The organism is Alteromonas sp. AWJ4_197, assembly GCF_056160285.1.
The window spans coordinates 1-57,671 of sequence record NZ_JBSWWW010000005.1 but is presented as its reverse complement, the minus strand read 5'-3'; the positions used below and the strand labels follow the sequence as shown (position 1 = coordinate 57,671).

Here is a 57,671-nt window from a genome sequence, read left to right as displayed (position 1 = left end):
GTCCTTTTAAAGACTAAGCGTTTTACCCTGTAATTCTCTTGTGTATAGTGGAGTCAGGCATTAATTCACCTGACTGAGTCCGCAAGGAAACAGAACCGCCGTTATCTCAGGCAATGAATTACAAAACCAATAACAATCATTACAAAACGGAACGACATTGTGACAATAAAAACATCTAACGATTCCAGTTTCTTTGGCCATCCGGGGGGCCTGCAGACACTGTTCTTCACTGAAATGTGGGAGCGCATGAGTTACTACGGTATGCGCGCCCTGCTTGTTATTTTCATGACTCTCACCATCCAGCAGGAAGGTTTAGGGTTCGACAAAGAAACCGCCTATGCCATTTATGGCTTGTATACCGGTGCAGTTTATTTCATGGGCCTTTCCGGCGGCTGGCTGGCAGACCGTCTGTTCGGTGGCCAGAATGCAGTGTGGTACGGCGGTATTATTATTATGTGCGGCCATATCGTGCTGGCCATCCCCACCACCTCTACCTTCTTTATTGGCTTAATCCTGGTTGTGCTTGGCACAGGTTTGTTGAAACCCAACATCAGTGCAATGGTCGGTCAGCTTTATTCTGAACATGATGCCCGCCGCGACAGTGGTTACACCCTGTATTACATGGGTATCAATATCGGGTCAATTATCGGTAACCTGGTGTGTGGCTGGTTAGCCGTTAACCAGGGTTATCACTGGGCATTTGGTGCTGCTGCAGTGGGCATGGGTATTGGTCTTGTTCAATACAAAATGACTCAGCATAAACTGCCTTCAGAATCAGCGAGTCCTACAGTGAACATGACACCAGCCGGTGTGAAGAAAAGCTGGACCGGCATTATTTTATTCCTCGTCACACTGTCCATCGTCACTTATGCCATGAGCATGGGTTATCTGGTCATTGATGTTGCAGAAGTCGCAGAATCGGTAGCCTATCTGTTTACTGCTATTTTCCTGCTGTATTTTGGTTTCATCTATTTCTTCGGCGATTTAAGTGAAAATGAAAAGAAGCGGATGCTTGCATTGTTCTTAATCTGCGTAGCCTCTTCCTGCTTCTTTGCCGGCTTCGAACAGGCAGGTTCTTCACTGAACGTGTTTGCTAACGAAGATACTGACCGCATGTGGGGCGACTTTGAAATTCCTTTCGCCTGGTTCCAGTCACTCAATTCGTTGTTCATTATTGTACTGTCACCTTTCTTTGCCGCCCTGTGGATCCAGTTAGGTAAACGAATGATGGATCCTTCCTACGGTATCAAGTGTGCCCTGGGTACCCTTATCATGGGCAGCGGTTTCATCGTAATGTTTTTTGCAGCCATGTATGCAGCGGGCGATCAGAAAGTGGCGCCTTACTGGTTAGTTGCTACCTACTTCCTGCACACTGTGGGTGAACTGTGTTTAAGCCCCGTAGCATTAAGTGCGGTAAGTAAATTATCCCCCCGCCGCTTCTCAGGACAGCTGATGGGTCTGTTCGTACTGACTTACTCTATCGGTAGTGTGATTGCTGGTGTAATGGCCGGTGCGTTTGGTACAGAGTCAGATAATGTGTCGGCACTGTTCAGCAATATCGCCATGTTTGCCGGCGTCATCGGTGTACTGGTTCTGGTATTCTCGCTGAAAACCCGTAGCTGGGAGAAGCTGCCACAGGAAGATTAAACACCTTCCACCAAAGGCGGGTTGATCCCGCTACCGATTAATCTATTATAAACCGCTGTAACGTTATTCCTGGTTCAGCGGTTTTTTCTTTTCAGGATCATCAAGCAGTAATGGCAATTTATTTTTCTACCAGACAAATTCCGGGCCTGTCCGCTCTTCCCCTTGCTCAGCGTATGACTGTGATGGACAGTGCCGCAAAATGTCTCACTGTTCCCGAAAAAACTCTGCTCAATATTTTAAAACTACTGGTTATCGTACCGGTGTTTGCATTGATTATACGGACAACGACGAACTGGCACTCATTGCTGTGGGCATTGCTGGTATTTTTGTTGTATCCGTTAGTCGTGAAACCTATTCAATATTCACTGTGCGCCAAGTATGTGCCACAAATATTATCTAAGGAGAGACAATGAAAACCATCCTGGTAACAGGCGGTGCAGGATATATCGGCAGCCACACTGTGCTTCAGCTGCTGGAACAGGAGTATCATGTTGTCGTACTCGATAACCTGGTTAATTCCAGTGCCGAATCCCTTCGTCGTGTTGAAAAAATCACTGGCAAAAACGTGACATTCGTACAGGGTGACATCCGCGATGACAATGTACTGAATACCATTTTCAGCCAGCATCAGGTCAATGCAGTGATCCACTTTGCCGGTCTGAAGGCGGTTGGTGAATCTGTACAGAAGCCTTTGGAATACTATGAAAACAACATGTACGGCACGCTGAGCCTGTGTAAGGCAATGCGTAAGCACAATGTCATGAATCTGGTTTTCTCCTCTTCAGCCACCGTTTACGGCGATCCTGTATCGTTACCATTGCATGAGAAAATGGCAACAGGTCATCCGACTAACCCTTACGGCATGTCAAAACTCATGGTGGAACACATGCTGACAGATTTGTACAAGTCAGATGAACAATGGAATATCGTATTGTTGCGTTACTTCAATCCGGTGGGTGCACATAAGTCAGGCCTGATTGGTGAGGATCCTAATGGTATTCCGAACAACCTGATGCCATACATCTCTCAGGTAGCTACAGGTAAACTGGAACAACTGAGCGTATTCGGTGATGACTACGATACAGAAGATGGTACAGGCGTAAGAGACTACATTCACGTTGAAGACCTTGCCAATGGGCACCTGAAAGCACTTGACCGTCTGGCGCTAAATATGGGACTGGATGTGTACAATCTGGGAACCGGACAGGGCTATTCCGTGCTGGAGATGATTAAAGCATTCGAAGAAGCATCAGGGCAAACTGTTAACTACCGGATAGCTCCCAGACGCAGCGGTGATGTTGCAGCCTGTTATGCCGACCCTACACTGGCGGCAAAAGAGCTTAACTGGCATGCTGAAAAAAACCTGCAGGACATGTGTAAAGATGTGTGGCACTGGCAGTCAAATAACCCGAAAGGTTACCAGGACTGATTATGAGCCGCCGGCACACTGAAATGTGTGCCGGAATAAGTAACCGAAGTGCGGAGAAACTTTCTCCGCATACTTTTCATTACAGCAGCAATCTGAATGACGGTTAGTTCTGCTCTTCTGGCAAATCGAGATCATCAAGCATAGATTCAAATTCTTCGAAATCGTCCAACTCTTCCTGCTTAATCACCTTTTCGCCACTTTTTCCGTCAGTCACACGAAATTCCAGATTCTGGAAATAGGCGTTTTTAATGAAGGCATAGTCATCAATCGCCTGCTCAAGCTGCGGCTCCTGATCGATCAGCCCTGCTCGGCCTTCCAGAATAGAGACAGCGAAACGGGCCACATTCATACTACCGGTAAGCACAGTCATCGGATAATACACATTATCCGCTACATCACCGGCCAGTGAGCGCGGATCGCTTGGCCCCAGTGCAGGAAACATGAGGTAAGGACCTGTTCCCACGCCCCAGTAGCCGAGTACTTCTCCAAAATTCTCACGCTGACGTTTGATACCCATCGCGTCGGCCACATCAAACGCACCGAACAATCCTACGGTAGAGTTGATGATAAATCTGGCCAGGCTATCCAGCCCTTCATCAATTTTTCCCTGGAAAAAGTTATTGACCATATTGCCGGGCTCATCCAGGTTATTGGTAGCATTCACAAGCCCGGTCCGGGCAAATTGCGGCATGACCGTCACATAACCAATTGTTACCGGGCGCAATATGTATTGATCAAGTACTTCCCAGTTGAAATTCCAGGCCACACGGTTCAGTGGCTCCAGCGGATCCCTCGGGTCACCTTCCGGTAACTCATTGGTGGCCTGTGCCTGCTCATCCACCGCACGCTGACTGGCGCAACCTGACATTAACGTTATGCCCAGCAAAATGCAGGCGAAGAGTGATTTAGACATATTGATCACTGCAATTCCTTGTTGATTTGTATCGGGAGCGGGAGCACTTCGCCCGGTGACACCGGTACCGTAAGTACTCCACTGAGGTCTCCGGCAGCGGGCATAACATCATCACCGGTCGATATTCTTGCGGTAAGCTTAACCTGCTGCAGAGATGCCAAAGTGAACGTTGGCACCATGGCATTATCCGTACTTAGAGACAAAGATACAGGAAAATTTTGTAACTGCATTTTAACTACTGCCGCCGGCATACGGTTTTCACTCTGTGCATCCTGCGCATAAACAATCAGATAACCATCGTCAGGGAGTTTATCTTTTATTTCATCAGCAATAGTTACCGTAATATCAAACCCGGTTTTAGCAGTCATTTGCTCTGCTGCAACAGGCACAGCTTGTTGCTGTTTTTTAAGACCGGCAATACGTTCTTCCAGCGCCAGGCGGGTTTCATGTTGCGGCGGCAGTTTATTGCGGATAAGCGCAAAGTACCGTTCGGTGCCGGCCAGATCACCCAGCCTTGCCGATACCACAGCCATCATCAAAGACAAGTTGTCATTCTCAGGGTTTTCTTCTGTCAGACTCTGCAAAACCCGCCGGGCAGCGGCCAGCTTTCCGGCGTCATCAGATACCATCAATGCCTGTGCATAGGTAATCCTGATAGTCATGTCACCGGGTTTGAGTGACATAGCCCGCTGAATGGATTGTAAGGCCTGTTCATCTTCTCCCACAGACATCCACAACCGGCCCAGAAACATCCATCCGGTAGCATCTTCGGGTTCGCTGCGTAGCCGCTGACGGATAGCATAGGTCAGGCTGGCAATATCCTGCGCGGTGAAGTTACCGGCATCACCGGATGCCAGCTTGTCACTCAATTCCGGTAATGACTCAATCGCTGCCTCAGCCTGTCTGACCTGTTGCAGATGGTTGACCGACCCGTAAACAATGGTGCCCGTTGCTATGGCCAGCACTGCACCGGTCAGCAAAGGCAGAAATGCAGACTGTTTCTTCACCGTCGCTTCAGAACCGGCCTCATCCACCATAGCCAGCTTCAGTTCATCACTGGCTTTTTGCCTGTCAGCTTCGGAAATGAGACCTTCAGAGACCTCTCTTTCCAGTTCAGTCAGCCGCTGACGGACAATTTCAATATTCGACAATACATCCCGCTGACGTACTTCACGACGACGTAACCAGGGGAAGGCAATGAGCAACAGAACCAGTGTGATAAGTCCTGAGGTAATCAGCCCGAATTCAATCCAGCTCATTCTTTATCCTGCTTTAACATAGCTTCTGCGCGCTTTAATTTCTCTTCCGTGTCCACCGGCATACTCTGCCCTGACTTACGGGTGACGAAGAATAGCACCACTGCAATAAACAGCACGGGTAGAGCCCATAACCAGAATGTGGCAATGTTCACCGGCGGCTTGTAGTAAACAAAGTCACCGTAGCGTTCTTTCATGTAGCTGATGATTTCATCTTCCGACTTGCCCTGCTGCATCAGAGAATACACTTTCCTGCGCATATCATGGGCGATCATGGCGTCAGAATCGGCAATATTCTGGTTCTGACACATGGGACAACGCAGTTCTCCGGTCAGCTTGAGAAAAAGTGCCCGCCGGGCCGGATCGTCAAAAGCATAGTTATCTTCTACCGCTATCGCGGTCACAGACAGTAAAGAAACCAGTAAAAGCAAAGCTATCCGTATGCTATTCATCGGGCTCCTCCGGCTTGCTGCGCTTCCTGCTCAATCAGGAGCTTACGGTACAAGGGCCCGACTTTGGTTTCCCAGACTCTGGGATTGATATCACCGATGTGATGCATTCTGACAATACCGCGGCTGTCTATCAGGAAGTGCTCCGGAGCACCGGTCACACCTAAATCCAGCGAGGTGTCACGGTAAACATCAAAGATATTGTACTGATACGGATTGCCGTAGCGGCTTAGCATTGACGTGACTTCCTGCTGCACCCGGCTCAGTGTTTTCGTGCCGAAGTCAGGGTCCAGATCCTGATCAAAATACAAACCGACAAAGTTGACCTGCTGCTCATTACGTAGTTCCGTGAGATAAGGCATTTCAACGGCACAGGTAACACACCATACGCCCCACACGTTCAGAATCGTGACCTTGCCTTTAAAAACGTCGGGAGTGTAAACAACATCAGGCTGCATCAGATCGGGCAACGAGAAGTCCGGCACCACCTTATCCTGCACTTGTGAGTCCAGTGCTCTGGGATCGGAAAACAGTCCCTGAAAAAGAAACACCACCAGAGCCAGAAAAATCACCAGCGGAATAACAAATAAACCTGTTTTTTTCATCCCTGCTCTCCTGCCATAGGGGATGTTGAAGCACGAAAGATTTTTTTCACTTTTGCCAGCCTCGCCATCCGGTAGCGGCGGTCTGAAACAGAGCAGATCCCACCCAGCGCCATAATAACTGCTCCGGCCCAGATCCATGTGACAAAGGGTTTAATGTACACCCGCACCGCCCAGGCACCGTCATCAAGAGGTTCGCCCATAGCAATGAAAAGGTCACGGAAGACGGTGGAGTGAATGCCCGCTTCCGTCATCGGCATTCTCTGCACGGTATACATGCGTTTTTCCGGTTCCAGGTGGACCAGTTTTTCACCATCAACATACACATCAAAAACGCCGATATCAGCGGTATAATTAGGGCCCTGAAACGGTTTCACTTCACTGAATTTGAACGTGTAACCGCCGAGTTCTGCGGTCTCTCCGGGGGCCATACGGATATCACGCTCCAGCGCGTAATTTGACACAAGGGTGATACCAATAATCGTGACAGCAAAACCAAGGTGCCCAAGAACCATGCCCCAGTGGCTGGGTGTGAGCTTTCGTAATTTCCGCCACAAGCTGTCCTGCGGCATTGCATCAGTGCGCTGCATGACTTCCAGCACCGAGGTCACCAGGATCCACGCAGCCAGTACCAGGCCGAGAGCAGCCATATAGGTGGGAGAGTCGTAGGTAAAATTAATCAGTAACCCGGCGCTGATACTCAGCCCGGCGGCAATGGAAATTTGCTTTTGCAATGCACCCGGCGCCTGGTGCCTCCATCTTGCCAGCGGGCCGAGGCCAAGAAAGAACACGAAAGGTACTATCAGCACTGTAAACATCTGATTAAAGAACGGTGCACCGATGGATATAGAACCCAGGCCAAGCTCTTTATGAACCAGAGGCAGCAGCGTGCCCAGAAGCACCACCAGTGTTGCTGCACACAAAAATACATTGTTCCCCATCAGCAGGACTTCACGGGAAAACAGGCCATAACGGCCTGGTGATTTCAGCTGTGATGCTCTCAGCGCATATAGCAATAAACCGGTTCCGGACAGCACTACCAGAATACCGAGTATAAAAAGTCCTCTTGACGGGTCACTGGCAAAGGAGTGTACAGATACAATGACGCCGGAGCGCACCAGGAAAGTGCCTAGCAGGCTTAATGAAAACGCTGCGATGGCTAACAGAACAGTCCAGGATTTAAACACCTTACGCTTTTCTGTCACAGCCAGAGAATGCATCAGCGCCGTACCAACCAGCCATGGCATGAAGGACGCATTCTCAACAGGATCCCAGAACCACCATCCGCCCCAGCCGAGCTCATAATAGGCCCACCAGCTTCCCAGCGCGATCCCCACGGTGAGGAACGACCATGCGGCAATCACCCAGGGGCGTGACCAACGTGCCCAGGTTGAATCCAGCTGACCGGAAATCAGTGCCGAAATAGCAAAGGCAAAGGAAACAGAGAAACCCACGTATCCCATATACAGCATGGGGGGATGGATAATCATGCCGAAATCCTGCAAAAGAGGATTTAAGTCCCGCCCGTCCACGGGAAAGAAAGGCAACATGCTGTCAAAAGGGTTTGAAGTGAGCAGCATAAACAGGTAGAAACCGATCCCCACAGCGCCCAACACTGACAAAACACGGGATAGCATTTCATCCGGAATGCCTTTGCTAAATATTGCTACAGCCATGGTCCAGACAGATAACATCAGTACCCACAGCAGGAACGAACCTTCATGTCCGCCCCACACGGCTGTCACTTTGTAATAGTCCGGCAGTCTGCTGTTAGAATGTTGCGCTACGTAAGCGACACTGAAATCATCGGTGACGAAGGCCCACACCAGCGCAACAAACGCCAGCAATGTAAACAGGAACATGCCTGAGGCCAGCGGCTTGGCGGTGCCCATCAAAAAAGTATGCTTTGTCTGTGCGCCCCACAGCGGATACACAGCCAGTAAAATCGCGCATACCAGTGCCAGTGTCAGTGAAATATTACCCAGTTCAGGGATCATTGTCCGGCTCCGGTATTTGCCGGCTTCACGTGTTTAATACCTTTCATCTGTTCAGCCAGTTCCGGCGGCATATAATCTTCGTCGTGTTTTGCCAGCACTTCCTGCGCTTCAATGACACGGTCTGACACCAGTGTACCGGTAGCCACAATCCCCTGCCCTTCGCGGAAAAGGTCCGGCAGAATGCCTTTGAAACGCACCGTTACTGCGGGCCCTGTATCGACAAGGTCGAAGGATACCGCGAGACTTTCTTTGTCACGGTTGACAGTGCCGGGCACAACCATTCCGCCTATTTTCAGTCGCTGGCCAACCTGTGGCTTCACGCCTTCACGGCCATCGACGATTTGAGATGGCGTATAGAACAAATCGATGCTGTCGGTCAGTGCGAACAGCATCAGGCCCACAGCACCGGTAACCAGCGCGCCAACCAGAGTAACAACTAATAACCTTTGTTTTCTGCGCGGATTCATACTAAAAGCTCCTGTCAGAATTAGGGGAAGAGGCCTGAGCGGCTTGCGCAGCCTTACGGATGCGCACTTTACGTTTTTGCTCAGCAGCAATCTGGCGGATGAGTTGCTTATGCGCCAGCCAGCTTTGACAAATAATGCCGGTCATCACCAGCGCGGCAATGCCAAAGGACAGCCAGACATAAAATCCGTAACCACCCATAGTCCAAAATTCTGCCCAACTGTTAAATTGCATCAGATGTCTCTCGCAAACCGGTGATATCCTGCACCCAGGGCCGGTGCATTTCCCGCCGCAGAATTTCAGTTTTCATACGCATGGTCGTAACAGCGGCGATAAACAGCGCAAAGCCTGCAAGATTAATCAGCAGTGGCCACAACATTTCCGGTGCAATAGACGGCTTGTCGAATTTGGTGATGGTGGAACCCTGATGCAATGTATTCCACCATTCTACTGAATAGTGGATCACCGGGATGTTCACAACACCCACCAGCGCCATAACACCCGCCGCTTTGCCCGCCTGCTGCTTATCTTCAAACGCGGTATACAAGGCAATGACGCCAAAATACAAAAACAGCAGAATAAGTTCTGATGTGAGCCGTGCATCCCACACCCACCATGCGCCCCACATAGGTTTCCCCCATGCCGCACCGGTAAGCAAAGCAATGAATGTCATTGCAGCGCCCACAGGCGCCATGGCAATCATGGCCATGTAAGCAGTCCGCCATTGCCAGACCATTCCCACCAGCGCAGCTACGGCCATGGCAACATAGGTACTCATTGACAACATGGCAGATGGCACATGGATGTAGATAATTCTGAAGGAATCACCTTGCTGATAATCCTGAGGCGCAAATAAAAGCCCCCATACTGTACCGCACAACAAGCTGATTACTGCAGCCACTGAAAACCAGGGGAGCAGCGTATTACAAAGCTGGTAAGCCCGCTCAGGCTTTGCGTAGGGATGTAACCACTTCCACATCAGTTCTGACTCACTTTTAAAGAGTAGGCAATGGCAGCCGGAGCTAATGCCATTGCCAGCAACAACATCGCGCCAATAATAGCAATTTGCGCCCTGTAGGGTAATTGTAGCGCAGCTGCATCCACTGCCGAGGTAGCAAATATCAATAATGGAATGAAAACCGGGATCAAAAGCAGCGCCAGGAGTACCCCACCACGCTGAAGCCCTACTGTTAGTCCCATGCCGATTGCACCCACAAGTGACAAAAGCGGTGTTCCTAACACCAGGGTGAGTACCAGCGCTATGTACATGTCAACAGTGAGATTGAGAAACAGCGCAAGCAGAGGTGACAACAGCAAAAGCGGAATGAAAGTCACCAGCCAGTGGCAAAATACCTTCAGGGCGACGACGGCATAGTAGGGCTGTCCGGATAATTGTAACTGTTCCAGTGAACCATCTGCGAAATCGTCCCGGAATAACCGCTCCATCCCGAGCAATGAGGACAATATTGCGGCTATCCAGATAACGCCCGGTCCTATCCGTTGCAGGGTTTCAGGGCCGGGTCCTATTCCCAGCGGAAACAATGTCACTACCATTAATAAGAACATAAGCGGCTGTACCAGCTCTGCCTTCTGACGAAATGCCAGTGCCAGGTCCCGTTTGAAAACCCCCTGATACAGGCCGCTCAAAACCGGTACTCCAAATCAAATGCCTGATACCCGCCCGCGCGATGGCTCAGTGTCTGGTGCGAGGTAGTCAACACAGCACCGCCATTGCTTACATGTTCACACATTTTATCTTCCAGTTGGGCTACGCCACCAGTATCCAGTGCGGTGAAAGGTTCATCGAGGATCCACACGTCAGCCTGCTTCAACCATAACCTTGCCAGAGCGGCACGGCGAAGTTGCCCTGCAGACAGTGTGCGGCAGGGTACATCTTCCATACCCACCAGCCCCACCAGAGCCAGCACGTCATAAAGATTGTCTTCGTTAAAGCTGACTTTATGCTGCGCACACCAGAATTGAAGGTTTTCCAAAGGCGACAAAGTGCCATTTATGCCGGCTTTGTGTCCTATATAGATGAGGCTGGCGAACCAGTCTTCGCCCAATGGTTTCCCCTGCCATAGAAGGGAACCGCTTTGAGGCTGACTTAGTCCACTGAGGATACGCAACAAACTGGTTTTACCGGCTCCGTTAGGCCCACGCAAATAAATCAGCTGCCCTGGCAGGAGCTGAAAAGACAGATCTTCGAACAGTACTCTGTCCCGTTTAATGCACGTTAGTTTGCTGGCAACCAGTCCCGACAAACCGCTATCCTCTTTAACATATCTTTGTATATTCCGGTCTGGCATTCTAGCATAGGCAAAACGGAACACATCACGCCCATTGGCGTATTAAACTTTTTTATGACTTAGTTCAAACTGAAGGACCATTGACAACAGTGAAATGCACAAAATGCTTGAATTTTTCAATTAGTTGCCGATAAATTTGACATGAACTTGCAGATTGCTCAACTGTTTTCGGCGAATGCCACAGCCGCACCGGTTAACACCGAGGCTGGTGCATTGCGTTCAGACACCTTGCAGCAGCTATCTGCAGTAGCCATAACCCGTTTACCCGGTCCGCTTATTCAGTTAACCGGAAACGCCCTCCCTCAGGAGGGACTTGTCGTAAAAGATCCCGGTCTCAGCACATCTCAGCCTCAGGTTTCCCTGGCCAGAACATCAGTCAGTCAGATGACATTATTTGAACTTCTGCCTGTGAAGCACAGTGCAGTACTGACACAGGCTGACACACAAAGACTGGTTACAGCTCTGGCAGAAGGGCTGGCACAGTCGCAGCAACTCAGCCTTGTCAAAAATAATGCTGCCTTATCTCTGGGCGCCATAGTTGAGCAGGCGTCCCCCAAACAACTGACACTCAGGTTACAGTTACCCGGCGCACCAGTGATTAAACTGGATTTACCGGCAACCCAACACGGTGCCACTGAGGCCGGCGATAAATTTTCGTTAAAAATAACGCCTTCAACTGACAACAGGCTGTCAGGATGGCAAATTACCTTAACGCCACAAGGGAAAGGCTCTGCCCAGCCTGCTCAAAGTGTGAATGTACCGGCACCGGCGCCGGTAGTAAAACTGGCTCTGGCAAAAGCGCTGGTCAGTGAAGGGCTCAGCATTGAGGGGAAATTGCAGGGGGCTCTGCAACGTTCATTGCATTTACCCGATGGACCATCAGGCAGTACGGGAAGAGAAACATTACAAACCCTGAATGTCAGCATGCGCGGAACGCAACTATCAGCGACGGGCACCCAAACACGCCCCCTTGCTATGGTCAATTTGCCACTTGCTTTAGCGACATCTGCAAGCAATACTCTGCAGGCTCTTCCGCCGGTCCCGCTTAAACTGGCAGACATTGCAAGCCGGAAAGGGTTGCCGGTATTGCATATCCAACCGCCACCGGATCTGGCGGCTCCGGTAGCCGGTCAGCAAATATCAGGCGCGACATCTAATAATATAAAAGATGTCCTTTCTGCAGGGCCGCTGAACCTGCCGCCCGAACAGCTTAGCCGCGTCAGTGAAAATATCCGTCAGCTTTCACGGCAACTTCTCGCAGAAACAGGTTCTACATCAGAAGCACTGACTAAACTGGTTTCTATCCTTACCAAAGCGTCTCCGGGAACGGCTGCCGGTACAAGGGATTTAATGAGTGCTTTATCCGCTCAGATAGCCGCTTCACTTCCTGTTATAAAAACTGCCGCGGGAACTGACAATATTCAACATGCCGTTACCGTTCAAACAGAGACTGGCATTCCGTCTCAGGATACGGCGCAGTCGATTAAACAGCTGTTGCAGACACCCGCCCTGGTCACAACGCCAACGAATATTCTTAATCCGCCATCACAATCCGGTTTCGTGAATGCCCTTATCACACTATTACAAATCAGTTTTGCAGGCCGTGCTGTTCGAAATCAGCCCGACCTTGCAAAAGCGCTGGATAAAGCTGAATCGGTAATAGTCAGAAGTGGAGCTTCCAACGGCGGGGGTAGTCCGCCATCAAAAACTGCCGGCGATATGGCGCAAATCGACAGCAGAACCCATTTGCTCGATCATGTTAAGTCACTGCTCGCTAATCATCAGCAACAAAAACTCCAGAGTGCAGAAGCCCGGTTGCAGGGTCAGGACACCTTGTATTATGTGTTGCCTGTAGCCGGTGATGAGCAGCCACCTCCCGAACTGTTTCTTCGTGTCGAAGAACGGGACGCGCGGGAAGAGCAGGCAAAGTCGTCCGCACAGAGAATATGGCATCTGACCATGAAACTCAGTGCAGGCGAGTATGGAGAGCTGCTGGCAAAAACTAAAATTGATAAGGACGTTATTCATATCAATGTATACACATCGACAGATGCACTGTTGATAAAGGTTATGGACACCATGCCATGGCTGTTAAAGCGGTTAAAAGGCTTGGGTCTTGAGGTTGAACAGCACAGTTGTCAACGGGGAAAAATACCGCCGTCACTCAAAGATACGCCCTATCAACTGTTCGAGACACTGGTATGAGTGACAAAACACGTAAAGCGATTGGCTTGAGATACAACAGTGGCGAAGCCGGAGCAAAACCAAAAGTCGTGTCAAAAGGGTACGGTGAACTGGCCGGTGAAATCATTCGGGCCGCTGAAGATGCAGGCATTCTTATTCACGAAGATCCCTACCTTTCTGACTTGCTGGCAACATTAGATCTCGGGCAGGAAATCCCGGAATCTCTGTATTATGTAATTGCAGAATTGATTGCCTGGTCCTATGTGCTCCAGGGCAAAATGCCGGAAGGCTGGGAGAACAGCGGGCAGCTACCGCAACGGGTATAAGTTGGTAAATGCCTCATTAACATTTCTACCGTCTTTTTGCTCAGACAGAATACTTCTTTTTCCAATCACATTTCTTGTTATTTATAAAAAAAGCCAGCTTTTCAGCTGGCTTCAAATTTGATTTTCAGTTTCATGCGCAGCCTTTCAAAGGATGCAGGACATAAATCTTACAATGTTTCTTCTGACTCGCCTTCGGCTTCTTCAGGCTTCACTGTTTTTTGAGCCAATAACTCTGCGCGCAGCTTAGTTTCGATGTCATTCGCAATATCAGGGTTATCTTTCAGGAACGCCATTACGTTCGCTTTACCCTGACCAATACGGTCACCGTTGTAGCTATACCAGGCACCGGCTTTATCAACCAGCTTCTGCTTCACACCAAGGTCAATAAGTTCAGCTTCCTTACTGATACCCTCGCCGTAACGAATCATGAATTCCGCCTGCTTAAACGGTGGTGCAACTTTGTTCTTCACCACTTTCACACGGGTTTCGTTACCAACAACCTCATCACCTTCTTTAACCGCACCGATACGACGAATATCCAGACGCACAGAGGCATAGAATTTCAACGCGTTACCACCTGTTGTGGTTTCAGGGTTACCGAACATAACACCAATCTTCATACGGATCTGGTTGATGAAGATACACAGCGTATTCGATTTCTTGATGTTAGCGGTAAGCTTACGCAGTGCCTGAGACATCAGACGTGCCTGAAGACCCACGTGAGAATCACCCATCTCACCTTCAATCTCTGCTTTCGGTGTTAACGCAGCTACCGAGTCAACAATTACTACGTCGACTGCACCGGAACGAACAAGCATGTCACAGATTTCCAGCGCCTGCTCACCGGTATCAGGCTGAGAGACCAGCAGGTCGTCAATGTTTACGCCCAGCTTTCTTGCATAGACAGGATCCAGTGCGTGTTCAGCATCAACGAATGCACAAGTTTTGCCTTTCTTTTGCGCTTCAGCGATAACTTGCAGTGTCAGAGTTGTTTTACCTGATGACTCAGGACCGTAGATTTCAACAACACGCCCGCAAGGTAAACCGCCTATTCCAAGTGCAATATCGATACTAAGTGAACCGGTAGAAATGGCTTCGATATCATGCGCCTGATTGTCACCCAGACGCATAATGGCACCTTTACCAAATTGCTTTTCAATTTGGCCAAGAGCGGCGGAAAGAGCTTTGTTTTTGTTGTCGTCCACGATATTATCCTCAAGATAATGACTGTCCGGTAGTTACCCTGTCGTTTTACGCTGCCACTTTTACTTCTGTTATTCTTTAACTTCCGCAAAATATGATTCGGTCAGCGCTTCAGTAACTCACGAAACGAAATTCGAATGTTGAATGCATTTTATACTGTATAAGCATACAGTCAAGTAAGATTTCACAATTAGTCTGTCAAATCCCGTTTTATTCAGCAACCAGTCGTTGGTACAGATAAGAAATCGCATGGGCGATGGCCTGTTCCCGCACGGTTAACCGGTCACCGGAAAATACGTGACGCTGCGTGATGAGTTCACCGTCTATCATAAAGCCAAACCAAACTGTACCCACCGGCTTTTCCGCCGAACCGCCGCCAGGCCCTGCAATACCACTCACCGACACGCCAACCTGCGCACCACTCTCCTGAACAACACCCTGCACCATTTCAGCTACAGTTTGTTCCGACACCGCGCCAAATTCCGCAAGCGTTTCAGCTTTCACCCCAATAAGTGATTGCTTAGCCTCATTTGAATAAGTGACCCATGATTGATTGAACCAGTCAGAACTACCGGAAACAGAAGTTAATACGTAAGCAATTCCACCACCGGTACAGGACTCAGCACAGGATACATGCCAGTTCCGCCGGCAAAGCACATCTCCGGTGGCGACCACCTGTTTAAGTAACGCACTGTCTTGTGAAACAGTTGAAAAATCTGCGCTCATACGAATAATACTCACCAATGAATTAATTCCGTTGTACCATTTTACACATTTAGCAAACTGTAAAGACAGAAAGTTGGCCTGATGAAAGCTTTGTAGTGAAGTACGCTGATGGTAGGGGGAGCGTAACTGCATTTGAAACACGCCGTAAACCCATCCCTGGGGGCTCGGCTGCCGCATCCATGCGGCAGACGGTTTCAAATGCAATTACGCCCCCCGACCGCGCGCCCTTCACAACTAGCAACATCGCGCCAGAATAAACAAAGAGGTTTTCTTGGAATCACATACGCCGATGATGCGCCAGTATCTGGCCATAAAAGCACAACATCCTGATATTTTACTGTTTTACCGGATGGGAGACTTTTATGAACTCTTCTATGACGATGCCAAAAAGGCCGCACACCTGCTGGATATTTCATTAACAGCCAGAGGCAAATCCGGCGGTGAACCCATTCCTATGGCGGGAGTGCCTTATCACGCGGTGGAAGGTTACCTGGCGCGCCTGGTAAAAATGGGCGAATCGGTGGCGATTTGTGAGCAGGTTGGCGATCCTGCCACCAGCAAAGGGCCGGTAGAACGTCAGGTTCAGCGTATTGTCACCCCGGGCACAGTCACCGATGAGGCATTATTAGAAGAGCGCCGTGATAACCTGCTTGCTGCAGTGTGCGGTCACAGTATGCAGTACGGCGTTGCCACCCTCGATATCAGCAGCGGGCGTTTTCTGGTGGCTGAATGTGACAGCGACGAACAATTGCTGGCCGAGTTGCAACGTCTTAATCCTGCGGAACTGCTTTATCCGGAAGGATTCGAAGGTTTATCTCTTATTGAAAAACGAAAAGGTTTACGTCGCCGTCCCGAATGGGAGTTTGATACGCAAACGGCAACAGAGCAACTCAATCAGCAATTCGGCACCAAATCACTGGATGGTTTCGGGATCAACGGCTTAGATAAAGCCACCGGCGCAGCCGGCTGTGTACTGCAATACGTTAAAGATACCCAACGTACTGCCCTGCCCCATATTCGCAGTATTCATCGTGAACAGCAGGAAACACGTATTCAGCTAGATGCAGCCACGCGAAGAAACCTGGAATTAACCGCCAATTTATCAGGTAGTCAGGAAAATACCCTGTTCAGCGTGCTGGATTCTACCGCCACCCCCATGGGCAGCAGGCTTCTTCAGCGTTATTTGCACGCCCCCATTACCGATCATTATGAGCTCACCCGACGCCAGCAGGCCATCGGCAAACTGATTGAACAGGGCCATGAAGATATCGCAGATACACTAAAACGCATTGGTGACATAGAACGTATCATGGCGCGGTTAGCCCTGCGTTCGGCCCGTCCCAGGGATTTCTCCCGTTTACGCAATGCATTTAACGAATTGCCCGGACTACTCGACCAGTTATCCTCTCTTGAGGACCCGTTATGTGCAGATCTGGCCAATGCTGTGAGCACCTATCCTGAATTACAAAGCCTGTTAAATCAGGCTATCGTAGATAACCCTCCGGTTGTCATCCGCGATGGTGGTGTTATCGCTGAAGGTTTTAATGAAGAGCTTGATGAATTGCGGGCGCTGTCAAGGGGAGCCACGGACTACCTGGATGCTCTGGAGGTCAGAGAACGGGAGCGTACCGGCGTCTCTACACTGAAAGTGGGCTATAACAAAGTGCATGGCTTTTTTATCGAATTAAGCCGCGCGAATAGTGGCGCTGCCCCGGCAGATTATATCCGCCGTCAAACGTTGAAGAACACCGAGCGTTACATTACGCCTGAGCTGAAAGAACATGAAGATAAAGTACTGACCAGTCAGGGCCGGGCGCTGGCTCTGGAAAAGCAACTTTATGAAGGATTATTCGATGCCTTCCAGCCTCAGCTTACTAAGCTGATAAACACAGCGGAAGCACTGGCTAAACTGGATGTGATTCAGTGTTTTGCCGACCGGGCGACCGCGCTCGACTTACATTGCCCTACCCTCACAGATAACCGTGAAATCACTTATGAAGCCGGTCGGCACCCTGTGGTTGAGCAGGTCATGACGGACCCGTTTATTGCCAACCCGGTAACACTGGACACCAAACAGCGCATGCTTGTTATTACCGGTCCGAACATGGGCGGTAAATCAACGTACATGCGTCAGACCGCTCTGATTGTACTGATGGCATACCTTGGGTGTTACGTACCTGCAGAAAATGCAAAAATCGGCCGTGTGGATCGTATTTTCACACGTATTGGTGCATCAGATGACCTGGCGTCAGGGCGTTCTACCTTCATGGTGGAAATGACCGAGACCGCCAATATTTTGCATAATGCCACTGAGCACTCGCTGGTATTAATGGATGAAATCGGGCGCGGCACCAGTACATACGATGGCTTATCTCTCGCCTGGGCATGTGCCTGCTTCCTGGCAAGGGAGATTAATGCTTATACCTTGTTTGCCACCCATTATTTTGAACTGACACAATTAGCTGATTCTGAAGAAGGCGTGGTCAATGTGCATTTAGATGCCGTAGAGCACGACGATACCATCCGCTTTATGCATACTGTAGAAACCGGTGCGGCCAGCAAAAGCTATGGCTTACAGGTTGCCCAGCTTGCCGGCGTTCCCCGCCCGGTAATCAATGCTGCCCGGGCTAAATTACATGAACTGGAAAACCGGGCACCACAGGAAGACGCCCCGGCCATAAAGGAAACAAAAACGTCGTCAGATTCCGGTGCTCCCACGACCAGAGCCGGACAATCGGAAATGCACTTTACCGATATGCCTGACCCGCTGCGGGATGCACTGAATAATTTGTCTCCCGATGAGCTTTCTCCCAGGCAGGCACTGGATTTAATTTATACGCTAAAACGGCTAAGTCAGGCGTGATACTTAAGGCTTTATTAACTTACCTGAAATAAACCCGCCAGACCAGCAGGCAAACAGATTGTTTGCCTGCTACTCTTTCGCTATAATATTGCGCCGTCCAAGTGCTGAATCCCGTTTTGCCAACTCTCAGCACATTAGCCATACAATCCAAAGCCTTAGGTTTCGCATGACAAATTATATTTTCGTCACCGGTGGTGTCGTATCATCGCTTGGTAAAGGTATTGCTGCCGCGTCGTTAGCAGCCATTCTTGAAGCGCGTGGTCTCACCGTTACGATGTTAAAACTGGATCCGTATATCAACGTTGATCCAGGCACAATGAGCCCAATTCAACACGGGGAAGTGTTTGTCACGGATGATGGCGCAGAAACCGATTTAGATTTAGGTCACTACGAGCGTTTTATCCGCACCCGTATGACCAAGCGTAATAACTTCACCACTGGCCGGGTTTACGAAGAAGTATTACGCCGTGAAAGACGTGGTGACTATTTAGGTGCAACCATCCAGGTCATCCCGCACATCACCAACGAAATTAAGCGTCGCGTTATCGACGGTGCAGAAGGTCACGATGTGGCAATTGTTGAAGTAGGCGGTACAGTAGGTGATATTGAATCACAACCGTTCCTGGAAGCTATCCGCCAGTTAGGTACAGAAGTCGGCCGCGAGCGCGCCATGTTCATGCACCTGACGCTGGTACCTTACATGCCGGCTTCCGGCGAAGTAAAAACTAAGCCTACTCAGCACTCTGTTAAAGAGCTGCGTTCTATCGGTATTCAACCGGACATCCTGGTTTGCCGTTCTGTTGGCGCCCTGCCGGCTACCGAGCGCTCTAAGATTGCCCTGTTCACTAACGTGGCAGATAAAGCCGTTATCTCACTGAAAGACGTAGACAGCATCTACCGTATCCCGGCTGCGCTTAAAGCACAGGGTATGGACCAGCTGGTTGTTGACCGTTTCCGTCTGGATTGCAAAGAAGCCGATCTGACCGAATGGGAACAGGTACTTTATGCAGAGTCTAACCCTACTGCAGAAGTGAATATCGGTATGGTGGGCAAATATGTTGAACTGCCTGACGCGTACAAATCTGTCAATGAAGCATTAAAACATGCTGGTCTGAAAAACCGCCTGACAGTGAATATTCACTATGTCGATTCTCAGGACGTTGAAACAAAAGGTACACAAATTTTAGAACACCTGGATGCTATCTTAGTACCCGGCGGTTTCGGCGAGCGCGGTATCGAAGGCAAAATTGCAGCAGCACGCTATGCCCGCGAGAATAAAGTCCCTTATCTGGGTATTTGTCTGGGTATGCAGGTTGCTTTAATTGAATTTGCCCGCAATGTAGCTGGTATGGAAAACGCAAACAGCACCGAATTCGATCCCAAAACACCGTTCCCGGTTGTTGGCCTGATCACCGAATGGCTGGATGCAGACGGCTCTACCGAACAGCGTGATGCCTCTTCAGATTTAGGCGGCACCATGCGTTTAGGCAGCCAGCTTTGTCACCTGATCCCGGGCAGCAAAGTCTGTGAAACCTACGGCAGCGAAGAGATTTACGAACGTCACCGTCACCGTTACGAAGTAAATAATAACCTTCGTGACCAGATTGAAGCTGCGGGCTTGAAAGTAAGTGGTTTGTCCACCGACAAACGCCTTGTAGAAGTGATCGAAATCCCTGACCATCCATGGTTTGTTGCCGGTCAGTTCCACCCTGAGTTTACTTCTACGCCCCGTGATGGCCACCCGCTGTTTAAAGGATTTGTAGAAGCTGCCGGGAAATACCAGAAAGAAAATCACTGATTCTAAAAAGCAGAAGGCTTACTCCCGTTGCCTTTTGCACAAACGTTGAGGAAATAAAATGGCGAAGATTGCTCGCATTGTAGGACGCGAAATCCTGGACTCTCGTGGTAACCCCACTGTAGAGGCAGACGTTTACCTTGATTCAGGCGCAATGGGTCGTGCCGCTGCACCATCCGGTGCATCAACTGGTTCACGTGAAGCACTGGAACTGCGTGACGGTGATAAAAGCCGTTACCTGGGCAAAGGCGTAGAAAAAGCCGTTGCTGCAGTAAACGACATCATTGCTCCGGCGCTGGCTGGCATGGATCCACTGGCACAAACTGACGTTGATAACAAAATGTTAGAGCTGGACGGTACAGAGAACAAAGAAAAGCTGGGTGCAAATGCGATCCTGGCGGTTTCTCTGGCTGTTGCCAAAGCGGCTGCAATTGAAAAAGGCGTTGCACTTTACGAGCACATCGCTGACTTAAACGGTACGTCAGGTCAGTACTCTATGCCTGTACCTATGATGAACATCATCAACGGTGGTGAGCACGCTGACAACAACGTAGACATTCAGGAATTCATGGTTCAGCCAGTTGGTGCCAAGAGCTTCAAAGAAGCCCTGCGCATGGGTGCGGAAATTTTCCATAACCTGAAAAAAGTACTGTCTGCTAAAGGCCTGAACACAGCAGTAGGTGACGAAGGTGGTTTTGCACCTAACCTGAGCTCTAACGCTGAAGCGCTGGCTGTTATTGTAGAAGCCGTTGAAAAAGCGGGCTACAAAATGAACGAAGACATCACGCTGGCACTGGACTGTGCGGCGTCGGAATTCTACAAAGACGGCAAATATGTCCTGTCTGGTGAAGACAAATCTTTTGACTCAGAAACCTTTGGTGACTACCTGGCTGAACTGGCTGAACAGTACCCTATCGTTTCTATCGAAGACGGTCTGGACGAGAGTGACTGGGACGGTTGGGCAAGCCTGACTAAGAAGATTGGTGACAAAGTACAACTGGTTGGTGACGACCTGTTTGTGACTAACACCAAAATCCTGTCCCGTGGTATTGAGAATGGTATCGGTAACTCCATCCTGATTAAATTCAACCAGATCGGTTCACTGACCGAAACCCTGAATGCAATCAAGATGGCGAAAGATGCAGGTTTTACTGCGGTTATCTCTCACCGTTCAGGTGAAACCGAAGATGCGACTATCGCAGACCTGGCGGTTGGTACTGCAGCGGGTCAAATTAAGACCGGTTCTCTGTGCCGTTCTGACCGTGTTGCCAAGTACAACCAGTTACTGCGTATCGAGCAGGCACTGGGCGACAAAGCGGTTTATCCGGGTCGCAGCGCAATCAAAGGTCAATAATGACTATGAACGGGTAGCGCTGGCTACCCGTTCTTTTTAATGCTACTTTACTGATATTCTTCATAATCCTTTGTAGCCATGTCGTCAGGTTCTCACACGTCGTCCAGTCAGACTGATATTTTTGCTGCCACCGGCGCAACCGACGATTCTCCGGTCTTCACAGAAATTTGTAATGCCCTGTACGAGCGCGAGTTGCTGGTGCTTTCACAAGCGTCCGCTGCGCAGATATCCTACCTCCAACGCAGACTGGCCGCACTTCCGCACCGGATCCAACGGGCAGCCCACTATCTGGCAAACCGCAAAACACCGCTTGCAGTAGACAGTCACAACGGTACCTGGCAATGTAAACAGGCACCTAAATGTCCAGCCCATAAAATTACGCCGGAGGACACGCAAACCTGGTATACAGGCCATGCAGCCTATGGTTTACCCGTACCGGTAAGATTACTTCGCTTTGATGAAGAGCATATCGAGCTGGACTCTATTGACCGTGTCCAGCCTGAGAATGAAATGGTGCACACCAATAAATATGGCTGGTTTACCTTTGATGGTGTAAGTCAGGCCAACAATACAGACACCGACTATACGTTACTGAAACCCACTAAAGCTGTGATGGCTGCCGCATGCTGCGGACACCGCTGGAATCACAAAGGCAGACTGGCCCCACGCACACTCTCATTAAGAGAATTATTGCTTTCCACCACGGTAAAGTGGAAAAAATTCACCTTAAATACCTGACCAACCAAACAGAGTTAGGATAAATATAACCAATTATTATATTCATGATGGCAAAGAAAGGTTGACCTGTGGCCCCTGTATGGTTACATTGTCGGCTATCAATTGGATGCCCGTGAAATTCGCATAATTATGCAACATTTTTTACTTTCTCTTCTACTCCTTATGGCAGCAAGACTGCACGGGTAGAATGCATCCAGTAAGAGGAATTACAATAAACCCGTGCATCGCACGGGTTTTTTTTTACTAATTATCACCACGAGTACAAGCCATGACGAATCAGGTAAAAATCTTTGATACCACGTTACGCGACGGCGAGCAGGCACTGCCCGCCAGTTTAAGTGCCAAAGAAAAATTGCAGATCGCTCTGGCCCTCGAACGTCTGGGCGTAGACATCATCGAAGCGGGTTTCCCGGTATCTTCCCCGGGTGATTTTAAATCCGTGCAGATGATTGCCCGGGAAGTGAAAAACAGTGTGGTTTGCGGTTTATCCCGAGCCCTTGAAAAAGACATCGATGCATGCGGCCAGGCGCTGAGTGTCGCTGAACAATTCCGTATCCATACCTTTATCGCCACATCTGAAATTCATGTTGGTGCCAAACTCAGAAAATCTCAGGACGAAGTCGTTGATATGGCAGTAGCTGCAGTAAAGCATGCCCGCCGCTACACCGATGATGTAGAATTTTCCTGTGAAGATGCCGGCCGTACCCACATCGATTATCTTTGCCGTATGGTTGAAGCCGCCATCAATGCCGGTGCCACTACCGTAAATATTCCGGATACCGTGGGTTATACAACACCCACCGAGTTCGGCGGCATCATCGGCAACCTGTTTAACCGCGTACCGAATATCGATAAAGCCACGATTTCCGTGCACTGTCACAACGATTTAGGTCTGGCGGTTGCCAACTCGCTGGCGGCTGTCGAGCAAGGTGCACGTCAGGTAGAATGTACCATTAACGGTATCGGTGAGCGTGCAGGAAACTGTTCACTGGAAGAAATCGCGATGATACTGCAAACCCGCGAAGCCATGCTGGGCATGCAAACCAACATCAATTCCACTGAAATTTTCCGTACCTCCAAGCTGGTCAGCCAGTTGTGTAATATGCCGGTTCAGTCGAACAAAGCCATTGTGGGCGCGAATGCCTTCAGTCACTCCTCAGGTATCCACCAGGACGGTGTATTAAAAGCGCAAAATACCTATGAAATCATGACACCGGAAAGTGTGGGTATTAACAAAAACAACCTGAACCTGACATCACGCTCCGGTCGTCACGTTATCAAGCACCGTTTGACAGAGTTGGGCTACAAGGCGGAAGACTACGACCTGGAAACGGTTTACACCGCATTCCTTGCGCTGGCCGATAAGAAAGGTCAGGTTTACGACTATGATTTGGAAGCCTTGCTGTTTTTCGATCAGCAAAAACACGAAGACGCGTATTACCAGCTGTCTTATCTGCAGGCCAACTCTGGCCGGGAAATCATTCCCAGTGCCACTGTACGTTTACAGGTCGGCAGCGAAACCGTTACCAAAACAGCCATCGGTAACGGTCCGGTGGATGCCGCCTTTAATGCCATTATTTCTATTCTGGGCCATGAAGACCTGGAAGTGGTGGACTTCAAACTGGACTCGAAAGGTGAAGGTGCTGACGCCCTTGCCCAGGTCGGTGTTATCGCCGAGTACAAAGGCCGCCGTTTCCACGGTATCGGCCTGGCCACAGACATTGTCGAAGCCGGGGTTAAAGCCCTTATCTTCGTACTGAACAATACACATGTTGCTGACCAGATTGATCAGCAAAAGATTCAACAAGAACGCGTTGCAGGAGTATAAATGAGCGAATTCAATATTGCCGTACTCGCCGGAGACGGTATCGGCCCGGAAGTCATGCAGGAAGCCAACAAGGTCCTGGATGCCGTTGAGAGCAAATTCAAAGTGACTTTCAACCGGACCGCGTATCCGGTCGGTGGCTATGCCATTGATACTGAAGGTGAAGCATTACCGCCAGCCACTCTGCAAGGTTGTGAACAGGCCGACGCGATTTTATTCGGCTCAATCGGTGGACCAAAATGGGATTCCCTGCCACTGGAACAACGCCCTGAACGCGCAGCACTGTTAACCCTTCGCAGTCATTTCGATTTATTCAGTAACCTGCGTCCTGCCAAAATTTATCCGGGTCTTGAGAACTTATCCCCGCTGCGTGCAGACATTGCTGCCAGCGGTGTGGATGTACTGGTTGTCCGCGAGCTGACCAGCGGTATCTATTTCGGTCAGCCCAAAGGCCGTGACGGCGAAGGTGAAGAAGAATACGCCTTTGATACTATGCGCTACTCCAAACGGGAAATTCGCAGAATCGCGGTATCAGCCTTCGAAGCTGCGCAAAAGCGCCGTGGCAAAGTTACCTCGGTAGATAAAGCCAACGTACTGGTATGCAGCCGTTTGTGGCGCGAAGTCACTGAAGAAGTCGCCAAAGACTATCCTGATGTGGAACTTGAGCACATCTATATTGATAACGCGACCATGCAGGTGATGAAAAACCCGGCCCAGTTCGACGTGATGTTATGCTCTAACCTGTTCGGCGACATCATTTCAGACGAATGCGCCATGATGACCGGTTCTATGGGCCTGCTGGCATCAGCCAGTATGAACGAAGAAGGCTTTGGCTTATACGAGCCGGCCGGTGGTTCAGCACCGGATATTGCCGGCCAGGGTATTGCTAACCCTATCGCTCAGGTGCTGTCAGCAGCCATGATGTTGCGTTTCAGCTTAAACCTGCAAGATGCTGCAGACGCTATCGAAAAAGCGGTTGTAGCCACGTTAGAAGCCGGTGTATTAACCGGTGAATTGTTACCTGAGAATAAACGCGCACAAGCGTCCACCACGGCTCAGGTCGGCGATGAAATTGTCAAACAGATTTTAAATCAGGAGTAACAGACCGTCATGGCCAAGACCTTATATGACAAAGTCTGGGAAGCACACGTTGTAGACCAGATTGGCGAAGACAGCTTATTGTATATCGATCGTCACCTGATCCACGAAGTGACTTCGCCTCAGGCCTTCGCAGGTTTGAATGAAAAAGGCCGCAAAGTGCGTCGACCTGACCGTACATTCGGCACCATGGATCACAGTATCTCTACCCGCTCGCTGGCCATTGACGCCTGCGGTCCGCAAAATGCGTTACAGTTGCAAACGCTGGCGAAAAACTGTGAAGAACACGGCGTTAAGCTCTTCCCTGTTGGTCACCAGAAGCAGGGTATTGTTCACGTAATGGGTCCTGAACTGGGCCTGATCCTGCCCGGCGTTACCGCAGTATGTGGTGACTCGCATACCGCAACCCATGGCGCATTCGGGGCTTTAGCATTCGGTATCGGTACATCTCAGGTTGAGCATGTACTCGCCACACAAACTCTGAAGCAAAGTAAAGCGAAAAGCATGCTGATTAATGTGCACGGTAAATTACCGGTGGGCATTACGGCAAAAGATATCATTCTGGCCATTATCGGCAAAATCGGACACGCCGGCGCTACCGGTTATGTTATCGAGTACGCCGGTGAAGCCATCCGCTCTCTGACCATGGAAGAGCGCATGACTATCTGTAACATGAGTATCGAAGCCGGAGCGAAAGCCGGTATGGTTGCCCCGGATGAGACCACATTTAACTACGTGAAAGGCCGTGAATATGCACCCTCCGGCGGAGCGTGGGATGACGCCGTTGCATACTGGAAAACACTGTACAGTGAAGATGGCGCGAAATTCGACAGCGTTGTTGAATTAAATGCCGCTGATATCGCACCACAGGTCACCTGGGGCACTAACCCGGGTCAGGTAATTGGTGTGGATACACCGGTACCTGCAGCTGACTCCTTCAGCGATGCGGTAGAGAAAGAGAGCGCGAGAAAAGCCCTGTCATACATGGGCTTATCTGCAGGCGACAAGCTGGAAGATGTGGCCATCAGTCATGTATTTATCGGCTCTTGTACCAATGGTCGTATTGAAGACATGCGTGCTGCTGCATTCATCGCCAAACAGGGCAAAGTCGCTGACAACGTCACCGCGATTGTTGTGCCGGGATCCGGTGCGGTTAAACGTCAGGCGGAAGCAGAAGGTCTGGATAAAATCTTTACCGATGCAGGGTTCGAGTGGCGTTTGCCGGGTTGTTCGATGTGTCTGGGCATGAATGATGACATTCTTCAGGCCGGTGACCGTTGTGCTTCAACCAGTAACCGTAACTTCGAAGGCCGTCAGGGCCGCGGTGCCCGCACTCACCTGGTGAGCCCTGCGATGGCAGCTGCCGCTGCATTAAAAGGCCGTTTCGCCGATGTCAGAGAATTTCAGGAGTAAGTCATGAGTCAAGGTTTTACTACACACACCGGCCGCGCCTGCCCCCTTGATCAGGCTAACGTCGATACGGATCAGATCATCCCGAAACAGTTCCTTACTGGCGTAACACGCAGCGGATACGGTAAACATTTGTTCCACGACTGGCGCTATCTGGACTTACATGAAAAAGAACCCAATCCTGATTTCGTGTTAAATAAACCGGAACACGCCGGCGCAAGTATACTGATGTCGCGGGAAAATTTTGGTTGTGGTTCCAGCCGGGAACACGCGCCATGGGCACTGGCAGATTTTGGTTTTGATGCCGTTATCGCCACATCCTTCGCTGACATTTTCTACGGCAACTGCATTAACAACCAGTTGCTGCCGGTAGCGCTGACATCCGCGCAAATGGATAAGCTGTTTGCCATTGTCAAAACCAAACCGGAAACCGCTGTGGAAATCGATTTGCCGGCACAAACAGTGAAAGCAGGCGATGCAGTATTTAGCTTTGATATACTTGCACACCACAAAAACAATCTGATCAAAGGCTTAGATGCTATTGGTCAGACGCTGGAACTGACAGAGACCATCGAATCATACGAAAGTAGACAACCAGTCTGGCTTTAATTTTTTCGATATCAACTATACTCAAAGGGCGATGCATCAGCATCGCCCTTTTTTTCGGCCCCGGCTTCTGCTCAGGTAACATTGCATGCTAAAAAACGTGACTATTGATGAACTCATTCCGGGTATGTACGTCAATCAGGTTTTAGAACAAACCGGACAATTACGCGTGCGCTCCAGCGGCGTGGTGAAATCACCGGTATCCATCGGTAAGCTGAAGGAAATGGGGATCACCGTGGTAGAAGTCGACTTTGCCAGAAGTCAGTTGCCGGAAGCAGCAATGGTCAGTGACCAGGTGCCCGCCCCTTCACCTGCCACACAGTCGAATTCAGACGCTCTGAATGCCGCCAGCGTACTTTATGAAGAAGCCGTGAGCTTACAGCAGTCTTTCATCACTTCGCTCAACAAGGGCGCTCCTAATGATTTCTCGCAGGCATCAGACCTGTCATCCAGCATCATTGATGCAGTTTTCGATAATCAGGATGCCATGTCCTGCCTGACAATGATAAAGAATTCAGATCAATACCTGCTTGAACATTCGATTAACTGTTCCATCCTGATGGCTATGTTTGCCCAGCATCTTGGTTATGATCGGGATACGATTGATGAAGCTTGTATGGGCGCATTGCTTATGGACGTGGGTATGTCGCAGATCCCACAGGAACTGAGGCATAAAAATGGAAAACTGAGTCAGGCCGACTGGGATGTGGTGAAAAGCCATGTTGATATTGGCGTGGAACTGGTAGAGCAAGGGGAACAAATTTCAGATTTGGCATTGTCGGTTATATCTCAACACCACGAACGGGAAGACGGTTCCGGCTACCCGAAAGCACTGAAGAGTGACACCATCTCCCCCCTGTCAAAAATGGCGGCTATTGTGGACTGTTACGATGCGATGATTTCCAACCGCCCTCACAAAGACAGCATTACACCGGCCCTTGCGCTGAAAAGGCTGGCTAAAGATCCGTCTCTTGACAGCGTGTTAGTTAAACAGTTCGTGCAGTGTGTCGGTGTTCACCCCGTGGGCTCGCTGGTAAAACTGAAAAGCGGGAGACTGGGGATCATCAGTAAACAAAATCCCGACGATCTCACCTCACCGGTGGTAATGACTTTCTACAGCATTACCGGAGGTCACTTCAGTGAAATTAAACGCATTGATTTGCTTACTGTCGACGATGAAATTGAGTCAGGTGTCCGCCCTGATGATTTTGGCATTAATCTGCCGAAATTTTTCAAAGATGTATTTATCAGCCAGGTGCCAGGCTGAAACCCGGTCACCAGTCTGTTAACGCCGCCATAGAAAACTCTTTGTTTTCGAAACTCAGAATAACCCGCTGAGCTTCAATTTTCACTATTTGCACCTTGTCATCAATCCAGTCCCCTTCCCCGAGTTGTTTGCCGTTCACTCTGACCCAGCGGTCAGACGGACGACTGGCATACATATGCGCATTAAACGCCATACCCGGTAAACGGGTAAGCATTCTGACAGGAAGTTGATCGACACGGGGTAAATCGTCACGCACGGTGATCTGTGTTTCAGGCTCATCTTCGGTAGCCTTATTGTCCAAATCTTCAATGGCCTTGTTAAACCGTGCCATAAGCTCCGGTGACACATTCACATCGCTTTCCTGCGGCGCATTGATGATTTCACCGCCTAAATCTGAGGCCTGCGCAGCAGTATCATTCCCTGCGCCATCTCTGTTCACCGGATTGGCGGACACAGTATTTTGCTGCCCGGTTGCGCTCTGGTTTGGGATTGCGCTTATTTCACGCTGACTCCCTGCGGTGGCATCAGGAACTGGGTTTAATTCATTTGTATTAATTACCGGGCTGCTATCCACTGCGGCAATATTGTTACCGGCTGGCACCACAGCCTCTCCGGTAGATTTCAGGTTTGTGCTGTCTTTAGGTGTTGTTCCCGGTATCTCCTGTCCGTTTCCGCGCTCATCGCCGGCGGACACGATATTTACCGTATCAGGCCACCACGCAGGGTAACTGCCGATGGCACCACCTGTAATCAGTCCGGCCAGAATGACACCGGCAAAAGACACTGCCTGTCTGGTATACACTTTCCACAACGACGGCATTCCCTGCACAGTGGGAAGGAACAAGCTGCGGTTAAATTGATCTGACAACCCGGCATCAAACTTACTGACACTGGTGTCGTGTTCTCCCCTGAGCAGCGCCTGCGTTTGCGTGCGGTGATGCACCGGCTTTTCAATTTCAACGGCTTGAGCAGGGTCAACTTCAACTTCCTGCACTCCCATTTCCGCCAGGCCCTGTACCATGGCGTCACTGGATACCAGACCACTTTTGCGAATTTTAACCGGCCCGTTCTGCTCAGTGATGCGAATAATCACCATACCGGGTTTCAGCTCTCCAATTTTAATGAGGTCAGACATACAACCTCCCGAGGCCAAAGCCAGTCACCACAGCAATCACAAACAACAATATCATCAGCCATTTACGCTGACTTTGAATACGCTGGCTCACCACATCTTCGCCAAGTATTTGTTCTGCTGCGGCAAGGAATACAGGCTTCTTTACTACTGCATGCTGTTTGGTGAATGACAGGGTCAGCGCGCGGTCACAAAGCAAGTTAATCACTCTGGGAATACCGCCAGTGATTTGGTGAATGGCTTTTATCGTCGAAGGGCTGAAAATGCTCACGTCCCCCTTTGCCACACTTAAGCGGTGTGCTACGTAAGAAGAGACTTCCGGTGCGGTGAGCGGTAACAAATGATAACGGGCGGTAATACGCTGAGCCAGCTGCCGTAATTCGTTTCGCTTCAGTAACTGTTGTAATTCAGGCTGTCCTATTAACACCACCTTCAGCAGTTTCTCACGGTTGGTTTCCAGATTGGTCAGTAAACGCAGCTGTTCCAGCACTTCAGGCATCAGATGCTGGGCTTCATCAATCATCAGTACCGTATTCATGCCGGCCTGATGATTGTCAGCCAGCTTCGCCAGAATACGATCAGTGAAATATTTCAGACTGGCCTTGTCCACATCATAGGGAATGCCCAGCTCGTCGCAGACGGTAGCCAGCAGTTCCAGAGCAGACAACGTGGGATTTAGAATCATTGCTACCTGGGTATTGTCAGGTAATTGCTGCAACAATCTCCGGGATACCGTGGTTTTCCCGGTGCCAACCTCGCCGGTCAGCATCACAAAACCGCCGCTTTCGCGCAGGCCAAAGGTTAAATGTGCCAGTGCCTCTTTGTGGCGCGGGCTCATATATAAATAATCGGGGTTTGGCGCTATGGAAAACGGGTTGTCCGTCAGTCCAAAATAATTCAGATACATGTGTTTGAGAGAGTTAGCAATTCACCGCGACTAAACTAACCGGCCCGGGTGAATAAGTCAAAATCAAAGCCTTTCGATAAACAAAAAGCCTCTTAGTTCAGGCATAATGAAACAAAACAAACAGCGTGATGGTTTTATGGATGTTTATTTAGTGGGCGGCGCAGTACGGGATGAATTACTCGGACGTCCGGTAACAGAGCGGGACTGGGTAGTAACAGGTGCCACACCACAAGAGATGCTCAGTAAAGGCTATGAACAGGTCGGGAAAGACTTCCCGGTGTTCCTGCATCCGAAAACCAAAGAAGAATATGCCCTTGCCCGCACGGAAAGAAAATCCGGCAGCGGTTACACCGGTTTTGTTTGTTACGCTGCACCTGACGTGACACTTGAGCAGGATTTGATCCGTCGGGATCTCACCGTAAATGCTATCGCCAGAGACAAAGACGGCAATCTGATTGACCCTTACCAGGGCGTTGAAGATATCGAATCCCGCACATTGCGGCATGTGTCTGAAGCCTTTAGTGAGGATCCCCTGCGGGTATTCCGTGTTGCCCGTTTTGCAGCAAGGTATGCTTATCTCGGGTTTACCGTAGCGGATGAAACCGCTTCGCTCATGCGCTCCATGGCTGACAGTGGCGAACTTGCCCATCTTACGGCTGAGCGTGTATGGAAGGAGACTATTCGTGCGTTGGGAGAAATGAATCCTGAAGTCTATTTTCAGGTGCTTGAAAACGCTGATGCACTTGGTTTCTGGTTTTTGGAACTCATCCCGTCCCGGGCAAACAGTGACTTACGACTTCAGCGGGCAGCTGCGGCGCAATGCAGTGACGACATTCGCTGGGCACTGCTATTTGCAGACGTTTCACCGGAACAAACAGAGAAGTTGTGTGAGCGGATAAAAGCACCCAACAAATACACCGGACTGGCGATCCTGATCAGCCGTTTCAGCAAGAACTTTACCGCATCAAACCAGGCAGAAGACTGGCTTGCCCTGTGTAATCAGTGCGACGCCTGGCGTAAACCGGAACGCTTCACTGACTTTATTACAGCATGCTCACTGATAACGGCCCCCTCAGATATGGTCAATGATTTAGCAACGGCACTGAATGAAGCGGTCAGCAAGGCTGGCAAGCTGAGCGCCAAAGCCTTTGTTGAACAGGGCCTGCGGGGACCGCAAATTGGCGAAGCCATGGATCAGGCCCGTATGGAAATTATTGCGGAGTACCTGCCGGCAAATCAGTCCTCATAGCCAGTCATAAGATATCTGGTTAACGATTAATATCAGTCTAAATCACTTATTGAATAACAATATGCACACCCTGATACAACAGCTTCAACAACGTTTTGGCTTCGACGGTTTCCGCGAAGGTCAGCAACAGACTATTGAGCAGCTTCTGGCCGGTCATTCTTCGCTGGCGGTGTTTCCCACCGGTTCAGGGAAGTCTTTGTGTTATCAGTTCACCGCGACACAATTGCCCCATCTCACACTGGTGATTTCGCCGCTCATTGCGCTGATGCATGATCAGCTGGCATTTCTGCGGAGTAAGGGTATTGCAGCTTCCAGCCTGGATTCCACTCTGAGCAAAGAAGACAGCCAGCAGGTGATGCAGCTGGCCCGTGATGGCGAGCTTAAGATCCTGATGATTTCGGTAGAGCGATTTAAAAACGAGCGCTTCCGCCGCTTCATCGACAGCATTCCTGTATCCATGCTGGTGGTGGATGAAGCCCATTGTATCTCCGAATGGGGGCACAATTTTCGTCCCGACTATCTTAAACTGCCCCGCTACCGCCAGTCACTGAACATTCCGCTGGTGCTATTGCTCACCGCTACGGCGATGCGCCGGGTACAAAAAGACATGGCGCAGAAATTCGATATCGGCCTGCAGCACATCGTACAAACGGGATTCTACAGGGCTAACCTGGATATAGACCTGATTCCGGCACAGAACACCGGTAAATTCCCGTTGCTCACGCAAGTACTTGATGAAACTGCCGGTGCCGGGATTGTGTATGTCACCCAGCAAAAAACGGCGGATGAACTTGCCGGACAGTTACAAGCAGCAGGTTATTCTGCGGTTTCTTATCATGCAGGCCTTGGTAACGACAACCGTGCTGCTATTCAAAATCGCTTTATGGCGGGTGAAACACGCATCATTGTGGCAACCATCGCCTTTGGTATGGGTATCGATAAAGCAGATATCCGTTTCGTGGTGCATTACGATCTCCCGAAATCCATAGAAAATTACAGTCAGGAAATCGGTCGTGCCGGACGTGACGGACAGAAAAGCCGGTGCGTACTGCTGGCCAGTCTGGACGGCATTAACGTGCTGGAAAACTTTGTCTATGGCGACACACCTGAAAAGCATGCCATTGATACACTACTTAATGAAATCACGGCCAACACGCTAAATGATCAGTGGGAAACAAGGGCCTGGTCGCTGTCGCAAACCACCAATATTCGCCCTTTACCACTGAAGACGCTGCTGGTGCAGCTCGAACTCGCCGGCGCGGTTGAACCTGAATACAGCTACTACGAAGACGTAAAGGTAAAATGGCTGACGACTCCTGAGCAAATTACACAGCACTTACCGCAGGAGCATCAGGGACTGTTCGACGCCATTGTCAGCCACACCCGCTTCAGGAAAATTTGGGGCGTTCCGGATTTCGACGCCCTTCAACACCAAGGATTCCTGAGGGGAATGGTGCTGAGTCTGCTGGAGCAACTGGCTGACAACGGACAGGCTGAACTGGAAACCAAACAACTCACCGATGTGTACCGGGTGAACCCCGAGTTATTCACCCCCGACCTTGCCGGCAACCTTTATCAGTATGCCTGCAAGAATGAAGAATCAGAAATTGCCCGTATTGCTACCATGCTACGCTTTTTCAATCTCGACCGCTGCCTGAATCACAATCTGGCATTGTACTTCGGCGATCAGCATGCACCTGAACACTGCGGGCATTGCTCAGTATGCAGGGGGCAATCACTGAGTCTTAGCCGTGATAACTCAGAAGCTCAGTCCGGCAATATCGACACTGACATCCAACTGGCCCGCAACTGGCTTTCTGAAAAGCTGCCGGCACAGATGCTGACACCTGTCTTGCTGAGTCGCTTCATGGCCGGACTTACCCAACCCGTTTTCACCAAAATCAAGGCAAAGCAGCAGCCGCAGTTCGGAAAATACGAAGAGACGGCTTATCACGCACTCCTCTGCTGTGCCAATTCTGTTGTGAATGAATCTGAAGGCGCAGTTTCGGGATAATAGTTATCAAAACACAGCGGTGAGGTGCTACAATATGCCTTTATTTTCGCGACGCAAAAACACCGAATGACCTTTGAAGAATTAGAGCTTGATGACAGCCTCTGTCAGGCTGTTACGGAGATGGGATTTAAAAACCCGACTTCCATTCAGTCTCTCGTGATCCCGCCGGCGATGGACGGCAAAGATATCCTCGCATCGGCCCCTACCGGAACCGGAAAAACGGCGGCCTTTTTGCTGCCTGCATGCCAGTTTTTACTGGATTTCCCACGTCGGGAACCCGGTTCGACACGCATCCTTATTCTTACGCCAACCCGTGAACTTGCCTTACAGGTGTATGAGCAGGCACGGGCAATTACCCGTTATACCGAACTGGTATGCGGCGTAATTACCGGCGGCATAAACTATGGTACAGACAGAGAAACACTGAGCCAGAATCTGGATATCCTGGTGGCCACGCCGGGGCGCTTATTTGAGCATATCGAGAAAGAGTCTGCGGATTGTCGCAATATTGAATGCCTTATCCTGGATGAGGCAGATCGTATGCTCGACATGGGGTTTGGTGCCATTGTGGGTCAGATTGCCTCGGAAGCCCGCTGGCGTAAACAGAACATGCTGTTCTCCGCCACACTGGAAGGGCCGGGGGTGAAGTTTTTCTCCCGCGATATTCTTAATGATCCGGTTGAGGTAGAAGCGAATCCTTCACGGAAGGAAAAAGCGAAAACTCATCAGTGGTATCACCTGGCGGATGACATGGCCCACAAACAGGCCATGCTGGTGCATATTCTTAAAAACGACATTACCAATGCGGTGGTGTTTATAAAAACCCGCGAGCGCCTGCAGGCACTGAAAGATTTTCTGATGTCAGAGAAAATTGAAGTGTGCTGGCTGCAGGGAGAAATGCCGCAGGATAAACGCAATGACGCCCTGCTACGGTTTAAATCCGGAAAAGTCCCCGTACTGCTGGCAACCGATGTTGCTGCCCGTGGCATAGACGTACCTAACGTCAGTCATGTCATCAACTTCGATATGCCCCGCAAGGCCGATATCTACGTTCACCGTATTGGCCGCACCGGTCGTGCAGGCGCAAAAGGTACCGCCATATCACTGATTGAAGCTCACGACTTCGACATGGTAGGTAGAGTTGAGCGTTATACCGGTGAACCGCTTAAATCCCGTTTCGTAAAAGATTTGCGGCCTAAGCATAAAGCTCCGAAAAACACCGCGAAGAAAAAGGCCAAAAAGAAAAAAGCCGCCACAGCGAAAAAGAAAAGTAAGTAATCAGTAAGGACGGTTTGATATGTCATTTCCTGAAAAAATTGTACTGGCATCCGGTAACGCCGGCAAAGTGAAGGAATTCACCCGCCTGTTTTCAGCGCTGAACGTGACCGTGGTTCCGCAAAAAGAACTCGGCGTGGAAGACGTTCCGGAAACAGGCACCACATTCGTGGAGAACGCCATTATCAAAGCCCGTCATGCAGCTAAAGTCACCGGCTTGCCGGCGATTGCAGACGACTCAGGGTTGGTAGTGAATGCACTTGGCGGTGCGCCTGGTATCTATTCCGCCCGCTACGCCGGAGCACAGGCCAGCGACAGTGATAACATTGGTAAGTTGCTGGAAGCGCTGGATGGTAAAGCAAACCGCCGTGCACATTTCTTTTGTATGCTGGTGTTCATGCGTCATGCAGACGATCCGGTTCCGCTTATCAGTCAGGGTTACTGGCATGGCACGATTACGGATTCTCAGGCCGGTCACGGCGGTTTCGGGTATGATCCGGTGTTTTATGTACCTTCCCATGAATGTACCGCCGCTGAACTGGACCGTCAGGTTAAAAATCAAATCAGCCATCGTGGTCAGGCCATGGCATTTCTGCTCGAACAAATGAGACAAACTTTTGCGTAATCCCTCTCTGGGCCTGTATATCCACATTCCCTGGTGTGTTCAGAAATGCCCTTACTGCGACTTCAACTCACACGGATTGAAGTCATCGCTTCCTGAAAATGAATATGTCGCCCATTTGCTGGACGATCTGGCTATTGACGCAGCCCGCGTAAAAGGACGCGAGATCACCAGTCTTTTTATCGGCGGCGGTACGCCAAGCTTGTTTTCCGCAGAATCCATAGCAACCCTGCTGGACGGCGTTAAACAACGGGTAGCGTTGTCTGAGCATGCTGAAATCACTCTTGAGGCTAATCCCGGTACTGTGGAAGCGGGACGCTTTGACGGCTATGCTCAGGCCGGAGTAAACAGGATTTCCATGGGGATCCAGAGCTTTCAGAACCATCACCTTAAAGCCCTTGGCCGCATTCACGATACTGACCAGGCAAGCCGGGCCATCACTCTGGCGAAGGCTGCACCGCTGAACAGTTTTAATGTGGATTTGATGCACGGCTTACCGGATCAGAGTATTTCAAATGCGCTGGACGATTTAGACCGTGCCATTGCCATGTCTCCACGCCATCTTTCCTGGTATCAGCTCACCATTGAGCCCAACACACCGTTTTACTCAAAGCCTCCAGAGCTGCCCGATGATGATATTCTATGGGAAATCCAGTCACAGGGGCATAAGAGGCTTAAAGCTGCCGGCTTTGAACAGTATGAAATTTCCGGTTACAGCCAACCCGGCTTCCAGTGTCAGCACAATCTGAATTACTGGCGCTTCGGTGATTACCTGGGGATAGGCTGTGGTGCTCACGGTAAAATCACAGATATCAACAGCGGTGAAATAGTCCGTACAGTAAAAGTGAAGCATCCCAGAGGCTATATGGATATTGCCCGCCCCTATCTCGATAATTCCTCAACGGTAGAAAAAGAAGATTTAGCCTTCGAATTTTTCATGAACCGGTTTCGCCTTGTGGAACCCTGCCCCAAGCAGGATTTTACTGATTTTACCGGACAGGCATTATCATCTCAGGAATTAGCAGAGCTTTCTAAAGCCCGTGAGCAGGGATTGATTGAAGAATCGGAGTTGCACTGGCAGGTGACGGCAAAAGGCAGACGATACCTTAACAGTCTGCTCTCAGCATTTGTTTAACGATTTATTCCGAAATAATAATGTCGTAAGGTTTCAGCGCAGGGATATGCTTGCGCAGCTTTTCTTCCAGGTTATTCAGACGGTGTAGTTTGTCACAGAACCACTGGGCTTTATTGTTCAGTGATGCCGGCCCTGCTTCAAAATCCAGTTGCTCACCTACGGCCTCAAGCTGACGGGTGATTTCTTCCACCCTTTCGCTGCTTAAATCTACCCGGTTTTCATCCATGCCGCCAATGGCTGAAAGAATACCGCCGATGGACATTGAGATAGCCTGCTCCAGTTCAGCTTCAATTTCACTGTCGACAAAGTGGTCGACACTTTCCAGTGATCCCGGGCCGATAAAGTAATGGTTACTGGCATGACGGAACTTGTCTTTAACACGGTTACGCACGCGCTTCATTGCGTGCTGCAGCTTCTCGTAACTTTCGTGATCGGTTCCCACCAGCCCCTGATATACGTTATCCACGGTATCTGCTGCCAGATCTACACCTTCTGTCGCCAGAATAATCATCTTGGGAACAACATAGTGCAGTCCCCGCGAATAATCACGGAGCCAACGGCGCTCGGGTACACTCAGGTTTTGCCAGCGACCTTTTACGAACAGCTGATCCTGGTCGTTGATCTGAACGACAGTACGGCTCTTATCAAGGATCCGTAACTGATGTTCGTTAACCACCAGACCATAGGCAAAGTCGATGTCACAGGATATATCTGCTGACGCACAAAAAGGCACCGTGGTGAAAAACACCAGCGGAACTCGCAAAGCAGATAATAATTTTCGCATTCTCATGCGTAGCATTGTGTACGCCTTACCCCTAAATAAAAAGCCGCGACAAGTCCAACCTGCTAAAATTCAGGTTGAATAAATCGCGGCATTATAAGGGCTGTTAACGGCTAATCAAGCTGTGTACGCACTAAACGCACGTAAACAAATCTGTCCTTTTCTTTAATTGAGTGGCTGGCATTAAAAAATGCGACTACCCAGGAACGTACCGGATCTTCCAGTGAAGGCGTTGATGTCCAGAAATCATCCGGCGGTGTATTAGGGAAAATAGCTTCGTTAATCGCAGGGCGTACACACAAGCGTTCAGTAATGGTCGACAGCTCTTTGATGTTAGGTAAACGCAACCCGGCAAGATCAACGGCATCGGCTTCCTGCGCAGCAATGAGTGCTTCCTGCCAGTTATATTTAGTGGCGGTGCCTGTGCAGGTTGTCCCGTTCCAGGTCTGACCCAGTGAGCAACGCTGCCAGATTAGCTGAGTTTCAATATGCAGCACTTCGCCGTCACCCAAATCTTCAAAATCGTCCTCGCCGGCGGTTTCAATACCATCACCCAGACAGGTCTGAGCCATTAAAGACGCCGAAAACAGCCAGCATAACAATACAAATACAGGTTTCATGCTTATCTCCCTGCCCTTACCAGACGCACACGCGCCGGGCTCGATTTGATTAAGAAGTTATCCAGGCCGGAAGCAAAATCCAGTGCCCAGGCATTTTGTGCCGCATCACCGGACACGCCGTCAGCACTTGGCATGCGGGTCCAGTACCATAACTTGTCCTCACCGGCCGCCAGTGTGCCGGCGAAAGGAAAATAGTCATCATCAAGCATCACGCCGCTGGGCTGACCGAAATGAATAATCGACATCAGTTCCTGATGTGTCGGCATACGCCAGTCGTAGAACCCGCACAGGCCCTGAGCGTTTACCGCACTGACATAAGCCTGAGTGTTACAGTTAGTCATTGTACAGCTGGCGGTAGTCGTAGTCTGCGGGCCCTGATAACCTCCGTTTTGCGCAGAGAAAAACCAGGAATAGGTGTTATCTGCATCACGAAGTCCGGCATCGTCGGTTTTCTTCTCCCAGATAAGACCGGTGATGTTATCACGTACACAAGACCAGGCCTGCGACGTATCGTCTTCTTCATCACCGTTGCTATTGAGTTTGGTGAAATCAAAACCCGCTTTACCACGGCCTGCCTTTTCAAGGAAACCGGCAGCACTGATCACATCCCCCCCCCGCTGTCCGTCCTGACCGGGAAAATCGTTCTGCTGGGTATTGGCGTAGGCTGTATTATTCGCCTGCACTGTAACGCCGGTGTCGTTTAACAAAGGAACGGGCATGGGACGGACGGTAACGAAAATTTCGTCATAGACGATATGACCGAAGGCATCACTCACGGCAAGGGTATAACTCATTTGCGTTTCCACATCGACCTGCGGCGCAATCGCATACGTTGAAAGAGCATCTGCATCGCGGACCATACCGGCACTGCCTGACGCTTCCCATTCGCTGAGTAGCGGTAAACCGGCGGATACCGTCGTACTTGCAACGCCATTGAGGACAATCCGCTCACCACTGAATACCGTCTGGTCGTTGCCGGCACTGACCTTTGGTAAGGTCTGGCTTTCTGACAATGTATTCAGGGTAACAGTGGCGGTATCTGTGGCACCTTCTGCATCAGTAACAGTCAGCGTCAGTGTCAGCGCCTGCGCACTGGTTTCCACCGGCATAGTAATGGTTATCGAAGGCTGATCAGTGGCGATACCATTTAAAACACTGTTACCTGAAGTTTGTTGCCACTCCCAGGCTGCAATGGGGTTTGCTGAATCCGGTGCATCCTCGTCAGTACTGGCCGACCCGCTCAGCTCCACGGTACTGCCGGCAGAATATGTATTCTGCGGCTGACCGGCTTCCTGCTCCGGCGTGATCACAGCTGTCGGTGACACATTTACCGGCCTGACCAGAATATTTAAGGTATCAGAATCGCTGTTACCGCTGCTATTGGTGACTGTCAGGGTAACAACAAACGACGTATCGGTGGTAACGACAGGTGCAGTAAAAACCGCGTCTGCAACAGTATTGTCATCCTGCGTGATAGTGGCAGAAGGCGTTACAGACCAGCGCCAGGTCGCGCCATCGGTATTGCCTGTAGCACTGCCACTCAAACTGGCGTCCGTGGCCTCCAGTACTTCAATATCGGCACCGGCATTCACGTAAATCGCATTGGGATTAGTGGGCGTGCCACCGGAGTCATCACCGCCGCCTCCGCCGCATGCACTCAGCATAAGACTCATCAAGAAAACGGTGAACCCGTGCCGGCACGGAAGGTGTGGAGAAATTCGAAACATCACGTCGTCTTACCCTCTGAAAAAGAAAACGCCGGTGTATTCAGTTTATTGTGGTGAACGTCTTTCCCTGCGTTCTTCACTGCTCACCTGCAACGCTTCAAGTTGCTTTTTACCGGACGCGATATCCGTCATATCGTAAATCATTACGCTGATATGGTCGGTTTTCCCGTTCGCCGATGTTAAAGGTGCCAATGTGATATTCTGATACATGTACGGCTCATTACCTGTAATCGGCCGGTAATTGTGAAACTTGAACAAATGAGGCCGCTGCTCCCAGGTCATGAATGCCCGGGTTTTCAACTCAAATACAGGTTTGCATTTTTTTGCAAACCAGCTTTCATTGATGTGAGGGAAAATGCTGAATAAGGTTTTGTCACGCACTTCGCTGGGTAAGAGCCCGCTGTGGCTTTCCATGAAGCCATTCCATACCTTTACCTGAAATGCTCTGTCCAGAACGATAATACCAACATCAACACTTTGCAGCATATCCATCATCCAGTGGAAAGACTGCATTTGCTCTAATTCACTGTCCTGCATTACATATCCTCCAGTAAATGAGCAAGTTTGGCGTTCATGGTTTGCATAGAGTCTTCGGTGAAAAGAATTAACAGGTCACAATTCACATTGTAGCCTTCCAGCCCGTAACTCAGTTCAATCGCCAGAGTACGTTTCCACTTCACCTGATTAGTCTGAATAATATCGGTAATCGCACGGTGCTGCCCCAGAACAATGGGCTGCCCCTGTGCAAAAGTCACGTCCATTTGTTGCGCCAGGCCAGTGAGGCAGGTGCCGATAAGGATACTGGCCGCATCCATTAGCAACTCAAGCTGCAACTGATCGTCCACATCCTCCTGCACATCGAGAATTTTTGCCACATCTTCAAAGCTTGAATCACTGAGAATACACATGACTTCGCCGCGGATCCCTGAGCCGATAAAGCCCTGACACACTGCCGTTACCTGCTCATGGCTGTCTATATCCGACAGCATCATGCGCATTTCAGATGCTTCAATAAGATTCACATTGGGAATAGGCAGGTGAACAAACACATTCATCGTCCGCGCAAGGTGGTCTCCCGCCCGTCCCATGGCAATATTAGTGATTTCCTGATAGCAGTCGCGGATATCCGGATCCAGTTCAACGGACTCTTCAACTTCCGGCTCGTTTTCCAGCAAATTATGTTTAACCAGCACGCTTTCCAGCGTTGCAGGGTCCACAGGCTTGCGAATAAACTCCAGTGCTCCCAGACGGGTTACCCGTTCATGGGCCTCGGGCTGTATATCCCCGGAGATCACAACAACTTTGGTTTTCAGCCCCTTATCCTGAATGGCCTGCAAGGTGGCGTATCCGTCCATCACCGGCATATTCAAATCCAGTAATAACAGTTGTCCTTTGCCCTGCTCTAAAGCGGCAACCGCTTCCTGACCATTTTTGGCGAAATGAACAGCGACATCCCAGTCAGGCGGCAAGCACTTTGCTACCTGTTTGCGTGCTACCAGCGAGTCGTCACAAACCAATACCGAAATCATGTAAAAAGATTACCTTCCTTTAGCCTTCGCAGAATTGCGAAATCTTTTGCAGAAATTGTCTGACCATGAACATTGTACACCGTGCATACAACAGTTTTCAGTCAACTGAATCCCTTATACATTGATAGCAGGATTCTGAGTAATTTCCATTCGTCATTGGTGTAACACGGCGGTTATTTTTTAAACTCAGGTTCCTGCTAATGACACTGTTACGCAAACAATAAAGGCAGGATAATCGCCGTCATGATGCCGTTCAGACACAACCCCAACGTTGCCAGCGCGCCGGTGCGCTCACTCATTTGCAATGCTTTGGCGGTCCCCACTGCATGACACACAGCCCCCAGCGCGACACCACGGGCTTGCGGCAGAGTGACATTTAACAAGTGATAGACCCCCGGCGCAATTACCGCCCCTACAATACCTGTAGTGATAACGAATACAGCAGCCAGCGCAGGAATACCATTGATTTGCGCAGTCGCCTCCATCGCCAGCGGCGTAGTAATGGACTTCGCCAGCATGGTCATCTGAATAGCCAGTGGTGTATCATAAAACCACACTGTCAGCCATGCTGTTAACGGTGCGATGACGCCGGCAAGAAATACCGCCAGAACCAGACGCCAGCCCAGTTCACGAATTTTTTGCCACTGGGCATACATAGGGATCGCCAGCGCTACCGTGGCCGGCCCCAGTAACCAGTGAATAAAGCCCGCCTCATGCTGATAATTACCCGTTCCCTGCCCGCTTATCAAAATAACCATGCCGGTGATCACCGCAGTGACCAGAACAGGGTTCGCCAGCGGATGTCCCCGGGTTCTGCGAGCAACGGATAATGCGAGTAAATAGGCCTCAATGGTTATACTTATCCAGACTAATCCCGTTGCCGAAAAAGAAGGCACAACGAGCGCAGAGACACTTGCAAACCAGTCATTAAATGCCTGTACAACAGTCATAAGCCAGGATCTTCTTCTGAATCCACAGCAACAGATTGCAATAAACGTTGCGCTATCCACCCGCTGAGGCCCAGGCTGACAGTGGTTGAAACAATGATGGCTAACCCGATGCCGGTAAGGCTTTCATTGATTTGCTGCCAGTAGACGCCAACGCCCAGCACAGCAGGAACAAAAAGCATCGCCATATGCCTTAACAGCGGGGCCCCGCCCGATATCAGCACGACAGGGGTTTTCCTGCGGAGAAACTGAAAAGCGAGCAACATTAAGAGTCCGGCGAGTGTGCCGGGGAACGGCAGTGCTAATACTCTTACCAGCATCTCCCCGCCGAAATAAAAAAGAAAGATCGCAGCCAGACCGGCAAGCATGTGCAGCAGGTTATTCATAGGCGTCCGTGTTAATGGAGATAAGGCAGTGTATCTGACAGAGTCCGGGTCTCACAACCGACAATGGTCTTAGTTCGAAGTATTGATACGTGATGTTCTCATCGCATAATGCTGACTTATCTTAAGTTTTATGTTGCCAGACAAGTGAATAAACCGGGGGCGCTTGCAACATTCATCGATTCTGACAATAGCAGTACAATTAATTATGGCTGAGCGGCTGATACGCATAAATTGATCCGGCAATTTGCGCTGCATATCACAGAGCGAGCAACGGACAACATGATTTTCAGACAGACAGTGCACAACTAGATAGTCCCCTGCAGCTTCTATCCAAATAATGTCGCCATATTCAAGATATGTCCACTCTCCCGCACAACGTAAACTCAGGCGACGTTCAAAACCCGGGTGGTTAAGTTGACGGTTCAACCTCGCTTTCAGTGCGCTTACGGAAATACCAGCCTGGAGCGAAATAGTTTTACAAGCGGATTCATAACCGGCGCGTTCCGTACGGGCACTGAACAGTGCGTGCTGATGTTGCAGACAAGACCGGACATTTTCCTTTGAAGGAGGCATAGAGATAAATCCTCCAGCATTGATAGCGAAGGCCTTTAAAGCTTCCTCATTTGTACTGCCGGCAATAACAAGTGGACATAGGTGAGGGCCGGTAACAGCAAAAGAGTTGAGACAACTTATTAAAATTGAGTTGCGGGAACCATTAAACCAGTAAAGTTCTTCGGGGGTACGGCATATTGTCACACATCCAACCTGCGGGATATCTTCTAATATCAGCCTGAGTGACGAATGATACTGCTCATTCTCAATCATCACCAGTACACTAAGCAGGGGTAGCGGACCGGCTACAACTTCTGTGTGGCTGCCGGTACCGTTTTGACTTTCCATGTTCGTACCTGCCGGGGTTAACGCCGGGCTGTTAATGTTTCATCCTGAAGCTTTAGTCGTCTCGCGATCAATTCACTGGTGTCCATTGCACGGTGGCGCTCTGCAAAGGACATCATATCTTCACCATTACAGACTAATCCTTCATGAAGAACTTTCAGTGACACCCTCGAATCTCTTACTGCGTTTTTTAAAGCACGGGTATCATCCTTACGGATAGCATGACATACAGATACAAGGCTGCTCTCAAGCCATCTGGGATAGGTTGCGGCAATTGCATTTGAGCTTGTCACAGGAATAATGAATGACGCGCTGGTGATAACAGCGACAATTAACGCGGTGTTGCGTTTGGGAAGTTTAGATTTCATGGTCGTCTCCTTGTTAAAATCACCTTCCATCAGGTCGATGGTCAGGATATTGATAACGTAGAGAAGTGTTGTTAAAAGGACTGTGAAGAATCGATGAATCGCAAAGTTTTGAGATCTTGCGATGAACAACATTTTTTTGCCGTTCACTTATCGGCAACAGAAGGAATACATCGTGCTAAAAACACATTTTGTCACATTCATATTTAGTACGAAGATGAGTAAAAAACGAGGGAGGAAAAGAATTAAGCAGGTCAGTTCAGGTTCTGTTTGAAAGCGGCCCGGGATATTTGCCGGGCTCCGGAAGGCGTAGTTCAATGGCAGATCAGAAAGCGCTGTCCTGATGCACTTTAATGAACATCGGCGTTTCAGCTTTGCTGTAATCTACCTTGTATTCTTTTCCATTCAGTGTCTGAATGAACACCAGTGTCTTTTCGTCACCGAAAACATCACCGGTTGTAATATCAACCAGTTCCATGTCCATCATTTTGGCTTCACGCTTGTTATCAGGGATTTTTCCTTCGTACCGCTTAATACCTTTATGAGTCACGATTACCGGCGGATTATCATCACCGTTAACAATCAATAAATCGAATTTACGAACTTTATGAATAATGGTATTGCGGCCACTTACCAGGAAGGGCTTCTCAGTCATTCTTATCTCCATGCTGGCTGGCTAAAATTAGTGTAAAGGAAAGATAGCAAAGAATCTGAAACCTTGCACTACGCCACAGGCAAATTTCGCCTTAAACCACCGACTTAGGTTCATACCCTCAGGATTTCAGGTATACCTTTTCAGGCGCGTCCCAACGCAACCATTCCCTACCGGTGAGATTTTTCATGACTTTTTCACAGCTTTTATCGTGAGAACCGGCCATATTACATTCCGTAACCGCTTTTAAATCAACGCGGAACAGAATTTGTTGCAGCTTCGCCAGCAAGCTGAGGTCCGACACGTTCTGGGCCATAGGTAACTTCACCGTTACACGATTGGGAAACGCACAATCTGACGGCTTCGTTTCAGCATTCACTCCATTGCATCCTCCGCTGGCCAGTAAAAACGACCAGATGGCGCCCGGCTCGCGGGTATTTTGTAATTCCACACGGAAGAAGTTATGTCCGGCATTCACCGACTGGTACATCGTTGGTTTGTCCAGCGGCGGTGTTTGTTCCACCGGCAATGAATGGTTCTCATCAAAATTAAGCCCCATCGTCAGGCGCAGTTCTGTAGCTCTGCTTAGCAAAGCTTCATTGGCATCCAACAGAATATGATTGTTATTCAGCTTTTTATCGCAGGCATGATGAAACTGCAAAAAGGCGACTTTATCTGACTGCCAGTCGTTATTGACGAAGTTCAGTGGTACCCATCTGCCCTCCACTTTCACTTCCGGTTGGCTCAGATAAAAAGCCAGATAGTTTATTTTCCACAGATCTTTATCCACCGTGACTTCCCAGGCACAGTCTTCACCTAATGAGAGGTCGGTAAATTCCAAGGGGATATCTCCGGGGGCTCTGCTGCTCCCGAACAGATCGCCGCAGCCTGTCAGCATCAGAAAAGCCGGGATCAGGAAAATCCATTTCATGTTCATAATTACGCTTAATTTAAAACTTACACCGCCACCATAGTGAGCGGGCAGCCACCATTTCGTCAACCAGACAAAAGACTAACGGGGCAAAGAATGAGGTGCGCGGAAGCCATACGCTTTTTACTAACAACATTAACCGCCGGGTGTTACAACAGCAGGCTGAACAACTTTTCGCCAGGCAATTGAATTCACAGACTGTATAGGGTGACAAGCCACAAAAAACTGCTTATACTTCGCCCCGCTTGTAAAAACCAGTGCGCAGTTCTGCAGCAAACACTGGCTCTCCACACAAGCTTCTTAAAGTTAGAATGGCCCTATAGCTCAGTTGGTTAGAGCACACGACTCATAATCGTTAGGTCCCTGGTTCGAGTCCAGGTGGGGCCACCATTTCCTCCCCCCAAACCCTTTATTTACAAGGGCTTGAGAGAATTCAAGGGTACTTCGTTCCACTTCTGTTCCACCTTCGATACTAACGATTAAGCTCATTATTGCAATATATCTTTCTCGATATTTGAAATTTTGAACTCATCTACTACAACAACAGTTATCGTTTATGCTTAGCGTTCAAGTGACTTTCTTACTAAGCAACTTTGTCATTAAGTCGTTTTTGAGCCAGCTCTGCTGCCACTTTCGTATTTTTAGCTTGCGCTTCTCTATAGTGTTTAAGAGCTTGCCCGCTGGTATGACCAAGCAACTTAGATAAAATCGGGTCAGATAGATCATCGATTCGTGTTAATAGTGTCTCTCGAAAGTCGTGCAGCCGATACTTGAAAGTATCGAGTTCAGTATCAAAGAATCCCAGTGCGATACGCATTTTTGACCATTCGTTTTCAAAGTTTGCGCGAGGAACCGATGAGTTGAAGGGGGACGGAAACAGGCAGTCTGAACAGATTCCAGACTCTTTTTGCCAGACCCGATGTGCCTTTATCTTTAAACAAGCCTCTTCTGAAAGGTAAAGCGTAACCTTATTTCCACCTTTCGCGAATGTTTGTAACTTACAATTTTTAAAATCAATCTGATTATATTTCAGTGTGACTGTTTGCTGAGTTCGAAAGTGCCCAGTCATTTCAAGTTGCATAAAAAGTGAAAATTCTCGATACATTCGTTCTGATGAAAAGTTTTCTTGAATCAGATAATCACTCATCAACATTAAGTCGTCATCACTGACAGCAACGTGGCGAGCTTCAGAAATTCGTCGAACTCGCTTATGGAAATAAAAAAACTTCCCAGTTTTGAACAAATTCTGCTCGTGACAGAAGTTAAATGCTGCTGTCAAACGCGTTAATATCTTGTCGTGAGTCCCAGACTGCTCTTCATACGCTTGCATGTAGCTAGAGAAGCGGGCTGGCGTGAGACCACAAAGCTTCTCGTTAAGAATACATATACCCTCCACTCGTTTGTTTGGAAGGGTAACGTCGTGAGTACGTGATAAATGAAGCCGCTCCAGACTCCCAAATAATTTTTCTTCACTAGAATCCTCGCCGTGATTTATCTTCACGTTAAATTCAATGTGTGTTCTGATAAGATCTGCTACGGTTGTCACTTCTAAAGAATGTAGTCGGTATTCTTCAGTGCTTGGCCGACGTTCTAGTTTTTTTTGAACCCTTAAGTAACGTGAAACAAAGCCTTTTACGTTTGCTGTTGTGAAAGTATCTTTTGTCAGCTCGCCCAACTTACAGCGTTGATTCTTTGAAGAGTGCACTGTGATTGAGATTAAATTCTTCGCAGTTTCGAACTTGACGCCTTTGACTTCATTAATTTTCAAAGAGAACTTTCGTTTTGAGTCATTAACGAGTAAATCGAACAACGTTGCTGATATTTTATCAATAGTTATATTTGAGAGTGAAAATTGAGAGCCTTTTTCTCGATACTCATCAAGTCGATGTTTCATCAGAGATTTTGGAAGCATTTTCCCTTGCCTCCTTATGTTTCTTAAAGCTTCGCAGGCAGAGACCCCATGTCTGCCTGCCCAAGCTGCTGCAATTTTCTCGTTTAAAATACTTAAGTCACGAAGTCTTTTTAGTCTTATTTTATCTATCGCTTCAATGTCGAAATGAGCAGATTCATTCTGCTGTAAGTTACAATCACGCATACCAAGTCCCGAACTGAACGCCGAACCCGCCGCAAAAGAAAAAGTTGTGATTTTCAGCTCAGAACGAGCTGATTCTGAAGAAATAGGAAGTGTTAGATTACTCAATTTTTACTACTCAGCTACTAATCTAACACCCCATTTTAATTACATTTTTTGAAAAAAGAATAGTAAAACCAGCAGTACGCCAGTGAAGCCAAATATATACATGTATATTTTAGAAATTCTCTGACGAAAAAGTTTACTTAGGGTTCTGACTGTGATGTTCAGCGAGACCAATTTCGACTCTTTCGTCGTTATTTACACCTAGATGCTATGGTTCAGTCTATGCTTTCTGGCTATTCAACATATCAAAAATCACCCTGGCAAACGCTGCGGTTTTCATTGGGTCTGAAAGGAGTTGCATCATTTGCTCCTGATGCGCTTCTCCGCTGCTCAGGATGGCGTCGTCGATGGCTTTGGGAAAATCACCCAGCATTGCTTGTTCAGGTGTGTTATTGGCTATCTGCGTCATTACAGCGCTATTTTCACTAAGCTTGTCACGCACCGTGTAGGCGTAGTTCACCATGTCTTTGTCGGTAAGGTTATCTGTGATAAATACTTCGTTCAGCCGTTCAAGTATTTGAGACAGGAACTCTTCTTTCTTGTCCTTGGCTTTTGCTGTTCCAACATCACTATTTGGTTCCAGCTTGTAATCAGCGCTGTCTTCCTGAAGCTTAATATCCTGCTGTCGAATTTTAGACAGACGATAATGGCTCATAACCACATTGGCTAAATCGATATCATCTTCATCAATAACTTTTTCCCGTAGCAATGGGCGTAAGTGTCTTGCGTATAAGCTCAGCTTTTCAAGTTCTTTATCATCATAATCGACAATTTGAGACATGAACTCATAGAAACGGGTAAAGCTTCCCAAGTCTTTTTTGAATATCTCAAGTCTGTCTTTTTCTTGCTTGCAATCTTTAAAGCTGTTTTCAGCGTTAGCTATTAATACAGCGTCGCCTGTTTTCTTGGTACGCTCGAACATTTCTTTAGCTTGTATATAGGCTTCTACGGCTGAGCTGTAGCGTTTCTGCCATCTATCTACCGCTGGCTTACAGATATTACTAATAGCGGCATTGGATTTGTTTTTGGTAAAGAAAGCATCACAGAATTGCTCTACTTCGTTCCAGAGGAAAATGCCGCTAGTACGAAGCTTCTCAAATAACTCAAACACGATATCAGGATTGGTAACATCTGTGAGTTCCGCAGTTTGATAATAGGGCTGGAATGCATCGAGGATATCTTGGGGATCGTTGAAGAAGTCCAGCACAAATGTGCCACTTTCCGCTTTACCAGGGTAAGTGCGGTTTAGTCGTGATAGCGTTTGTACACACTCCACCCCACCGAGCTTTTTATCCACGTACATCGCGCATAGCTTCGGCTGGTCAAATCCGGTCTGGAACTTGTTTGCAACCAGCATCAACTGATAACTATCCGTATCAAAAGCCTTTCGCATATCCTGCTTCAAATCAGGGTTCATGCTCTTTTCAGTGAACTTCTGATCTAGTAACGCAACAGCATCAGGGTCATTAGGGTTAAACTCGACTTCGCCAGAAAAGGCAACCAATGCCCGTATCGATTGATACCCTTTCTCAGTAACATACTTATCAAAAGCCAGTTTATATCTCACCGCTTCCTTACGTGAGCTGGTTACAACCATAGCTTTCGCCTGACCGCCCAATAACCCCATTATATTGTCTTTGAAGTGCTCTACAATCACCTTCACTTTCTGTGAGATGTTGTACTCATGCAGGCGCACCCATTGACTTAGCTTGACCTTCGCTTTCTTACTATCAACCTCTTTGTCGGCCGCCTCAATCTTCTGTGCTAATTGATACGCCACCTGATAATTGGTGTAGTTCTTCAATACATCCAGAATAAAGCCTTCCTCTATAGCCTGGCGCATGGAATACACATGAAAAGCTTCCGGTTTATTCTGCTTTGAAGCGGGCATATCTGGATTAGGTAAGCGCCCGAATAGTTCCAGCGTTTTGGCTTTCGGTGTCGCAGTGAACGCATAGTAATTTAAATTAGCGCTACCTCTTCGGGCAGCGATAGTTGCGTCCAGAATATCTTCAGATGTTAGCTCCGTATCATCATCCACTTCGTCTGTCATCAATACTTCTTTTAACTGACGCGCCGTAGAGCCACTTTGTGAGGAATGAGCTTCATCGGCTATCACTGCGTAACTACGTTCTTTCAGCGAAGTTGAATTCTCAATAGCGCGTAAGACGAACGGGAATGTTTGAATGGTAACAATGATGATTGGTTGAGATGTTTCCAGAGCTTGTGCCAGCTTTTCAGATTTGGAGCCATCGCCTTCTTTATTATTGATGCGCCCTACCACACCATCAGCGTGTTCAAACTGATAAATGGTATCCTGTAGCTGATCATCTAATACCGTGCGATCTGTTACTACAATAACGGAGTGAAACTGCTTATTACCATTTGCATCATACAATGTAGATAACTGGTGTGCTGTCCACGCGATGGAATTAGATTTACCAGAGCCTGCACTGTGCTGAATCAGGTACTTATTACCTGTACCTTCTTCAACCGCTGCATTAATCAGTTTCGTGACAACGTTCCACTGGTGATAGCGAGGAAATATCAGCGTTTCCTTTTTGCTCTTGCGCCCTTCCCAGTCTTCTTTCTCTTCAATCTGAAGATGAATAAACCGACCAATAATATTAAGCAGATTATCGGGCGTTAACACTTCATTCCATAGATAATCAGTGGCATAGCGGTCTGCATCTTCTGGGATCTCATTACCTGCACCGCCCTCGCTTGTCCCTTTGTTGAAGGGTAAGAAAAATGTCTCGTCGCCAGCGAGTTTAGTCGCCATATACACTTCGTACTGACTAACAGCAAAATGCACCAGTGCACCACGTTTAAAGGCAAGCAGTGGTTCAATTTTCTTGGAAGCTGGATCTTTGGGTAAACGGGTTCGCTTGTATTGCTTAATCGCATTTTCAACAGCTTGTTTAAATTCAGACTTAAGTTCAAGTGTTGATACTGGTAACCCATTCACAAACAAAACGAGATCGATTCGCCATTTTTTAGACGCCTTTCCCGTTGCAGCAAGATGCTCTGCCGTTGCATAAGGGCTATACACCAACTCAGGCACAACACGACAGATGTTCTTCTGATAGCGAATAAGCGTATCAGGGTTTAAATCATGTTCTGGTTTGAACTGGCATAAAGAAAAACGCGCATTACGAATTTTTAACCCATGACGCAGAACACCCAAAGTGCCATAGGTTCGGGAAGCCTGATCTGTCGCGTTGATATCCGCTTTCTTTAGCTGAGTGACCAACGCATCTAGGAAATGGCGCTCTGAATCAATAGAAAATACCTTACAGAACTTCTCCCATTCTTTTGGCTGGGTTTCTTTTATAAAGGCCAGAACATCTTGTTGATACAGAGCAGATTCACAATTGTAGTTTTCAGGCTGACCTAGCTGCCAACCGTTAGCCAACATTTGACCAATAATATCGTCCTGGAAAATCCGTTCCTGCGTTGCATCCGTGCTCATGCTGTTACCTCAATTTCCTCTGTACTCTTATTATCTGTTGGTTGCCAGTTTCGGACATCAATTTTGCCTGTGACTGCCGCTGAGATTAAGGCTGCTCGTCGCTCATATAAAAGCGCCATCATCTGATTTTTTTTGCTTTCAAGTGCGCTTAATTTACTTACTTGTTCGTCCAAAAACTTTGCAATAGAGAGTTGCTCTTCATAATCAGGCAAGATTAATCGATGATTTCCAATGGCTTGCTGTGAAATTCCAAGAAAAGTAGCACCTGTACCATTATTTCTAATAAAACCTTGAAAGTGCTCAGTTTGCATTAAGTAAAACATAAATTTGGTGTGAAAAGTCTTAACACCGTCTCTTTGCAAAGGTCTAAAGAGTAGCAAATGACTATTGAGGCAGGCTTTTCCTGGCAAGTCATCGACATAAGCAAGTTTCCCCATTGCTGCACCATCTTTCATTAGCAAGATGTCACCACTTTCAAGCTGGATATTTGAATCCAACTCATATCTTTCTTCAGAAACTCTAGGGCACATATCCCAGCTTATCTCATGGTTGTTAAAATGAGCACTACTTACCACATGAGGGCCGTCATCTTTATACTCATCGGCTTTTAAACCTTGCCAACCTAATCGTCCTTTCAATGAAGATAGGTACTTAATCGGAGTTGCTGAACTCCAATGTTCTGGCACTTCACCCAACCATTCCACACCTGAATCTTTCATCGGTGCGTCAGGATTTAAACCCTTGGTTACGGCATGGCTGATAACCGCTTGGCGTTTCTCTTTTAGGAGTTTGATAAGCTGTTGCTGCTTTTCTATTAGGGTGTCGATTTTGCGGGTTTCACGGTCAAGGAAATTAGCAATTTGGGTTTGTTCCTCTATAGGCGGTGAAGCCATAACAACACTTCCCAATTTTTCTTTCGTCAAATGCGCAATACTTATACGATTAACTATTGAATCAAAGTAACCGTATTTTCCACAGGCGATAAATTGATACAAATAAAAGGTGGGCAAACCGTGTTTTAAACGAACTCTGTTTACAGAGTTTTGAATGTAACATTCCTCAAGTTCAGATTTCCAAATACTGGTTCTACCAACTTCACCGCCTTCACTCACAAGTAAATCTTTATCTTTGAGGGCAAGAGATTTAAGCTCATTTTCATCAAACCACATCTCTTTGACATCAGAGACGTCAACTGACTGCCATTGCAGATTCTTTGCCCTTAAATATGGTTTTTTAAACATTCCTCCCTTGTCATTAGGTGTTAGCATTTTGCCAAGAGTTATATCTGAAATTAATTTAATTGGTGATAGCAACCAATGCTCAGGCACTTGCCCTAACCATTCAATTCCTGAATATTTATAGTCTGGATAAGGCATATATTTACTCATAGTCGTAATTTTTGACATTATGAATGCACCTCTTGCAAAAGCTGCAAAATTTCAGCGCTCACTGCATCCAAATCTTTATCTATCTCAACTAAATCACGAGGCGGCTGGTAAACGTAAAAATGCCGATTAAACGGAATTTCATAGCCAACAATTCCAATCTCACCGTCTTTCTCGTCACGCTTATCAGCATTAATCCAGGCGTCTGAAACATGAGGCGCTACTTCTTTTAGGAAATACGATTCGATTAAATCAGACGTTGTTACGCTTGGGTCTAGCGGCACATTTTCGTTATCTCGCAGGTCGCCGTCCTGTTTGAATGACACCACTTTATCTTTCCACTTGCTGACAGACCCTTCGTATTCATACGCACCATAGAGCGGATTTTCGTCACTTTTCAGGGCTTTATCAACGACACATTCTGCATCTGGGTTTTTGGTCGTTACGGCATCGAGAAACTGTTTTTTTTCTTTTGCATCAAATTTGATGTTTAGCGCTTTCAGGGCTTTGCTGTAATCGATTTCGAATTGGTTAAAGTCATCTGAACGCTTGTCTTTACCACCTGCAATGTCAGCTAGTTTGGTCTGAAGTTTTTGCACCTCTTCCATTAACGCTTTTTGGGATAACCACAATTTGCTACTCAGCACGTCTTTAATTTGCGCTTCCTTCAGTTCACTGAATTCTGCTTTTATCAGTGCTCGAACCTCTACCTGAACCAGGCTTAAGTCACCATAATTCTCTTCGTTCCATGATGAACCAAATTCGCTGTAAATTCGCTCCATTACAATGTTGAAAGGCTTAGGTGCAAAACGCAGGGATTCGATAGCTTCATCGGTGATTTGAGAAGATAAACGTAATGGTCTTTCAATCGTTATACGACGATACCCAAACTCATAGGTATTGAATATTTTGCTGGCAAACGTCTTTGGCGCTTCTTGTTTCGCATTGGCGGACTGACGTCCACGATTTGATTTTTGTTCTGATGGTTTGTCTATTTCACGAGCGTCAATGACTTCAAAATCACCAAATGCACGAGTGATTGTTTTAATGTCGTCGTCACTCATCTGGTTGCGTTTTGAACCGAGAGATTTACGCATTTTTCCGTAGAGGTTTGAGCCATCGATAAGCTGCACCTTGCCTTTACGTTCGTCTTTCTTCTTGTTCGTTAGCACCCAGACGTAAGTAGCAATACCCGTGTTGTAAAACATGTCCGTCGGCAATGAAACGATAGCTTCCAGCAAGTCAGCTTCTAAAATGTAACGTCGAATTTCACTTTCACCGCTTCCCGCACCACCCGTAAACAGCGGTGAACCGTTCAGAATGATGCCAATACGCCCGCCGTTGCTGACAACACCATCAACAGGCTGTGTATCTCGCATTTTACTGATGAGATGCATGAGAAAGAGCAAGGAACCGTCTGATACACGGGGCAGACCTGCCCCAAAGCGACCATCAAAGCCTTTTAGGGTGTGCTCGTCTTTAATATCACTTTCAATTTTCTTCCAATCCACGCCAAACGGTGGATTAGAAAGCATGTAGTCAAATTGGTCGGCAGGTAGTTGGTCGTTCGACAGCGTATTACCTAGTTTGATACGGCTTACGTCTTGCCCTTTTATCAGCATGTCGGCTTTACAGATAGCGTATGACTCTGGGTTAAGTTCCTGACCAAATGCTCGCATGACTGCATTGGGGTTCAGCTCATGCACGTATTCCATCCCTGAAGACAGGAAACCGCCCGTACCAGCCGTTGGATCGTATATAGTTCTGATAATGCCTTCTTTGGTTAACGCATCATCATCTTCCATGAATACCAAAGAGGTAGTTAAGCGAACAATATCGCGAGGGGTAAAGTGCTCCCCTGCCGTTTCATTAGAACTCTCAGCGAAGCGTCGGATTAATTCTTCAAACACCAACCCCATATCATGGTTTGATATGTGTTTGGGGCTTAAGTCTGTAGTAGCGAATTTCTTAACGACTTTGTAAAGCAGGTTGGCATCGTCAAGCAGACCTACAAATTCGTCGAATTTGAAATGTTCAAATATTTCACGGGCATCAGATGAAAAGCTTTGGATATATGTACCCAGGTTAGCCTTGATATCACTTTGCCCCATCTTGCCGAGATCCATCGGCGAGGTATTGAAGAACGACAAACCATTGGGGTTATTAGTGCTTTGAGTTGCCCTTAAAAGCATTTTTTCCTGCGCTTCTTCGGGCAAGTTCATTGCCTTTACCCGTTCAGCCTCTTTTACTACTGAGTCCTTTGACTCTTCCAGAACACATTCAAGGCGACGTAACAAAGTAAATGGAAGGATAACGCGCCCGTACTGGGATTGTTTGAAATCACCGCGAAGCAGGTCGGCAACAGACCAAATGAAGGCAGCGGTTTGAGAAAAGTTGTTGTTCGTTATCATTGTTATTTTCCGAAGTGACCCCGTTTACGGCATTACTTATTAATTAAGCTTGTATTGATGCAGTCTTTAGCAGTGGGAAATTTAAGAAGGACGCATACTTTGCAAACAAAAGATTGATTATTAAATATGCTATTTGAAGACAATCCCATATCAGAGAAAACTGAAATCAAATGGTTTTTTTTATGTCCTTATATCACCCATTTCGACTATAAAACCTCAAGCACTTTAGGCGTCTGGCGACAACGAAAGTGCTTTTAAAACCTAGCATTTTTATTAACATTTGTCAGTAGATTAATGATAAATGGAGCTAGTTATGGGCTTGTTTAATTTACTGTTTGGTTCGGGATATGCGAGTTCGTCGACGGTAGAGCCATCCGTTAATATTGATGGGTCTCCAATGGTTGGGAGCACAGTTATTAACGGAAATCCTTACGGTGTTACGGAAAGCACTGACACTGAAAATAGCAGCTATAATTTTGATAACAATAGCTATGAATCCAGCACTTTCGATAGTTTTGACATCGATTCAAGCGGCTTCAGCGATTGGTAACAAAGCATAATTTGAATTCTTTTCTTATTTTTTAATTTTGTATTCTTCCTGCACCGACGCTTGAGGTGAGTCATCAGGTTTGTGCACAGAAATATTTTAGCCTGCTCTGATTTTAAATGGAAAAAACACCAAGGAAAGCCGAGATGCACGTGCTAGCCACATTTAGCTTCAGCGTGAACGTGACGCTTACAATAGGAATAAAAGATGAATACAACATAATAACCGCAGCGTAAGCTTAGTTAATACCAGGACAACTACTTGGTATTTAACATGAGTTCACAAAAAATTGAGTTTCATAAAACTTACACCCGAATGAGCCGTTCTCCCTGGAAAGAAAGCGATCTCAGTCGTGTGGCAATGCTGTTTGATCCTGACTCGAAAGGTGGAATTTACCTCCATCTTGGTGATAAGGGTATAAACGGAATGTCTGTCAGTAAATCATTACATCACATGCTCCCAGAAAAACTTCAGCAACAATATATCGATGCTGAGCTAGTGGAAGTGGTGATGTATGTGTTTCATGCTGAGATAGAGAACTATTGCAGAGAAAGTGTTGAAGAACATGCCTTTCGTCGTATATTTCTGCTCTCACAAGATGCATTTTTTTCTGACAGTTCACTATACCGTTGGCAAGAGGCGTTCGATAACTTTATGGAACTATGCTGCAATTGACATCTCCACATTTTGTCAAATTTCCACACAGGGAGCCTTCACGGCTCCTTTTTTCCTGCACTGGGGCTATTTATCAATGAACTGGATAAAACCTGCCGACGTTGCAGTTGGCGTCCCAGCAACTCATTGCTGGCCTACTAACTGGCGGGTACTGCAAATCTCGCCGCCACTTTAGTTTCTTTTCACAGTACGTGAATAGTAACTTTCCCAGTTATAGCTGGACTTAATGCTAAGTTTAAAGACTAACGACAAAAAAAGCCCCTGCTGAAAATAGCAGGGGCATTTTTTACTTTATAGACAAGAATTATTAAAGGATCAATGGAGCCAGAATTTGTGATAGAGCATATCGATATACTCTCGTGAATATACAAGTTTTAAATGAGTATTAAACCAATCAGCATCCAAACAGTTTTCCGGCTTGTCGAAAAGTTTCCGATGCACCCTTTCAGCATCTTTTAAGTGTTTTCGCTTATGAGAAAAATAGAGAACGCGATTGAACCGATTTTCTTCTTCAATCATGCGTCGCGTTGCTATCAGACAGTCTTTTCTATGAGGTATTGTTTTTGCTGAAGCCTCAACTTCAATGCCCACAAGTTCAGCTGTTTCAGTTTCAAAAACAATGGCGTCACAACGCCTGGTCTTCTTCTGATGCTCCTTCGCTTGCTCGGATTCTGTAACGTAAAACTGATATCGCCCTTCCGCGCAGCCTTTTGCAACTATTGCCTGGCACATTAGATCGTGGGTAATTGTTTTGAAATTAAGTGTAGAAGGCTTCACGGGGTATTTGAGGGTTTCACCATGATAACTCTGTAAAAGTCTCAAACCTTCAGGCTTAAGCAGAAAAAGCCTTTTATCTCTGCAACTGAAAGTGGCAACTTCGGTAACCATTCCATCATTGATATACCTGCGAACCATTCTGTTTATAGTTGAACGATCCAAGCGCCAAAGCTCTTCCAGCACAGCTGTGCTCGTGAATCCCCAACGCCAAATCCAATCTAGTAAGCTAAGTAATTTTGCTTGATGCCTATCTTTGGTTGAGGTCGATTGGATGTACCTATTAAGAATTCCTCTTTCAAATCTCGCTACGCTCATGATCATCTCTCCTTATTGATAACATTAAGTAGAGAAGTGAAAAGCGAAATCCCCTTATTTATTCAAAGGAGATGGATTACCAGCAGGTAATGCCAGCAAGGTAAGCTAGCATCACCTTTTGTACAAGCTACTTCGTATAGTGCTTTGGAATTGCTTGCTGAATCGCCACTAATTTCCTAGACGCCTCTCAGTTAGATAAACTAACTGAAAAGAGAGGTGCTTATGAGCGGTAAACGCTACCCTGAAGAATTTAAAATTGAA

Annotated in this window: 51 protein-coding genes and 1 tRNA gene; 22 read left to right on the top strand and 30 right to left on the bottom strand. The window is 48.1% G+C overall.

Annotated features, from left to right (window positions below; translation table 11 throughout):
* Positions 1-165 precede the first annotated feature (165 nt).
* The 3 genes from ACXAGC_RS11910 to galE all read left to right on the top strand — a co-directional run bounded on the left by ACXAGC_RS11910 (position 166) and on the right by galE (position 3,076).
* A complete protein-coding gene (locus ACXAGC_RS11910) occupies positions 166-1,647 on the top strand; it encodes a peptide MFS transporter (RefSeq protein WP_474844842.1) in 1,482 nt (493 codons plus the stop codon).
* A gap of 110 nt (positions 1,648-1,757) precedes the next feature.
* A complete protein-coding gene (locus ACXAGC_RS11905; RefSeq protein ID WP_303574457.1) occupies positions 1,758-2,060 on the top strand; it encodes a DUF6170 family protein in 303 nt (100 codons plus the stop codon).
* Positions 2,057-3,076: a UDP-glucose 4-epimerase GalE gene (galE, locus tag ACXAGC_RS11900; protein WP_474844586.1), complete on the top strand. Its 1,020-nt coding sequence runs from the start codon at positions 2,057-2,059 to the stop codon at positions 3,074-3,076. The genes ACXAGC_RS11905 and galE overlap by 4 nt, the downstream gene beginning before the upstream one ends.
* 103 nt (positions 3,077-3,179) lie before the next feature.
* Here the strand turns inward: galE and ACXAGC_RS11895 are convergent, their stop codons facing one another.
* The 10 genes from ACXAGC_RS11895 to ccmA are packed head-to-tail and all read right to left on the bottom strand — an operon-like array spanning position 3,180 to position 11,067.
* Positions 3,180-3,989, bottom strand: a complete 810-nt coding sequence (locus ACXAGC_RS11895) for an MlaA family lipoprotein (protein WP_474844585.1) — start codon at positions 3,987-3,989, stop codon at positions 3,180-3,182.
* A 5-nt stretch (positions 3,990-3,994) separates the two neighbouring features.
* The gene (ccmI, locus tag ACXAGC_RS11890) at positions 3,995-5,248 is read right to left on the bottom strand and encodes a c-type cytochrome biogenesis protein CcmI (protein ID WP_474844584.1); all 1,254 of its coding nucleotides are present in this window, start codon (positions 5,246-5,248) and stop codon (positions 3,995-3,997) included.
* On the bottom strand, positions 5,245-5,697 hold the full coding sequence (locus tag ACXAGC_RS11885) for a cytochrome c-type biogenesis protein (protein WP_474844583.1): 453 nt from the start codon (positions 5,695-5,697) through the stop codon (positions 5,245-5,247). The genes ccmI and ACXAGC_RS11885 overlap by 4 nt, the downstream gene beginning before the upstream one ends.
* Positions 5,694-6,299 carry a redoxin family protein gene (locus ACXAGC_RS11880; RefSeq protein WP_474844582.1) on the bottom strand — a complete coding sequence of 202 codons (606 nt, stop codon included), beginning with the start codon at positions 6,297-6,299 and terminating at the stop codon, positions 5,694-5,696. Before ACXAGC_RS11880 ends, ACXAGC_RS11885 begins: the two co-directional genes overlap by 4 nt.
* Positions 6,296-8,293, bottom strand: coding sequence for a heme lyase CcmF/NrfE family subunit (locus ACXAGC_RS11875; RefSeq protein WP_474844581.1), 1,998 nt, complete (start codon positions 8,291-8,293; stop codon positions 6,296-6,298). The genes ACXAGC_RS11880 and ACXAGC_RS11875 overlap by 4 nt, the downstream gene beginning before the upstream one ends.
* Positions 8,290-8,760 (bottom strand): cytochrome c maturation protein CcmE, encoded by a 471-nt coding sequence (ccmE, locus tag ACXAGC_RS11870; RefSeq protein ID WP_474844580.1) that lies wholly within the window; start codon positions 8,758-8,760, stop codon positions 8,290-8,292. The genes ACXAGC_RS11875 and ccmE overlap by 4 nt, the downstream gene beginning before the upstream one ends.
* A 1-nt stretch (position 8,761) precedes the next feature.
* A complete protein-coding gene (gene ccmD / locus ACXAGC_RS11865; RefSeq protein WP_474844579.1) occupies positions 8,762-8,992 on the bottom strand; it encodes a heme exporter protein CcmD in 231 nt (76 codons plus the stop codon).
* Positions 8,982-9,737, bottom strand: coding sequence for a heme ABC transporter permease (locus tag ACXAGC_RS11860; RefSeq protein ID WP_474844578.1), 756 nt, complete (start codon positions 9,735-9,737; stop codon positions 8,982-8,984). The genes ccmD and ACXAGC_RS11860 overlap by 11 nt, the downstream gene beginning before the upstream one ends.
* A complete protein-coding gene (gene ccmB, locus ACXAGC_RS11855; protein WP_474844577.1) occupies positions 9,737-10,405 on the bottom strand; it encodes a heme exporter protein CcmB in 669 nt (222 codons plus the stop codon). Before ccmB ends, ACXAGC_RS11860 begins: the two co-directional genes overlap by 1 nt.
* On the bottom strand, positions 10,402-11,067 hold the full coding sequence (gene ccmA, locus ACXAGC_RS11850; protein ID WP_474844576.1) for a cytochrome c biogenesis heme-transporting ATPase CcmA: 666 nt from the start codon (positions 11,065-11,067) through the stop codon (positions 10,402-10,404). Before ccmA ends, ccmB begins: the two co-directional genes overlap by 4 nt.
* A gap of 141 nt (positions 11,068-11,208) precedes the next feature.
* On the opposite strand from ccmA, the gene ACXAGC_RS11845 reads away from it, so the two are divergent.
* On the top strand, positions 11,209-13,272 hold the full coding sequence (locus ACXAGC_RS11845) for a hypothetical protein (protein ID WP_474844575.1): 2,064 nt from the start codon (positions 11,209-11,211) through the stop codon (positions 13,270-13,272).
* Positions 13,269-13,577: an EscU/YscU/HrcU family type III secretion system export apparatus switch protein gene (locus tag ACXAGC_RS11840; RefSeq protein ID WP_474844574.1), complete on the top strand. Its 309-nt coding sequence runs from the start codon at positions 13,269-13,271 to the stop codon at positions 13,575-13,577. Before ACXAGC_RS11845 ends, ACXAGC_RS11840 begins: the two co-directional genes overlap by 4 nt.
* A 167-nt stretch (positions 13,578-13,744) precedes the next feature.
* Here the strand turns inward: ACXAGC_RS11840 and recA are convergent, their stop codons facing one another.
* Together recA and ACXAGC_RS11830 are read right to left on the bottom strand one after the other, a co-directional pair.
* Complete coding sequence (gene recA / locus ACXAGC_RS11835; protein WP_474844573.1) at positions 13,745-14,782, bottom strand: recombinase RecA; 1,038 nt, start codon at positions 14,780-14,782, stop codon at positions 13,745-13,747.
* A gap of 208 nt (positions 14,783-14,990) precedes the next feature.
* The gene (locus ACXAGC_RS11830) at positions 14,991-15,506 is read right to left on the bottom strand and encodes a CinA family protein (RefSeq protein WP_474844841.1); all 516 of its coding nucleotides are present in this window, start codon (positions 15,504-15,506) and stop codon (positions 14,991-14,993) included.
* 289 nt (positions 15,507-15,795) lie between these two features.
* Here ACXAGC_RS11830 and mutS point away from each other — a divergent pair, with 289 nt between their 5' ends.
* From mutS to ACXAGC_RS11785, 9 genes are all read left to right on the top strand, one after another.
* Positions 15,796-18,369 (top strand): DNA mismatch repair protein MutS, encoded by a 2,574-nt coding sequence (mutS, locus tag ACXAGC_RS11825; RefSeq protein ID WP_474844840.1) that lies wholly within the window; start codon positions 15,796-15,798, stop codon positions 18,367-18,369.
* Between the two features lie 166 nt (positions 18,370-18,535).
* A complete protein-coding gene (locus tag ACXAGC_RS11820) occupies positions 18,536-20,167 on the top strand; it encodes a CTP synthase (protein ID WP_303574471.1) in 1,632 nt (543 codons plus the stop codon).
* 58 nt (positions 20,168-20,225) lie between these two features.
* Positions 20,226-21,518, top strand: a complete 1,293-nt coding sequence (gene eno / locus ACXAGC_RS11815; protein WP_119500443.1) for a phosphopyruvate hydratase — start codon at positions 20,226-20,228, stop codon at positions 21,516-21,518.
* Between the two features lie 78 nt (positions 21,519-21,596).
* Entirely contained in the window at positions 21,597-22,256 is a 660-nt protein-coding gene (locus ACXAGC_RS11810) for a hypothetical protein (RefSeq protein WP_474844572.1), read from the top strand.
* Positions 22,257-22,524: 268 nt separating this feature from the next.
* The gene (gene leuA / locus ACXAGC_RS11805) at positions 22,525-24,084 is read left to right on the top strand and encodes a 2-isopropylmalate synthase (protein ID WP_119500442.1); all 1,560 of its coding nucleotides are present in this window, start codon (positions 22,525-22,527) and stop codon (positions 24,082-24,084) included.
* Positions 24,085-25,182, top strand: coding sequence for a 3-isopropylmalate dehydrogenase (gene leuB, locus ACXAGC_RS11800; RefSeq protein ID WP_474844571.1), 1,098 nt, complete (start codon positions 24,085-24,087; stop codon positions 25,180-25,182).
* Positions 25,183-25,191: 9 nt separating this feature from the next.
* Entirely contained in the window at positions 25,192-26,592 is a 1,401-nt protein-coding gene (leuC, locus tag ACXAGC_RS11795; protein WP_474844570.1) for a 3-isopropylmalate dehydratase large subunit, read from the top strand.
* Positions 26,593-26,595: 3 nt separating this feature from the next.
* A complete protein-coding gene (gene leuD / locus ACXAGC_RS11790; protein ID WP_474844569.1) occupies positions 26,596-27,198 on the top strand; it encodes a 3-isopropylmalate dehydratase small subunit in 603 nt (200 codons plus the stop codon).
* An 85-nt stretch (positions 27,199-27,283) separates the two neighbouring features.
* The gene (locus tag ACXAGC_RS11785) at positions 27,284-28,462 is read left to right on the top strand and encodes an HD-GYP domain-containing protein (RefSeq protein WP_474844568.1); all 1,179 of its coding nucleotides are present in this window, start codon (positions 27,284-27,286) and stop codon (positions 28,460-28,462) included.
* 7 nt (positions 28,463-28,469) lie between these two features.
* Here the strand turns inward: ACXAGC_RS11785 and ACXAGC_RS11780 are convergent, their stop codons facing one another.
* Together ACXAGC_RS11780 and ACXAGC_RS11775 are read right to left on the bottom strand one after the other, a co-directional pair.
* The gene (locus ACXAGC_RS11780) at positions 28,470-29,597 is read right to left on the bottom strand and encodes a general secretion pathway protein GspB (RefSeq protein ID WP_474844567.1); all 1,128 of its coding nucleotides are present in this window, start codon (positions 29,595-29,597) and stop codon (positions 28,470-28,472) included.
* Positions 29,590-30,501 carry an ExeA family protein gene (locus tag ACXAGC_RS11775; RefSeq protein WP_474844566.1) on the bottom strand — a complete coding sequence of 304 codons (912 nt, stop codon included), beginning with the start codon at positions 30,499-30,501 and terminating at the stop codon, positions 29,590-29,592. Before ACXAGC_RS11775 ends, ACXAGC_RS11780 begins: the two co-directional genes overlap by 8 nt.
* A 136-nt stretch (positions 30,502-30,637) precedes the next feature.
* Here ACXAGC_RS11775 and ACXAGC_RS11770 point away from each other — a divergent pair, with 136 nt between their 5' ends.
* The 5 genes from ACXAGC_RS11770 (at position 30,638) to hemW (ending at position 36,796) form a co-directional block, all read left to right on the top strand.
* Positions 30,638-31,750: a tRNA nucleotidyltransferase/poly(A) polymerase-related protein gene (locus ACXAGC_RS11770; RefSeq protein ID WP_474844839.1), complete on the top strand. Its 1,113-nt coding sequence runs from the start codon at positions 30,638-30,640 to the stop codon at positions 31,748-31,750.
* Between the two features lie 61 nt (positions 31,751-31,811).
* Positions 31,812-33,764, top strand: a complete 1,953-nt coding sequence (locus tag ACXAGC_RS11765) for a RecQ family ATP-dependent DNA helicase (protein WP_474844565.1) — start codon at positions 31,812-31,814, stop codon at positions 33,762-33,764.
* 66 nt (positions 33,765-33,830) lie between these two features.
* Positions 33,831-35,042, top strand: a complete 1,212-nt coding sequence (gene srmB, locus ACXAGC_RS11760) for an ATP-dependent RNA helicase SrmB (RefSeq protein ID WP_474844564.1) — start codon at positions 33,831-33,833, stop codon at positions 35,040-35,042.
* 19 nt (positions 35,043-35,061) lie between these two features.
* Positions 35,062-35,664 carry an RdgB/HAM1 family non-canonical purine NTP pyrophosphatase gene (rdgB, locus tag ACXAGC_RS11755; protein WP_474844563.1) on the top strand — a complete coding sequence of 201 codons (603 nt, stop codon included), beginning with the start codon at positions 35,062-35,064 and terminating at the stop codon, positions 35,662-35,664.
* A complete protein-coding gene (gene hemW / locus ACXAGC_RS11750; RefSeq protein WP_474844562.1) occupies positions 35,657-36,796 on the top strand; it encodes a radical SAM family heme chaperone HemW in 1,140 nt (379 codons plus the stop codon). Before rdgB ends, hemW begins: the two co-directional genes overlap by 8 nt.
* A gap of 4 nt (positions 36,797-36,800) precedes the next feature.
* Here hemW and ACXAGC_RS11745 read toward each other — a convergent pair whose 3' ends face one another.
* The 11 genes from ACXAGC_RS11745 to ACXAGC_RS11695 form a co-directional block, all read right to left on the bottom strand.
* Positions 36,801-37,580, bottom strand: a complete 780-nt coding sequence (locus tag ACXAGC_RS11745) for a DUF2884 family protein (RefSeq protein WP_119500430.1) — start codon at positions 37,578-37,580, stop codon at positions 36,801-36,803.
* 110 nt (positions 37,581-37,690) lie between these two features.
* Positions 37,691-38,197 carry an Lcl C-terminal domain-containing protein gene (locus ACXAGC_RS11740; protein WP_303574488.1) on the bottom strand — a complete coding sequence of 169 codons (507 nt, stop codon included), beginning with the start codon at positions 38,195-38,197 and terminating at the stop codon, positions 37,691-37,693.
* Positions 38,198-38,199: 2 nt separating this feature from the next.
* Positions 38,200-39,861: an Lcl C-terminal domain-containing protein gene (locus ACXAGC_RS11735; protein ID WP_474844561.1), complete on the bottom strand. Its 1,662-nt coding sequence runs from the start codon at positions 39,859-39,861 to the stop codon at positions 38,200-38,202.
* A gap of 108 nt (positions 39,862-39,969) precedes the next feature.
* Positions 39,970-40,461, bottom strand: coding sequence for a PAS domain-containing protein (locus tag ACXAGC_RS11730; RefSeq protein ID WP_119500427.1), 492 nt, complete (start codon positions 40,459-40,461; stop codon positions 39,970-39,972).
* The gene (locus ACXAGC_RS11725) at positions 40,461-41,453 is read right to left on the bottom strand and encodes a response regulator (protein ID WP_119500426.1); all 993 of its coding nucleotides are present in this window, start codon (positions 41,451-41,453) and stop codon (positions 40,461-40,463) included. The genes ACXAGC_RS11730 and ACXAGC_RS11725 overlap by 1 nt, the downstream gene beginning before the upstream one ends.
* Positions 41,454-41,662: 209 nt before the next feature.
* Positions 41,663-42,403: an LrgB family protein gene (locus ACXAGC_RS11720; protein ID WP_474844560.1), complete on the bottom strand. Its 741-nt coding sequence runs from the start codon at positions 42,401-42,403 to the stop codon at positions 41,663-41,665.
* Positions 42,400-42,786, bottom strand: a complete 387-nt coding sequence (locus tag ACXAGC_RS11715; RefSeq protein ID WP_474844559.1) for a CidA/LrgA family protein — start codon at positions 42,784-42,786, stop codon at positions 42,400-42,402. The genes ACXAGC_RS11720 and ACXAGC_RS11715 overlap by 4 nt, the downstream gene beginning before the upstream one ends.
* 69 nt (positions 42,787-42,855) lie before the next feature.
* Positions 42,856-43,686: a LytR/AlgR family response regulator transcription factor gene (locus tag ACXAGC_RS11710; RefSeq protein ID WP_474844558.1), complete on the bottom strand. Its 831-nt coding sequence runs from the start codon at positions 43,684-43,686 to the stop codon at positions 42,856-42,858.
* A 17-nt stretch (positions 43,687-43,703) separates the two neighbouring features.
* A complete protein-coding gene (locus tag ACXAGC_RS11705; RefSeq protein WP_474844557.1) occupies positions 43,704-44,183 on the bottom strand; it encodes a DUF3718 domain-containing protein in 480 nt (159 codons plus the stop codon).
* 190 nt (positions 44,184-44,373) lie between these two features.
* Positions 44,374-44,703 (bottom strand): hypothetical protein, encoded by a 330-nt coding sequence (locus tag ACXAGC_RS11700; protein ID WP_474844556.1) that lies wholly within the window; start codon positions 44,701-44,703, stop codon positions 44,374-44,376.
* A 118-nt stretch (positions 44,704-44,821) separates the two neighbouring features.
* Complete coding sequence (locus tag ACXAGC_RS11695) at positions 44,822-45,541, bottom strand: MbnP family protein (RefSeq protein ID WP_474844555.1); 720 nt, start codon at positions 45,539-45,541, stop codon at positions 44,822-44,824.
* 403 nt (positions 45,542-45,944) lie between these two features.
* Between ACXAGC_RS11695 and ACXAGC_RS11690 the strand changes: the two genes are divergently transcribed.
* Positions 45,945-46,021, top strand: a tRNA-Ile gene (locus tag ACXAGC_RS11690).
* 193 nt (positions 46,022-46,214) lie between these two features.
* On the opposite strand, the gene ACXAGC_RS11685 is transcribed toward ACXAGC_RS11690, so the two are convergent.
* The 4 genes from ACXAGC_RS11685 to ACXAGC_RS11670 all read right to left on the bottom strand — a co-directional run bounded on the left by ACXAGC_RS11685 (position 46,215) and on the right by ACXAGC_RS11670 (position 55,096).
* Entirely contained in the window at positions 46,215-47,831 is a 1,617-nt protein-coding gene (locus ACXAGC_RS11685; RefSeq protein ID WP_474844554.1) for a tyrosine-type recombinase/integrase, read from the bottom strand.
* Between the two features lie 217 nt (positions 47,832-48,048).
* Positions 48,049-51,300, bottom strand: a complete 3,252-nt coding sequence (locus ACXAGC_RS11680) for a type I restriction endonuclease subunit R (RefSeq protein ID WP_474844552.1) — start codon at positions 51,298-51,300, stop codon at positions 48,049-48,051.
* Positions 51,297-52,706 carry a restriction endonuclease subunit S gene (locus ACXAGC_RS11675; RefSeq protein WP_474844550.1) on the bottom strand — a complete coding sequence of 470 codons (1,410 nt, stop codon included), beginning with the start codon at positions 52,704-52,706 and terminating at the stop codon, positions 51,297-51,299. The genes ACXAGC_RS11680 and ACXAGC_RS11675 overlap by 4 nt, the downstream gene beginning before the upstream one ends.
* Positions 52,706-55,096 carry a type I restriction-modification system subunit M gene (locus tag ACXAGC_RS11670; protein WP_474844549.1) on the bottom strand — a complete coding sequence of 797 codons (2,391 nt, stop codon included), beginning with the start codon at positions 55,094-55,096 and terminating at the stop codon, positions 52,706-52,708. Before ACXAGC_RS11670 ends, ACXAGC_RS11675 begins: the two co-directional genes overlap by 1 nt.
* 313 nt (positions 55,097-55,409) lie before the next feature.
* Here ACXAGC_RS11670 and ACXAGC_RS11665 point away from each other — a divergent pair, with 313 nt between their 5' ends.
* Positions 55,410-55,646 carry a hypothetical protein gene (locus tag ACXAGC_RS11665; protein WP_474844547.1) on the top strand — a complete coding sequence of 79 codons (237 nt, stop codon included), beginning with the start codon at positions 55,410-55,412 and terminating at the stop codon, positions 55,644-55,646.
* A 270-nt stretch (positions 55,647-55,916) separates the two neighbouring features.
* On the top strand, positions 55,917-56,318 hold the full coding sequence (locus ACXAGC_RS11660; protein ID WP_474844546.1) for a hypothetical protein: 402 nt from the start codon (positions 55,917-55,919) through the stop codon (positions 56,316-56,318).
* Positions 56,319-56,633: 315 nt separating this feature from the next.
* Here ACXAGC_RS11660 and ACXAGC_RS11655 read toward each other — a convergent pair whose 3' ends face one another.
* A complete protein-coding gene (locus ACXAGC_RS11655) occupies positions 56,634-57,410 on the bottom strand; it encodes a hypothetical protein (protein WP_474844545.1) in 777 nt (258 codons plus the stop codon).
* Positions 57,411-57,671 lie beyond the last annotated feature (261 nt).

Excerpts from the sequence above, each read along its gene's own strand:
- ACXAGC_RS11905 (WP_303574457.1), top strand. The coding sequence starts at position 1,758 with ATGGCAATTTATTTTTCTACCAGACAAATTCCGGGCCTGTCCGCTCTT.
- galE (WP_474844586.1), top strand. The coding sequence starts at position 2,057 with ATGAAAACCATCCTGGTAACAGGCGGTGCAGGATATATCGGCAGCCAC.
- ACXAGC_RS11895 (WP_474844585.1), bottom strand. The coding sequence starts at position 3,989 with ATGTCTAAATCACTCTTCGCCTGCATTTTGCTGGGCATAACGTTAATG.
- ccmI (WP_474844584.1), bottom strand. The coding sequence starts at position 5,248 with ATGAGCTGGATTGAATTCGGGCTGATTACCTCAGGACTTATCACACTG.
- ACXAGC_RS11885 (WP_474844583.1), bottom strand. The coding sequence starts at position 5,697 with ATGAATAGCATACGGATAGCTTTGCTTTTACTGGTTTCTTTACTGTCT.
- ACXAGC_RS11880 (WP_474844582.1), bottom strand. The coding sequence starts at position 6,299 with ATGAAAAAAACAGGTTTATTTGTTATTCCGCTGGTGATTTTTCTGGCT.
- ACXAGC_RS11875 (WP_474844581.1), bottom strand. The coding sequence starts at position 8,293 with ATGATCCCTGAACTGGGTAATATTTCACTGACACTGGCACTGGTATGC.
- ccmE (WP_474844580.1), bottom strand. The coding sequence starts at position 8,760 with ATGAATCCGCGCAGAAAACAAAGGTTATTAGTTGTTACTCTGGTTGGC.
- ccmD (WP_474844579.1), bottom strand. The coding sequence starts at position 8,992 with ATGCAATTTAACAGTTGGGCAGAATTTTGGACTATGGGTGGTTACGGA.
- ACXAGC_RS11860 (WP_474844578.1), bottom strand. The coding sequence starts at position 9,737 with ATGTGGAAGTGGTTACATCCCTACGCAAAGCCTGAGCGGGCTTACCAG.
- ccmA (WP_474844576.1), bottom strand. The coding sequence starts at position 11,067 with ATGCCAGACCGGAATATACAAAGATATGTTAAAGAGGATAGCGGTTTG.
- ACXAGC_RS11845 (WP_474844575.1), top strand. The coding sequence starts at position 11,209 with ATGAACTTGCAGATTGCTCAACTGTTTTCGGCGAATGCCACAGCCGCA.
- ACXAGC_RS11840 (WP_474844574.1), top strand. The coding sequence starts at position 13,269 with ATGAGTGACAAAACACGTAAAGCGATTGGCTTGAGATACAACAGTGGC.
- ACXAGC_RS11830 (WP_474844841.1), bottom strand. The coding sequence starts at position 15,506 with ATGAGCGCAGATTTTTCAACTGTTTCACAAGACAGTGCGTTACTTAAA.
- mutS (WP_474844840.1), top strand. The coding sequence starts at position 15,796 with ATGATGCGCCAGTATCTGGCCATAAAAGCACAACATCCTGATATTTTA.
- ACXAGC_RS11820 (WP_303574471.1), top strand. The coding sequence starts at position 18,536 with ATGACAAATTATATTTTCGTCACCGGTGGTGTCGTATCATCGCTTGGT.
- eno (WP_119500443.1), top strand. The coding sequence starts at position 20,226 with ATGGCGAAGATTGCTCGCATTGTAGGACGCGAAATCCTGGACTCTCGT.
- ACXAGC_RS11810 (WP_474844572.1), top strand. The coding sequence starts at position 21,597 with ATGTCGTCAGGTTCTCACACGTCGTCCAGTCAGACTGATATTTTTGCT.
- leuA (WP_119500442.1), top strand. The coding sequence starts at position 22,525 with ATGACGAATCAGGTAAAAATCTTTGATACCACGTTACGCGACGGCGAG.
- leuB (WP_474844571.1), top strand. The coding sequence starts at position 24,085 with ATGAGCGAATTCAATATTGCCGTACTCGCCGGAGACGGTATCGGCCCG.
- leuC (WP_474844570.1), top strand. The coding sequence starts at position 25,192 with ATGGCCAAGACCTTATATGACAAAGTCTGGGAAGCACACGTTGTAGAC.
- leuD (WP_474844569.1), top strand. The coding sequence starts at position 26,596 with ATGAGTCAAGGTTTTACTACACACACCGGCCGCGCCTGCCCCCTTGAT.
- ACXAGC_RS11785 (WP_474844568.1), top strand. The coding sequence starts at position 27,284 with ATGCTAAAAAACGTGACTATTGATGAACTCATTCCGGGTATGTACGTC.
- ACXAGC_RS11780 (WP_474844567.1), bottom strand. The coding sequence starts at position 29,597 with ATGTCTGACCTCATTAAAATTGGAGAGCTGAAACCCGGTATGGTGATT.
- ACXAGC_RS11775 (WP_474844566.1), bottom strand. The coding sequence starts at position 30,501 with ATGTATCTGAATTATTTTGGACTGACGGACAACCCGTTTTCCATAGCG.
- ACXAGC_RS11770 (WP_474844839.1), top strand. The coding sequence starts at position 30,638 with ATGGATGTTTATTTAGTGGGCGGCGCAGTACGGGATGAATTACTCGGA.
- ACXAGC_RS11765 (WP_474844565.1), top strand. The coding sequence starts at position 31,812 with ATGCACACCCTGATACAACAGCTTCAACAACGTTTTGGCTTCGACGGT.
- srmB (WP_474844564.1), top strand. The coding sequence starts at position 33,831 with ATGACCTTTGAAGAATTAGAGCTTGATGACAGCCTCTGTCAGGCTGTT.
- rdgB (WP_474844563.1), top strand. The coding sequence starts at position 35,062 with ATGTCATTTCCTGAAAAAATTGTACTGGCATCCGGTAACGCCGGCAAA.
- ACXAGC_RS11745 (WP_119500430.1), bottom strand. The coding sequence starts at position 37,580 with ATGCGAAAATTATTATCTGCTTTGCGAGTTCCGCTGGTGTTTTTCACC.
- ACXAGC_RS11740 (WP_303574488.1), bottom strand. The coding sequence starts at position 38,197 with ATGAAACCTGTATTTGTATTGTTATGCTGGCTGTTTTCGGCGTCTTTA.
- ACXAGC_RS11735 (WP_474844561.1), bottom strand. The coding sequence starts at position 39,861 with ATGCTGAGTGCATGCGGCGGAGGCGGCGGTGATGACTCCGGTGGCACG.
- ACXAGC_RS11730 (WP_119500427.1), bottom strand. The coding sequence starts at position 40,461 with ATGCAGGACAGTGAATTAGAGCAAATGCAGTCTTTCCACTGGATGATG.
- ACXAGC_RS11725 (WP_119500426.1), bottom strand. The coding sequence starts at position 41,453 with ATGATTTCGGTATTGGTTTGTGACGACTCGCTGGTAGCACGCAAACAG.
- ACXAGC_RS11720 (WP_474844560.1), bottom strand. The coding sequence starts at position 42,403 with ATGACTGTTGTACAGGCATTTAATGACTGGTTTGCAAGTGTCTCTGCG.
- ACXAGC_RS11715 (WP_474844559.1), bottom strand. The coding sequence starts at position 42,786 with ATGAATAACCTGCTGCACATGCTTGCCGGTCTGGCTGCGATCTTTCTT.
- ACXAGC_RS11710 (WP_474844558.1), bottom strand. The coding sequence starts at position 43,686 with ATGGAAAGTCAAAACGGTACCGGCAGCCACACAGAAGTTGTAGCCGGT.
- ACXAGC_RS11705 (WP_474844557.1), bottom strand. The coding sequence starts at position 44,183 with ATGTTGTTCATCGCAAGATCTCAAAACTTTGCGATTCATCGATTCTTC.
- ACXAGC_RS11700 (WP_474844556.1), bottom strand. The coding sequence starts at position 44,703 with ATGACTGAGAAGCCCTTCCTGGTAAGTGGCCGCAATACCATTATTCAT.
- ACXAGC_RS11680 (WP_474844552.1), bottom strand. The coding sequence starts at position 51,300 with ATGAGCACGGATGCAACGCAGGAACGGATTTTCCAGGACGATATTATT.
- ACXAGC_RS11675 (WP_474844550.1), bottom strand. The coding sequence starts at position 52,706 with ATGTCAAAAATTACGACTATGAGTAAATATATGCCTTATCCAGACTAT.
- ACXAGC_RS11670 (WP_474844549.1), bottom strand. The coding sequence starts at position 55,096 with ATGATAACGAACAACAACTTTTCTCAAACCGCTGCCTTCATTTGGTCT.
- ACXAGC_RS11665 (WP_474844547.1), top strand. The coding sequence starts at position 55,410 with ATGGGCTTGTTTAATTTACTGTTTGGTTCGGGATATGCGAGTTCGTCG.
- ACXAGC_RS11660 (WP_474844546.1), top strand. The coding sequence starts at position 55,917 with ATGAGTTCACAAAAAATTGAGTTTCATAAAACTTACACCCGAATGAGC.
- ACXAGC_RS11655 (WP_474844545.1), bottom strand. The coding sequence starts at position 57,410 with ATGAGCGTAGCGAGATTTGAAAGAGGAATTCTTAATAGGTACATCCAA.